Genomic DNA, 57,041 nt, shown 5'->3' on the forward strand with positions numbered 1-57,041 from the left:
TGCACGTTGAGCTTCTTGTAGATGTTCTTCATGTGGGCATTGACGGTCTGCATCGAGATGCCGAGCGCCTCGCTCACCGTGCGCGTCGCCTGGCCGCGTGCCACGCAGTCGAGCACCTCGCGCTCCCGCGTCGTCAGCACGATGTCCAGCGGATGGGCGTCGGGCGTGGGCCGCTCGACCGAATGCTGGCCCATGCGTGCCAGGAGCCGTCGCGACAGCCTGGGCGTGATGGCCGCGCCGCCGTTCACCACCTGCAGCACCGCCTGCGCGAAGCTCTGTTGCCATGCGTTCTTCAGCAGGTAGCCGGTGGCGCCGACCTCGAAGGCGCGCAGCACGTGGGCGTCGTCCTCGAGGGCCGAGACCACGATGATCTCGCAGTGGCTCTGCTGCTTGCGCGCATCCCGGATCAGCTCGAAGCCCGAGCCGTCGGCCAGGCGCAGGTCGAGCATCAGCACGTCGAACTCTTCCGACGCGAGCAGGCGCCGCGCGTCGCGCGCGCTGCCGGCCTGGCCCTGGAGCCGGATGCGCAGGTCCGACAGCAGTTCCTGCGCGATGACGCGGCGCATGCCCTCGTCGCCGTCCACCAGCAGCACGCGCACCGGGGCATCGTCCTGCCCGGTCATGAAATGCGGCCACTGCGGCTCGCCCGGTCGACAGGCCCCGCCGGCCTCGCGCGGCCGGAGGCGATAGACCTGACCGCCGTTGGACTCGGCGAAGCTCTTGCGGATGGACGTTGATTCGTCGGACATGAATGACTCCCCTTTTGTCGAAGCGACCTGGGTGTCCCAGGTTATCGCGGAATTCACGAATGGAGTACTTTCTGCTTGCTTTAAATGTAGGCAGGGGCGCCGTCGGCGCGCGACCCTCGGGTTGTAGGGTACGTAGTCGAAAGGCCCAAGTTGCCAACCGCGACGGTGGAACTCCTGTACGCTGCATCCACCTCAACCAAGGAACCGTGATGAAGAAGAAGATCGCGATCGTCACGGGCATCAGTGGCCAGGACGGTGCCTATCTGGCGCAACTGCTGCTGGCCAAGGGCTATGTGGTGCACGGCACCTACCGCCGCACCAGCTCGGTCAATTTCTGGCGCATCCAGGAACTCGGCATCCAGGACCATCCCGATCTGCATCTGGTCGAGTACGACCTCACCGACCAGGGAAGCTCGCTCAGCCTGGTCCAGCAGACGCAGCCCGACGAGATCTACAACCTCGCGGCCCAGAGCTTCGTCGGCGTCAGCTTCAACCAGCCCGTGGCCACGGCGCACATCACCGGCATCGGGGCGCTGCACCTGCTCGAGGCGATCCGGCTCATCGACCGGCGGATCCGCTTCTACCAGGCATCGACCTCGGAGATGTTCGGCAAGGTGCAGGCCGTGCCCCAGGTCGAGAGCACGCCGTTCTATCCGCGCAGCCCCTACGGCGTGGCCAAGCTCTATGCGCACTGGATGACCGTCAACTACCGCGAGAGCTACGGCATCTTCGGCAGCTGCGGCATCCTGTTCAACCACGAGAGTCCGCTGCGCGGGCGCGAGTTCGTGACGCGCAAGATCACCGACGCCGTGGCCCGGATCAAGCTCGGCAAGCTCGACGTGCTGGAACTCGGCAACCTCAACGCGCAGCGCGACTGGGGCTTCGCGCAGGAGTACGTGGAAGGCATGTGGCGCATGCTGCAGACCAGCGAGCCCGATACCTACGTGCTGGCGACGAACCGCACCGTGACCGTGCGCGACTTCGTCCGCCTGGCGTTCCGGGGCGCGGGGATCGAGGTGGAGTTCAGGGGCGCGGACGAGGCGGAAACCGCCGTCGACACGGCGACCGGCCGGACGGTGCTGCGCGTGAACCCGCGCTTCCACCGTCCCGCCGAGGTCGACCTGCTGATCGGCGACCCCGCCAAGGCCAGGGAGCACCTTGGATGGGAGCCCACCACCACGCTCGAGCAGCTCTGCCAGATGATGGTGGACGCCGACCTGCGTCGCAACGAGGCCGGCTTCTCGTTCTGAGCGCCGCGCCGCCTCAGGCGGGCTGCGCTTCGGGCAGCGGACGCGGACTGTTCCACGCCACCGCCGGCGCCGCGACCGCGCCTTCGCCGGCGATCGACAGCAGCGGCTGGTTCTGCGCATCGCCGCGATCCGCCACGATGCCGCAGCGCCCGTAGCTGTCGTCGAAGCGCACGATGTCGTCTTCGCCGAGGTAGCTGCCGGTCTGGACCTCGATCACCTCCAGCGTCGTCTTGCCCGGGTTCTCGAGCCGGTGCACGCAACCCAGCGGCAGGTAGATCGATTCGTTCTCGCGCACCAGCCTGACCTTCCCGTCGCAGGTGGTCTTGGCCGTGCCCTGCACCACGATCCAGTGCTCCGAGCGGTGGTGATGCATCTGCAGCGACAGCTTGGCGCCGGGCTTGACCGTGATGTGCTTGACCTGGAAACGCTCGCCGTTGTCGACGCTGTCGGTACGCGCCCCAGGGCCGCACCGTGCGCCGGTGCTCGGTGGCCTCGGGCCGGCCCTCGAGCGCCAGCATGCGCACCACCTCCGCGACCTGCTCCGCGCAGTCCGCGCTCGCGACCAGCACCGCGTCGGGCGTGTCGACGATGATCAAATTCTCGGTGCCCAGCGCCACCACCGGGCGGTGCGGCGCATGGATGAAGGTGTTGCGCGCGCGCAGGCTGCGGCCCTTGCCGCTCGTGCGGTTGCCGGCCTCGTCGGCGGGGTGCAGGGTCGCGACCGCGTTCCAGCTGCCCACGTCGCTCCACGCGCCCTCGAAGCGCACCATCGCGATGTCGGGGTGCTTCTCGAGCACCGCGTAGTCGATGCTCTCGCTGCGGCAGGCCTGGAAGGCCTCGACGCCGAGCCGAAGGAAGCTGCCGTCGACCGACGACGACGCGACCGCGTGCTCGCAGGCCAGCAGGATGTCGGGCGCATGCGTGCGCAAGGCCGCGACCAGCGTGCCGGCGCGCACCAGGAAGATGCCCGCGTTCCAGCAGAAGCCGCCATGCGCGATCAGCGCCGCCGCCACCTCGGCCTGGGGCTTCTCGAGGAAGCGCGAGACCGCGTGGCTGCAACCGTCGCCCGCGGCGGCACCCACCTCGATGTAGCCGTAGGCCGTGCTCGCGAAGGTCGGCGTGACGCCGAAGGTCACGATGCGGCCGGCGCGCGCCGCCTCGACGCCGCCGCGCACGGTGCGCGCGAACAGTTCGGCATCGGGGATGTGATGGTCGGCGGGCGCGAACAGCAGCAGGTCGTCGGCCCCGGCCTGCAGCGCCGCCACCGCCATCGCGGCCGCGGTGTTGCGGCCCCCGGGCTCGAGGATCTGGCGCCCGCCGATGCCGGCGGCGTCCACGGTCTCGCGCACGAGGAAGCGATGCTCCTCCGACGCGATGCAGGTGATCTCGCCATGCAGGCCGCGCAGCCGCTCCAGCGTGAGCTGCAGCAGGCTCTTGCCTCCCACCAGCGGCGCGAACTGCTTGGGCAATGCCTTGCGCGAGAGCGGCCACAGGCGCGTGCCGCTGCCGCCGCACAGGACGACGGGATGGATGATGGAGGTGGTCATGGGGTGTCCGATGAAAGGAAAAGGGGGGAGGAGAAGCGCGAGGGAGAAGGGACGGCGGCTCAGAGCTGGCCGGTGTGCGTCGCGAAGCTCACGGCCTGCGCGCGCGAATGCACCTGCAGCTTCTTGTAGATGTTCTTGATGTGGGCATTGACGGTCTGGCCCGAGATGCCCAGCCGCTCGCTGATCTCCTTCGAGACGCAGCCGCGCGCCACGCAGCGCAGCACCTCGCGCTCGCGCACGGTCAGCGTGGCTTCGCGTTGCGGAGCGTCCGGCGGCACATCGCCGCCCTGCTGACTCAGGCGCGCGAGCAGGCGGCGCGACAGCCGCGGCGTGATCGCCGCGCCGCCGTTGACCACCTGCAGCACCGCCTGCGCGAAGCTCTGCAGCCAGGCGTTCTTCAGCAGGTAGCCGGTCGCGCCGAGCTCGAAGGCGCGCATCACGTGGGCGTCGTCCTCGAGCGCCGAGACCACGATGATCTCGCAGTAGCTGTGCTGCTTGCGTGCCTCGCGGATCAGGTCGAAGCCGGTGCCGTCGCCCAGGTGCAGGTCGAGCATCAGCACGTCGAATTCCTGCGACGCCAGCAGGCGCCGCCCCTCGCGCACGCTGCCGGCCTGCGCCTGCAGCTGGATGCGCATGTCCGACAGCAGCTCCTGCGCGATCACGCGCCGCATGAACTCGTCGTCGTCCACCAGCAGCACGCGCACCGGCGCGTTCTCCTGCCCGGTCAGGAAGTGCGGCCACTGCGGTTCGGCCGGCGGGCAGACGCCCGTGGTGTAGCTCGCGCGACGCGCGAAGGTCCGGCCGGACTCCGGCGTCTCTAGAGAGGAAGTAACGGTATCGGACATGAAGGGATCCCTGGTTGAGTGAAAGGCGTTCGGGGTAGCGGAAGCGGTGGGGGGTGGTGGTGGCGGCGCGGCCTCGTCGAAGCCGTGCGGATTGCCGACCTGCCAGCGCCAGCTGTCGGCGCACATGTCGTCGAGGCTGCGGCGCGCGCGCCAGCCGAAGCGGGCCTGGGCGCTGGCCGCGTCGGCCCAGTAGGCCGGCGCGTCGCCGGGGCGCCGCGGTCCGAGGCGCAGCGCGATCGCGCGGCCGCTGGCGCGCTCGAAGGCCGCGACCACCTCGAGCACCGAGGCGCCGCGCCCCGTGCCGAGGTTGGCCATCAGGATCCCCGGCTCGCGCGTCACGTGGCGCAGCGCGGCCACGTGGCCCTCGGCCACGTCCATCACGTGCACGTAGTCGCGCACGCCGGTGCCGTCGGCGGTGTCGTAGTCGGTGCCGTGCACCACCAGGTGCGCGCGCGTGCCCACCGCCACCTGCGAGATGTAGGGCATGAGGTTGTTGGGGCGGCCGTTCGGGTGCTCGCCGATCAGGCCGCTCTCGTGCGCGCCCACGGGATTGAAGAAGCGCAGGCAGGCGATGCCCCAGCGCGCGTCGGCGCGCGCCAGGTCGAGCAGCACCGTCTCGACCATGGCCTTGGTGCGGCCGTAGGGATTGACGGCGGCGTGCGGCGCGCTCTCGGGGATCGGCGAGCTCGCCGTGTCGCCGTACACCGTGGCCGAGGAGGAGAACACCAGCCGGCGCACGCCCGCGCCGTCCATGGCGCGCACCAGCGCCAGCGTGCCCGCCACGTTGACCTCGTAGTAGCCGAGCGGGTCGTCCACCGAGTCGCCGACCGCCTTCAGCCCCGCCAGGTGCAGCACCGCGCCGAAGGTATGCGCGGCGAACACCCGCTCGAGCGCCGCGGCATCGCGCACGTCGGCGCGCACCAGGACCGGTGCCACGCCCGTGATGGCCGCGATCCGCTCCAGCGAGCGCGCGCTGCTGTTGACCAGCGTGTCGAGCACCACCGGCAGGTAGCCGGCCGCGATCAGTGCCACGCAGGCGTGGCTGCCGATGAAGCCCGCGCCGCCGGTCACGAGGATCCTGGGAGGGGAGAGGGCGGCGTTCATGGCGATGCGGGCTGCTCGCTGGGTTTCGCGAGGCAGCGCAGCAGCTCGGCCTCGAGGCGCTGGAAGATCGCGTCCTGGTCCAGCTCGGCCTCGGCGAAGGCGCGGCCGGCCGCGCCCAGGGCCTCGCGCCGCGAACGGCAGGCCGCGAGCTGCGCGATCGCGTCGGCCAGCGCGCGTGCGTCGCCCGGCGGCACCACCACGCCGCGGCCCGTCACGGCGCGTCCGAGCTCGGTGTCGGGATGCGCGGTCACGATCACGGCCCGGCCGCTCGCGAGCATGCCGGTCAGCTTCGAGGGCATCACCAGGTCGGCCGCGTCGGCGCGCTGCGGCAGCACGTGGATGTCGGCGCTGCCGAGCAGCTCGTCGAGCCGCTCGGCCGGCTGCAGGTCGAGGAAGTGCACGTGGCGCAGCCGCAGGCAGGCATCCATCAGCGCCGCGCGGCTCGGCCCGTTGCCGCAGATGACGAAGTGCAGCGCCGGCGCATCCGCGAGCAGCGCGGCCGCCTCGGCCAGCAGCTCGATGCCCTGCTTGTGGCCCAGGCTGCCCGCGTAGAGCACCAGCACCGCGTCGGGCGCGATGCCGAGCGCGGCGCGGTAGCCGTCGGCGGGGTTGGGTGCCTCGGGATCGCGTGGAGGCGCGGGCCGGATCGCGCGCAGGTCGACGCCGTTCGGGAACAGCACCAGCCGCTCGGGCGCCACGCCCTTGTCGGCGGCCTTGGCGAGCATCGCGGCCGAGATCGTCGAGACGCGGTCGAAGCGCCCCATCAGCCAGCGTTCGGCCGCCAGCGCCATGCGCCGCACGCGGCCGCCGCGCACCAGGCCCAGGCCGAAGGCCGCGTCCACCTCGTAGTCCTGGATGTGCAGCCACGACCTGCCGCCCGCGAGCTTCGACAGCAGCAGCACGCCGGGCGCGCAGAACAGGGGCGGCTCCACCACCATCACCACGTCGGGCCGCCAGCGCGCCTGCGCGAGCAGCAGCGGCAGGCTCGACAGCATGAACGAGGCCAGGTGCGCGAGGCGGGCCGGCGTGCGCGGACGCGCGGGCACCCAGGTCGGCGCGCGCCACAGATCGACGCCGTGCCAGTCGCCGCGCCGGTAGGCCCAGGCCGAATGGCCCTCGGCCACCTGCCACTGCGGAAAGAAGGGCGGCGCCGCGATCACGCGCACCGCGTGGCCGCGCGCGCTCAGCCAGCGCGCCATCTCGCCCGAGTACTTGCCCACGCCGGCCAGCTCGGGCGCGAAGTTCATCGAGTGCAGCAGGATCTTCATGGCCGGCTCCGCAGCGCGCCGTGCGCCAGGCCGCGCGCGATGCGCACGATGGGATAGCTGCCGAACTCCAGCCGCATGCGCAGCTCGTAGAGCACGAAGTCGCTGGCGCAGGCGAGCAGGAACACGTAGTGCGGCTGGCCCGGAAAGGCCCGGATCACCACCGCGTACGACAGCAGCCGCAACCCGACCTCGAGCAGCGCCCAGCGCGCCAGCGAAGCCACCGGCACGCGCAGCGCGAGCAGCATCTCGTGGTGCACGGTGTAGGTGCGCAGCAGGAAGTAGGGCGCGATGCACAGGAAGATCTCGAGCGCCTCGTGGCCGACCTTCAGCAGCGGCGCGGCCAGCACGATCAGCGCCGCCAGCCCCGCGAACAGGCCGCAGCCCAGCAGGAAGGATTGCCGCGCGAGCCGGAACGCCGAGGCCTCGAGCTGCCCGGCGCTGGCGGTGCGCATCGCGGGCGTGCGGGTGTAGAGGAAGGCCTGCACGAACTGCGACGGCGCTTCGGCCAGCAGGAACGCGAGCTTGAAGGCGCCCACGTAGCCCAGCGGCATGAAGAAGGCCACCACCAGCAGGTCGGACTTGCGCAGCAGGAACAGCAGCAGCGAATAGACGGTCGCGCCGCCCTGCGCCGAGAGCGCCAGGGTGGCGGCACCGCGCGGCGGCCGGCCGGCGCGGCCCGTGCGCACGATGGCCGCGGCCACCAGCACGAAGGCGAACAGGTTGATGGCCAGCAGCTGCGGCACGTCGAGGGCGTCGCCCGCGTGGCCCAGCGCGGCGAAGCCGACCACGCCCAGCACCAGGATGCTCGAGCGCAGGCCGGATTCGAGGTTCAGCAGGCCCGCGTGGCCGAGCCCGCGGCTGTAGGCCAGACGCAGGCTGTTGAACGAGAACACGGCGAGCGTGGCGGCCATCAGCACCAGCGCCATGGCGGACGCGGGCACGCGCTGCAGCGCCAGCATGCCGAGCGCCAGCAGCAGCGCGATCGGCAGCCCGATCGCGAGCGTGCGCACCAGGTCGCCGCGCCGGATCCGCGGGCCCGGTCCGGCCGCATGGCGCGAGAACAGCAGCGCGCTGCCGAGCGTGCCGACCACCAGCGCCGCCTCGAGCACCGACTGGTAGATCGAATACGCGCCGAAACGCGCGGGCGCCACGTTGGCGGCCAGCAGGAAGACGGCGAGGAAGCCCGAGAGGTAGACGTAGAAGCGCGACGCCAGCGCGCCCAGCCCCTGCAGGGGCAGCGCGGACGGCAGGCGGAGCGGTCTGATCGGCATGGCGGGGCGTGATCGTTGCGGCGACACGCTATTTCGAGCCCGGCAGGTCGCCGAGCCGATGGGCGGCGGGCACGCGCCGCGCGAGCAGGCCCATGCCGAAGGCCCGGTTCTTGGCCCGGCGCGCGAACTGCAGCCCGTAGGTCAGCAGCGCGACCCGGCGCGTGCCACCGCGCAGCGCCTGCCCCATGGCCAGCTTCGCGCGGCCCTGGAAATGCAGCGCCAGCGCCTGCACCGACTCGCCGGCCTGGGTCGTGAGGCAGGGCTGGCCGTCGCGGTAGGCCAGGTGCTTGGCGCCGCCCAAGAGCCGGAACTCGTTGGCGCGCAGGTTGTGGGCGCTGCTGATGTTGTGGTCGATGACACGGCCGCCGAACACGCGGTTGATCGGCCGCGCATTGCCGCTGGCGTGCGCCCACAGGTACAGCAGCGTCATGTCGGACACGCCGCCGCGCTCGCCCCGGGCCGCGAAGCGCGCGGCGATCTCGCGCAGCGTCGCGCGCCCCGCGTGGCTGGTGTAGGTGTCGAGCACGAAGGCGACGAAGCCGGCCAGCCCCGCGGCGCTCCAGTAGCTCACGTGCGGCGATATCTGGCACGGGTCCCAGCCGTCGATGGGCTCGATGAACGAGCCCGAGAAGTCGGCCTCGCCGACCAGGCGGCGCACGTGCGCGCCGAGGCCGTGGAACAGCAGCACGTCGCTGTCGAGCAGCACGAACTCGCGGCATTCGGGCCGCGCCTCGAGGTGGGCGGCCAGCAGGAAGTAGCGCCGGAAGCAGATCTTCTCGAACGCGGGCGTGTTGCTCGACAGGTGCACGTAGCTGCGGCACAGGCGCTCGTAGTCCGCGCCGGCCTCGGTGCCCGCGAGCACCAGCAGGTTCTCCCGCGCGCGGGCCGCCGATGCGCGGCACAGCGCCAGGGTCTTGTTCTGGCGGTCTTCCACCACGATGAAGGGAAGCGGTTGGGTCATGGTCGGCGAGCCTTGGAGCGAGGGCGGTGGTTCAGGGAGCGGGCGCCGTCGCGCTGCGCACCAGCGCGACATGCGCGGGCAGGAAGCGGAAATCGGCGTCGAGCGGAAGATCGAGCGTGAGCAGCCCCTTGCGCGCGCGCGCCTCGGCGATCCAGGCGCGCACCTGGGCCGCCGAGAAGCGCGGCGGCGCCGCGCGGCCCCAGGAGGCGGCCAGCGGCGTCAGCACGTGGAACATCAGGTCCGAGGGCGGCGCCGTGAGCTGCGCCGGGGGATCCATGAACTCGCCGGCCATCAGGTTCTGGCACGGCGCGGCCTTGAGGCTGAAGCGCTGCGGTCCTTCGCCCGCGTTGAAGGCGAGCCAGCGGTCGGCCGCGCCGCTGCGCGCGGCGCCGCACAGCGCGTTCCATTCGGAGGACGTCATGTCGCGCGTGTTGTAGGTGCCGTCGAACCACCAGCCGCGCGCCAGCGTGCCGTAGCGCTGCGACCACTCGGCGATCACTTGCGACCAGCCCGCGATGAAGCGCGCGGGCGGCGGCTGCTGTTCGGAGATGTCGCCGAGGCAGCCCATCAGGTAGCGATCGTCCTGCGGCGCGCGAAACGGCAGGTACAGCACCATCGCGATGCCTCTGCGGCGCAGCGCGCGGCCGATCTCCAGCGGCAGGTCGCGCGGCGGGCGGTCGCGCGCGCTGGCCGGGCACAGCGCCTCGAGCGCGGCATTTGGCGCGATGTACTGGCCGCTGTTCTGCCCCAGCGTGAGCACCAGGTAGGAGGCGCGCATCTCGGCCAGCTGGGTCGCGAAGGCCTCCACGTCGAAGCGTCCCACGTCGGCGATCGAACGGCGGTCGGGCAGGTAGTGGACCATCACGCCGAAGCCCGCCGGCGCCAGCGCGGGCCATGGGGCGGCGAGCGCCGGGTCGGCGGGAACGGTGGTCTGGGCGGTCGCGGCCGTCGCGGCGAGCAGCGTCGCCGCCAGGGTCCGAGCCAGGAACGAACGAAGCGTGCGGGTCATGGCAGTGCGCCCTCGAAGGAAGCGGCCGTGCGCTGCAGCCCGAGATAACGCGCCGCCACCGCCGCGGGCGTGCAGGCCGGCGCGTTCGCCCACGCCGGGCGTGCCTGCCGGTGCGACGCGAGGTAGCGCGACAGCGCCTCGAGGTCGCAGTGCCGCTCGTCGACGAGGAAGGCATAGCCGCCGAACAGCTCGCGGTGCACCGGGATGTCCGACAGCAGCAGCGGCACGCCCAGGGTCGCCGCCTCGGCGGCGGAGAGGTTGAAGCCCTCGAAGCGCGACAGCGAGATGAAGGCCTGCGCGCCGCGGTACAGGCCGATCAGTTCCTCGCGCGATACCAGCCCGCGGTGGTGCACGCAGCCGCGCAGCGCGGGCGCCTCGGCCGCCACCATGCGCGCCACCTCGGCCGCGCCGTTGCCCGTGATGTCGAGCCGGTCGACCAGCCCCGCGCGCTTCATGCGCTCGAACAGCCGCAAGGTGCCGCCGAAGTTCTTGTGCGGGTAGTAGTGGTAGGCCGCGATCAGGTAGCGCTCGCCCGCGGGCGGGGCGTCGGGCGGGACCGGCGTGGCGACCGCGTCGACCGGATTGAAGATCACCGCCGAGTGCCGGCAAGGCCCGAAATGGCGCTCGAAGTCCTGCTGGCTGCTGCGGCTGATGAACACCACCTGCGCGTGGCTGCGCGCGAGCCGGCGCAGGTTCCAGTCGAGCCAGAGCCGCTTGCTGCGGCTGAAGTGCTCGGGGTGCGCCTTGTACTGCAGGTCGTGCACGATCACGATCGCGTCGCGGTGCCGGCCGAACGGGGCGAAGGGCAGGAAGTAGTTCGGGAACAGCGACGACACCCGCCGTCCCGACAGCCAGGCGCGCAGCTGGTGGGCGTTGTAGAGCAGGGTCTCGAGCACGAAGCGGCTGAGCCCGCTGCGGCGCGCGAGCTCGAACAGCCGCGGATGCCGCTCGCTGGCCGAGGCGATCGCCTGGCCGGCCGACAGCCGCATGCCGCGCAGCAGCACCTCGGAGACGTTGAGCACGCCGCCGGCGCCCCGGTTGAGGCGCAGCGTGTCGTAGAAGAGATAGTCGGGCATCGTGGAGTTCATGCGTGGGCGGCGGGACGTGGGGCAAGCGCGCGGCGCGCGGGACCGAAGCCGGTGCACAGGGCACCGACCAGCAGCGCCGCGATCAGCCCCGAGGCCGCGAACGGTCCCCAGCCCAGGATCGGCCCGCGCATGAACGGCACGTAGGCCGCGAGCAGCACCAGCGCCGCGAGATAGCCGCGCGAGACGGGACCGTGGGTGTCGATCGCGCGGTCGATGCGGCGGAACAGGCTCGACAGCAGGAAGCCGAACACCAGCGGGCCCGGCAGGCCGAAGTCGAAGAAGACGGTGGCGAACTGCGCCAGCGACAGGTTGCTCTGCGAGAAGTTGCCGAGGATGGCGGGCCAGCCCAGCGGGTCGAAGTCGGGAAACAGCTTCAGGTCGCGCGGCAGCACGAACGAGAAGGCCGACAGCAGGTAGCGGCCGAAGCCGAGATCGGGCGCGGGCGCGCGCTCGAGCACGCCGGCCACCACGTACATCGCATCGAAGTCGGGGCTGTAGGGGAAGGTCGCGAGCGACTCGCCCCACATGCTGCCGCGCGACAGCAGGTTGAACACCGGGCCCAGGCCCGCGATGGCGGCGAAGACGACGAAGGCCAGGGTCCAGCGCCGCGAGCGGCCGAGGCCATGGATCAACAGCGGCAGCAGGCCGATCAGCAGGATCTGGCGCGCGGTGTTGACCGGGTTCGCCGCGATCGCGGCCGCGGCCAGCGCCAGCGCGGCCAGGCACCAGGCGGTGGCCGTGCGCTGGCGCAGCGCATGAATCGCCAGCGCGACGAAGCACATCAGCACCACCATCTTGGGCAGCGTCGAATAGACGATGAAGTCCAGCGGCGCATTCTCGATCTCGCCGGGCAGGCCGCGCGCCACGAAGTTGAGGTCGGCGCGCGCCAGCAGCACCGCGAAGGCCGCGCCCAGCAGGCCCAGCAGCAGCAGCGGGTGCGCCACGCCGGGCGCCGGCGCGGTGCCCGCGGCGTGGCGCAACGGCGGATCGACGACGCCGAAGCGCGCCGCCTCCACGCCGGCCATGTACAACAGCAGCAGCATCAGCGCCTGCGTGTGCGCCACCGTGCCGATCACGCCGGCTTCCCAGAAGCTCAGGTCCTGCGCGATCTGGATCGCCGGCGCGAGCGAGAAGTAGGTCAGCAGGGTGGTGTAGTGCACGAGCAGGAACACGCTCGCGCCCGGGCCGCCGAGCAGCGCGAGCTGCAGCAGCGACAGCAGGAACACCGCCACGTAGCCCCACACCGGGTCGAGCAGGCCGCACAGCATCGCCGCGGCGAGGCCGCACCAGAAGCACAGGATTCTCATGAGCGTCTCGCCGTTCGTTCGTTCGCGGGCGGCGGCGCTCAGGCCGGCGCCAGGGTCTCGACCGGCCGCACCGCGCGGCTGTAGTCGGCATAGGTGCGCCGCAGCCCGTCGGTCAGCGGCATCGTGGCGCGCCAGCCGATGCTGGCGGCGCGCGACACCTCGAGCAGCTTGCGCGGCGCGCCGTCGGGCTGCGAGGTGTCGAACTCGATCCGCCCGCGGTAGCCGACCACCTCGCGGATGTGATCGGCCAGCTCGGCGATCGACAGGTCGTCCCCGGTGCCGAGGTTGATGTGGGCGCGCATCGGCTCGGTGTGCGCGTCGTAGACGGCGCGCGGGAGGTTCATCACCGCGATGCAGCCGTCGACCATGTCGTCGACGTAGAGGAACTCGCGGCGCGCGCGGCCCGTGCCCCAGATCAGCACGCTCGGCGCGGCGGTGGACTTGGCGAGGTGGAAGCGCCGGATCAGCGCCGGCACCACGTGGCTGTTCTCGAGGTGGTAGTTGTCGCCGGGCCCGTAGAGGTTGCTCGGCATCACGCTGCGGTAGTCGATGCCGTGCGAGGCGCCGTACTGCCGGTTGTAGCTCTCGCACAGCTTGATGCCGGCGATCTTGGCGATCGCGTAGGGCTCGTTGGTCGGCTCGAGCCGGCCGCCGAGCAGCGCCTCCTCGGCGATCGGCTGGTCGGCCAGGCGCGGGTAGATGCAGCTCGATCCGAGGAACAGCAGCTGCGTGACGTTCGCGAGGAAGGCCTGGTGCGTCACGTTGGCCGCGATCATCAGGTTCTGGTAGATGAACTCGGCCGGGTAGCTCATGTTGGCGTGGATGCCGCCGACCTTGGCCGCGGCCAGGTAGACCTGGTCGATGCGTTCGCTCGCGAAGAAGCGGCGCACCGCCTCCTGGTCGAGCAGGTCGAGCGCCTCGCGGTCGCGCGTGACGACCTCGTGGCCCAGGGCGCGCAAGCGCCTCGAGAGCGATTGGCCCACCATGCCGCGATGGCCTGCAACGTAGATACGCATAGGTTCTTTCGTGAAGTTCAAAAATCCGGGATCGATCGATGCGGCGGCTTCGCTAGCCCGAGCCGCGCGCGCCGGCCACCACGGCGAAGGTCTTGAACAGAATGGCGACGTCGTGGCGCAGCGACAGCGTGGCGACGTAGTCGGCGTCCATCGCGGCGCGGCGGCGGTAGCTCACCTCGCTGCGGCCGCTGATCTGCCACAGGCCGGTGATGCCGGGGCGCACCGCGCAGTAGTCGGCCCCAGTAGCCGCCGTACAGGTCCTTCTGCGAGAACATGCAGGGGCGCGGGCCGACCATGCTCATGTCGCCCTTGAGCACGTTCCAGAACTGCGGCAGCTCGTCGATGCTGTACTTGCGCAGGATCGCGCCGAAGGGCGTGATGCGCGGGTCGCGGTCCAGCTTCTGGTACTTGGCCCACTGCAGCCGCGCCGCCGCGTCCTCGCGCAGGTGGCGTGCCAGCACCCCGTCGGCGTCGGCCACCATCGAGCGGAACTTGTAGAAGCGGAACACGCGGCCGTTCTTGCCGTAGCGCGGCTGCATGTAGATCGCGGGCCGGCCCGAGCTCAGCAGCACGCCGATCCACACCAGCGCATAGGCCCAGCCGAACAACAGGAAGAAGCTGCCCGCCATGGCGATGTCGACGCCGCGCTTGGCGGCCATCAGCGCGCGCCCCTCGAGCGAAGGCGCGGCCGGCGCGGTCTGCAGCAGGCTCATGCGGCCGCTCCCGCGGTGCCCGGCGCGGCCAGCGGCGGTGCGAGGGCCGGGTACGCATGCGCGCGCACCCGGTAGGCGCCGTAGCGGTAGGCGTAGCTGCCGTAGTAGCGCTGGCGCGCGTCGAGCGCGTTGAGCACCACGCCCTGGAAGCGCGCGCCCGCGTGGCGAAGTTCCTTGATGCTCTGCGTCAGGTCGCCGAGCTCGTTGTCGCCGGCGCGCGCCACCATCAGCAGCGTGCCCATGTGGACCGCCATCTCGGCCGCCTCCGAGGCCAGCAGCGCGGGCGGCGCATCGACGATCACCGTGTCGTAGCGCTGCGAGAGCCGCTCGAGCAGCCGCGCGAAGGCCTCGCCGCACAGCAGGCCGGTGGGGTCGCGTGGCGGCATGCCGCTGGCCAGCACGTCGAGTTGCGGCAGCACGTCGCGGTGGATGGCGGCCCGTTCGTCGATCTCGCCGAGCAGCAGCTCCGCCAGGCCGTTCCGCGGCGGCAGTCCGAAGTACGGGCCCAGGCTGCTGCGCCGCAGATCGGCGTCGATCAGCAGCACGCGGCGGCCGCCGGCGGCGAGCACCACCGCCAGGTTGGCCGAGACGAAGCTCTTGCCGGCACCGGGCGTGGCGCTCGACACCATGATGCGGTTGTCTGCGCGCGCCCGGCAGCGCGAACTTCAGCGCGGTGCGCAGCCGGCGCACGCCCTCGAGCGCCGGGTCCTCGGGGTGCTGCATGGCGAGCACGTGCACGCCGGGCAGGCCGTGCTGCGCCGCGCGGTCGAGCAGGCGCTGGCGTCGGCTCAGCGCCACCGTGCTGTAGACCTCGAGGCCGGTGTGGGCCTCGATCTCGGCCGGGCTCGCGACCGTGGCGCGCCACGAGCGGCGCAGCAGCACCGCGCCCAGGCCCGCGAACAGCCCCGCCACCAGCGCCAGGCCCATCGCGATCGCCGCCCTGGGGCGGATCGGCTTCTCGGGCTGCAGCGCCGGGTCGAGCACGCGCACGTTGCCGATGCGGCCCTCCTTCGCGAGCCGCATCTGCAGCGAGCTGTTGAGCAGCGCCACGTAGAGGTCGGTGTTGACCTTGATGTCGCGCTGCATGCGCAGCGCGTTCTGCTGCAGCTGCGGCATGCGCCGGATGCTGAGCTCGACCGTGCCGAGCCCCTTGCGCAGCGCGGCGATCTGCGCGTCGATGGTCTGCACGCTGGGATCGCGCGCGGTGAAGCGCTCGGTCAGCTCGAGCCGCTTCTGGGTGGCGTCGAAGAGCTTGGCCTGCAGGGTCACGTTCTGCGTCAGCGCATTGCGTGCCTCGTCGTCCAGGCTGATGGTGCCGTTCTGGTTGCGGTACTGGTTGTAGGCTTCCTCGGACTGCTCGAGCTGCGACTTGAGCTTGGGCAGCTCGCCGCCGAGGAAGTCGAGCGCGCGCTGCGCCTGCGCGGTCTTCTGGTCGATGTTGAGCCGCACATAGAGCCGCGCCACCTCGTTGAGCAGGGTGGCCAGCTGCATGCGGTCGCCGTGCTGCCAGCTCAGGTCCATCACCGAGGACTGCTTGCCTTTCTCGATCACGCGCAGGTCGCGCTGCAGCGCGAGCAGCGTGAGCTGCTTCGACTGGCGCACCAGCTCGAACTGCGCGCCCGGCAGGCCGGCCATCGAGCCCACCAGCAGGTGCAGCGGGCCGAGCGCGGTCTCCACGTCGAGCGGCGCCCCCACCGTGCCGACGATCGGTTCGGCCAGCTTCGGATGCGTCAGCGTGAAGCCGCTGCGCGTGCCCGCCGTGAGCAGGAAGCGCGAGCCCTCGAGTTCGGGCGGCACGTCCATCTGCGCGACGACGATGCGCTCGGCGCCATGGACGTAGCCGCCCAGGCCCAGCAGGCCGGGCTCAGACAGTTCCTTGCTGCCGCGCGCGAGCCAGGCGCCGACCAGCGGCAGGTACAGCGGTTCGGCCTCGATGTAGAGCTTGGTGTCCTCGATGGCCTGGCCCAGCACCAGCCGCGACTTGAGGATCTCGGCCTCGCCCGCGGTCGGCGTCTTGGCGTTGAGCGCGCTGCTCGCCGACTCGCCCAGCAGGGTGCCGCCCGAGCGCTCGGCGTCTTCCACCTGCAGCAGCACGTTGGCCTCGTAAACGCGCGGACCGAACAGGGTGTAGAGCGCGCCCAGCAGCAGCGCGGCCGCGACGAACTTCGCGATCGTCCAGCGGTTGTCGAGGAAGAGGTCGATGTGTTCCCGCAGGCGCGAGCGCGCCAGGGGAGCATCGGCCGGCGGGTCCGCGGGCGCGGAGGCCGCGATGAGCGATCGGGCATTCATGGGTTCACCTCGTGGTCTGTCGGGGGCGGGGGCGGGGGGTGGGGGAGCGCGGCGAGCGGCGTGCCATCAGCGGCGGCTCGCCGTGCCGCCGAGGTTCACGACCTGGGCGGCGGGCAGGATCAGGCTGATCACGCGGTTCCAGCGCACCAGCGGCACCGGGTCGATGTAGACCACGTCGCGCGGCCGCAGCTCGAAGCGGTCCGCCAGCGCGAGCGCCACCGGGTTCTTCGCGTCGAGGTGGTAGACGTCGGGCACGTCGCCGCTGGAGTTGCGCACCACGTAGATCTGCCCGGGCGAGGAGGTCTGCAGCTCGGGGCCGCCGGCGTCGCCGATCGCCTCGTTGAGGCTCAGCCGGCCGTTGCGCATCAGCAGGGCCGAGGGCCGCAGGATCTCGCCCATCACGTAGACGCGGCTGTCGTCGCGCGTGCCGACGTTCACGACGTCGCCGTTGCGCAGCGGGATGCGGCCCGCGTCGTAGCCCTGGACCTGCAGCGCCGGCAGGTCGATCGTCAGCGCGCGCCCGTCGCGCGTGAGCACGATGCGCGAGCGGTCGGCGCTGGCGTTGGCGCTGCCCGCGCGGCTCAGGGCCTCGGCCAGCGTCATCGGCACGTCGGTGAAGATCTGCAGGCCCGGCATGCGCACGTCGCCCTCGACGTAGACGCGGCGGCTGCGGAAGGTCTGGATGCGCGCGCTGACCAGCGGGTCCTTGACGAAGGGCGCGATGCGCCTGGCGATCATCTCGGAGGCGGCGCTCTCGGTCAGGCCTTCCAGTTTGGTGCGGCCGATGTAGGGAAAGCTGATCTCGCCCTCGCCGTCCACGATGAAGCCCGGCGCGACGCTCACGCCGGTGGCGTCGGTCTGCTGCGAGATCACGGCGCCCTGGCTGGGCATCAGCTCCGGATGGCGGTAGACCACGATGCCGATCACGTCGCCGGCGCCGATCGTGTAGGCCGGCGACTTGCCGAAAAGTTCGCGGACCTCGGGCGACGGAGCCGTCGGCTGGCGCGCGGCCAGCTCGCGCACCAGCGCGGGCGTGATCGGCACGATCCGCGGCTCGCCGCGCGCGCCGGTCGGCCCGCTGGCGCCCGTGCTGCCCGAACTGCGCCAGGCGCCGCTGTCGGGCGAACTGAAGCCCGGGATGCCGCAGCCGGCCAGGCCGAGCGCGAGCAGTGCGTTCAAGGCCGCGGCGCCGAGGCGCGCGCGGCGCCCCGGGTGCGCGGCGGGGGCGGTTGAAACGAGGGGCGTCATGGGGTGTCCTTGGAATTCCGTGGGGGTCACTGCGGCGCGAGGGCGCCCGCGATGGGAGGGTCGAGCGGGGCCGCGGCGGTGCCGGGGCTGCGGCGCTCCGCGGCGGTGCCGCGGGCGCGGGCGATCACCCAGTCGCCCACGGCGCCGAGGAACAGCTGCTGCCCCCTGGCCGTGCAGACCGTGTGATCGAGGTCGCGCAGGAAGTCGTACTGCGCGGCCTGCAGGAAGGGTTCGTCGCGGAAGGCGCCGAGCTGGTCGCGTCCGCGGTCGCTGACATGCAGCGAACCCGAGTAGAGGAAGTGCAGCGCCACCTGGCGCGCCCAGAGGCGCCGCATGGTGGCGCGGAACCAGGCTTCGGCGACGACCGGCGGCAGCTCCTCGCTGAAGAAGCCCGGCAGCGGTCGCGCCGCGCCGGAACGCGACAACCAGCGCGACAGGCCGCGCCCGATCCAGCGCCGCACCTTGCCCGCGAAGGCGGGGTGGGCGGGCGCGGCCAGCGCGCGGCGCAGCGTGCGTTCCCAGCGCGCGCGCCGCTGCGGGAAGGCGAAGCCGTCGAACAGCGACAGGCCGATCACGCGCGCATCGACCATGCCGGCGCTCATCGCGTGCTCGGCGCCCGAGCACATGCCGACGATCACGAAGCGGCCGATGCCGAGCCGCGCTTCCACCAGGTCCATCGCCGCCTGCAGGTCGTGCACCGCGCGCAGCGCCAGCGGCACCGCGCTCGCGCCGCCGGGCGCCTCGCTGTCGCCGATGCCGCCGAGGTCCAGCCGCAGGCTGCTCATGCCCTGGGCGGCCAGCGCATGGGCCAGCTTGACGTTGATGCGCCGCGGCCCGACGCGGTGGTTGGCGCCCATGTTGAGCATCAGGCAGCACACCGGCAGCGGCTGGCAGTGCACGGGCTCGGTCAGCATGCCGAGCAGGCCGTCGCCGTGGCCGAAGCGCACCGGGCTTTGGGTCATGTCACTCATGGAGGGCCCCTTGCAGGCGGTTGAGCGCATCGGCCGGAACCATGGCGCTGTTGGGATAGGGATCGGCGGTCCAGTCGAGCCGGTGCTGGAAGTAGGCGAGGCGCACCGGCATGTGTCGCGACTGCTGCTCGGCCGCCCACTGGGGCGGTGTGGGCCTCGTCGGGGCGCGCGAGCACCAGCGTGTCGTGCAGCGCGGTCAGCGGCAGCGATGCCGGCACCAGCGCCGAGAGCTGGGCGCGCAACTGCGCCGACAGCGACACGCCCAGCGCCTCCTCGGGCACGGCCTGGGCATCGCGCAGGTAGCCGCGCCGCCAGCCGAGGTCGGGAATGCAGAAGGTGGTGTCGACCGCCTCCACGTGCCGCTCGCGCAGCATGCTTCCATAGCGCGGGCCGTCGATCACCGGCTCCCACAGCACCAGCCGCGCCGGGTCGCAGCGCCCGTTGCGCGCTGCCAGCACGGCGAGGGTGGCGCCCAGGCGCGCGCCGACCCAGACGATGCGCGCGTCGGGCGCGAGCCCGCGCAGCGTCTCGTGGGCCGAGCACAGGTCACGGCGCCAGCCGTCGAGTTCGCCCGCGCGCTCGTCGCCCGGCGAATCGCCGGTGCCGTGGAAGTCGAAGCGCAGGGTGGCGATGCGCGAGCGGGCGAGCCGCTCGGCCAGCACCTTGAAGAAGCGGTGCGTGCGCAGGCCTTCCTGGCCGAAGGGCGGGCACAGCAGCACCGCGGTGTCGCCCGGGCGCGGCTGTTCGGCGGGATGGAACAGGCCGAACAGCTGGCGCGAGGCCGGGCCGAACATGAGCGGGCGGGCCATCATCGCGTCACCTCCACGCCACGGACCGGGTCGCCGGCGAAGGCCGCGCGCGGATTCGCGCGCAGGGCCTGCATGGCGAGCATCTGCGACAGCGCCTCGGGCGTGTCGAACAGCGTCTCGGGCGCGCGCCATTCGGCGAGCGAGGCCACGCTGCCGGCCCGCGCGGGCGCCGGGCCCACCACCAGCCACAGGGTGCGGCCGCCCAGCGGGACCTCGACGCTGCGCAGCTCGGGCCGCAGGCCCACCTCCACCGTGTCGGGCCGCACCCGCAGGCCCAGGCCGATGGCCTTGAGGCAGGCTTCCTTGCGCGTCCAGCAGGTGAGGAAGGCGAGCCCGCGCCGCGCGGCCGGCAGCGCGAGCAGGGCCTCGTACTCGCGGGGCGTGAAGTGGCGCTCGGCCAGCGTCAGCGCGTCGGGCACGGGGCGCAGGTGTTCCACGTCGGCGCCCAGCGGGCCGCGCGTGCCGACCGCGATCAGCGCCAGTGCATGGCTGTGGCTCAGCGAGAACCGGATGCGCGGGCGCTCGGGCATCCACGGCTTGCCGAACGGGCCGCAGATCAGGCACAGCGTGTCGGCGCGCAGCGCGCTCTGCTCGGCCAGCGCGCGCCGCAGCGCGACGTGGGCGGCGATGAAGCGCTCGCGGTCGATGCCGAAGTGCAGGCGCGAGGCGCGCACGCGCTCGTCCTCGGACAGCTCGCGTTCGCAGTCCGGGTCCAGCCGCAGGTCGAGGTCGACGTAGCGGCACACGGGCGCGTCGATCGAGAGGGCGTAGCTCGTGAGGTTCATCGAAGTACCTCCGTGCTTCGCACTGCGGTGCGAGCTTGCCTGGGGCGGCCCGGCGCGGCGCTCATGCCCGGTCCCCGCGCAGCCAGCCACCAAGGGTGCGTCCCAGCAGCCCGAGCGTGCGGCCGGGCGCCGGCGCGCGCTTCGGCTCCCCGGCCGGCGCGATGCCCGCCGACGGCGGCGAGGCCGCCAGCTGCGCCAGGCTCTCGAACAGGTAGCGGCGCGGCTCGACGCGGCAGCCCAGGGTCAGCGCGGCGCGCTCGACCGAGCGCTGCACCAGCAGCGAATCGCCGCCGAGGTCGAAGAAGTTGTCGCTGGCGCGGATCTCGTTGACGTCGATGCCGATCACGTCGGCCCAGATCTGCGCCAGCCGCGCATGCTCGGGTGGCAGCACGTCGGCGAGTGCCGGCGCCGCCGGTGTCGCGTCCTGCACCGTCGGCGCTTCGCGCGGCTCGGCCGCGAGCTTGCGCAGGTAGGCCGCGCTGGCCGAGCCTTCCTCGGACGCCAGCTGCGCGAGCGTCGCGTGCGGGCGGTCGGCCGCGCGGCGCAGCAGCTCGAGGTAGCGCTCGCGCAGCTGGGCGCCAGTCTCGCGCAGGTAGATGTCGGCGTTGTAGATCAGCGCGCCCTCGAGCCCGTGCGGCGTGTCGAGCAGCCACACGCCGATGTCGTCGGTGGCGCCGCGCTGCAGCAGGTGCATCTGCTGCGTGCGCAGGCTGCCGATGCGTGAACCGCGTTCGCGCGCATCCTGGAACGAGAACATCGTCTGGTAGGCGCTGCCCGCGCGGGCCGGGCCACCGGGCTCGGCCACCAGGCGCTCGAACGGCACCTGCTGGCAACCCATCAGCGCGAGCAGCTCCTGCTTCACGTAGCGCAGGTAGTCGGGCAGCGTCAGGTCCATGTCGATGCGCAGCGACACCGGCAGCATGTTGTTGAAGACGCCCATCACGTTCTCGGTCTCGGGCTGCTGCCGGCCGCGCACTGGGTTGGCGACCACGAGGGTGTCGCTGCCGAGGGTGCGGCTCATCGCGAGCGCATGGATCGCGAAGCTGAACATGCTGAGCGTCACGTCGAGCGCGCGCGCGGTCTCGCGCAGCCGCTGGGTGGCGGGCAGGTCGATGGCGATCCATTGCGAGCCGCCCTGGCCGCTCCTGCCGGCACGGCGCGGCATGTCGGTGCGCGGCAGGCGCGGCGCGGCCACGGCGGCGGCGCGCTCGCGCCACAGTGCGCGCTGCGCCTCGAACTCGGGCGTGGTCATCCAGCCGGCCAGCCACTCGGCATAGTCGCCGTGGGTGGTCGCGAGCGCGGGCAGCGCGTGCGGGCGGCCGCGTTCGGCCGCGTCGTAGAGCGCGGCCAGCTCGGCCTGCAGCAGGTCGAAGGACCAGCCGTCCCAGACCAGGTGGTGCGGCACGAACACGAAGACATGCGCCTCCTCGTCGATGCGGAACAGCGCGGCGTGCAGCATCGGCGCGCGATGGATGTCGATCGGGCGGTCGGCCAGCTCCTGCATGCGCTCGGGCGAGTTCGGCCTCGCGCTGGTCGGCCGGCAGCTCGCGCAGGTCGATCACGGGCAGCGAGAAGTCGACAGCGCGGGCGATCGTCTGCACCGGCGCGCCGCTGGCCGGATCCACGCCCATGCAGGTGCGCAGCGCGGGCTGGCGGCGGATGATCTCGCGCAGCACGGCCTCGAAGCGCGCGGCGTCGAAGGCGCCGAGCAGCCGCTGCGCCGAGGGCGCGTTGTAGACCGAGCGGCCCGGGTGCAGCTCCTCCATGAAGCGGATGCGTTCCTGCGACGGCGTCATCGGCGCCAGCTCGCGCTCGAAGCGGCAGGGCAGCGCGGTCTGTCGCGTTTCGCCCGCGCCGCGCAGGGCGGCGATGACCGCGGCCAGCCGCTCGGCCGTGGGCGCCTCGAACAGGGTGCGCAGCGGCAGCGCGAGATCGAACTCGCGGCTCAGCAGCGTGGCCAGCCGCGCGGCCAGCAGCGAATGGCCGCCCAGGGTGAAGAAGTCGTCGCCCATGTCCATGCCCGGCAGGCTCAGCACCTGCTCCATCGCCGCGAGCACCTTGCGCTCGATCTCGTTGGCGGGGCCGGCGCCGCGCTGCGTCACCTCGCGCGGCAGCGTGCCCGGCGGCGGCAGCGCGACGCGGTCGAGCTTGCCGTTCGGCAGCGTGGGCAGCACGGGCAGCGTCACCACGTGCTGCGGCAGCATGAAGGCCGGCAGCTTCTCGCGCAGCTGCTTCATCAGCGCGCCGAGTTCGAAGGCCGCGCCCGCGGCGCCCGGCTGCAGCGCCAGGTAGGCCACCAGCCGCACGTCGCCGGGCCGGTCCTCGCGCGCCACGACCACGCTGCGCGAGACGCCCGGCGCCTCGTTGCAGCGGGCCTCGATCTCGCCGGGTTCGATGCGGTAGCCGCGCACCTTGACCTGGAAGTCCAGCCGTCCCAGATGCTCGAGCAGGCCGTCGTTGCGCCAGCGGCCGCGGTCGCCGGTGCGGTAGATGGCGGTGGCCTGCCCGAGGATGCGCGCGCCGACGAAGCGCTCCGCTGTCAGCTCGGGCCGCTCGAGGTAGCCGAGCGCGAGGCCGTCGCCGCCGATGCAGATCTCGCCCGGCACGCCGACGGGGCAGGGCTGCAGCGCGGCATCGAGGATCCAGACGCTGGTGTTCTCGAGCGGCTGCCCGATCGACACGCCGTGCGCGGCGATGGTGTCGCGTCGCATGTTCCAGGCCGTGGACCAGACGGTGGTCTCGGTCGGGCCGTAGACGTTCCACAGCTGCGCGCAGCGCTCGAGCAGCTCGAGCGCGAGCCGACCGCGCACCGGCTCGCCGCCGATCCAGCCGCGCAAGCCGGGCGCGCCGGGCCATTGCGCGTCGAGCAGCAGCTGCCACATGCCGGGCGTGGCCTGCAGCACGGTGACGTCCTCCTCCTCGAGCAGCGCGCGCAGGCGGCGGCCGTCCATCGCGGTCTCGCGCGGGACCATCACGATCTCGGCGCCCGCGGCCAGCGGCAGCAGCAGCTCGGCCACCGCGATGTCGAAGGACAAGGTGGTGACCGCGGCCAGCCGGTCGCCTTCGCCGAGGCCCGGTGCCTTGCGCATCGACTGCAGCAGGTTCGCCACCGCGCGGTGCGGCACGCACACGCCCTTGGGCGTGCCGGTCGAGCCCGAGGTGTAGATGACGTAGGCCGCGTCCTCGGGGCCGGCATCGTCGCCACCGGGCGGCAGGGCGCCCGCGGGCGCGCGCTGCCAGCCGGTGTCGCGGTCGAGCTCGAACACGCGCTCGGCGGCATCGACACGCCAGCCGCGCGGCGCGCAAGCGATATCGGATGTGGTGAGCAGCAAGGCGAGCCGGGCATCCTCGGCGTAGTGGTCGAGCCGCGCCTGCGGAAAGCCCGGGTCGAGCGGCACGTAGGCCGCGCCCGACTTCAGCACCGCCAGCAGTGCGACGACCATGTCGATGCCGCGCTCCAGGCACAGGCCCACGCGCTGGCCGCGGCCCATGCCGCGTTCGCGCAGCGCATGCGCGAGCCGGTTCGACTGCGCGTCGAGCAGGGCGTAGCTGCAGCGGCGCGAACCGTCGCGGATCGCGGGGCGCTCGGGCTGCAGCAGCGCGCTGGCCTCGAAGCCGGCATGCGCCAGCGGCAGGCCCGCCAGCGGGCTCGGCGCGGGCTGCAGCGCGAGCAGCTCGCGCGCCGCCTCGGGCGAGAGCAGCGCCAGCTGGCCGACCGTCTGGTCCGGCGCCTGCACGGCCGAGCGCAGCAGGCACTCGAACATGTCGAGCCAGCGCCGCACGCTGGCCTCGTCGAACAGGCCGGTGTTGTACTGGGCCTCGACCACCAGGCCGCCCTCGGCCGGGCGCAGGTTGAGGAACAGCTCGAAGTTCTCGTAGCGGCGCGGCACCGTGTCCTGCGTGACCTCGAGGCCGGTGAAGTTCTGCGCACTGCCGGCCACGTCGGGGTCGAGGTTGAACATCACGCTCACCAGCGGCTGGCGGCTCGCGTCGCGCTCGAGCGAGAGCTTGCCGAGCAGCGCGCCATAGGTCAGCGACTGGTGCTCGAAGGCATCGAGCACGGCCGTGCCGCATTCGCCCATCAGCGCGTCGAAGCGCTGTTGCCCGTGCACCGCGAGGCGCAGCGGCAGCAGGTTCACGCAATGACCGACCAGCCCCGGCATGTCGCGCGAGAGCTGGCCCGAGGCCGGAATGCCGATCACGATGTCGTCCTGTCCGCTCAGGCGGTGCAGCGTGGCGGCGAACGCGCCCAGCAGCCCCGCGAACAGGCTGGTGCCGGACTTCGCGCTCGCGGCGCGCATCGCGCTCACCAGCGCGCGATCGAGCCGGCGCTCGATGCGTTGCGAATCGAAGCCGCGCACCGCCGGGCGCGGCCGGTCGGTCGGCAGCTCGAGCACCGGCAGGGTGCCGGCGAAACGCGCGAGCCAATGGTCGACGTGCGCCTGCATGGCGGGCCCGGCCGCCTCGGCGGCTTCCTCGGCCGCGAAGGCCGCGTAGCTCGGCGCGGCGCGCAGCGGCAGGCCTTCGCCGATCTCGTCGGCATAGAGATGGCCGAGCTGCTCGGCGATGACGGCCCACGACCAGCCGTCGCACACCACGTGGTGCGCCGACATCACGAGTTCATGCTCGGCGTCTCCGAGCCGGTACAGCGCAGCACGGAACAGCGGACCGTGCTCGAGCGGGAACGGGGTGCACACCGCCGCGTGGTGCACGGCCTCGAGCGCCTGCGTGCGGCCCGCCGCATCGAGCGTGCGCAGGTCGCGCAGCTCGAGGGCCGGCAGCTCGCCGCCGCCGACCCGCATGCTGCGGCCGTCGGGCGAGAGGGTCGCGCGCAGCGACTGGTGGCGCTGCACCAGCCGCGCCAATGCGCGCGACAGGGCCTGCGCATCGAGCGTGCCGCGCAGTCGCAGCAGCACCGATTCGTTGTAGGCCAGCGAGGCCTCGGCGCTCAGCATGGCGCCGAGCCAGACCTCGCGCTGCGATTCGGTGGTGGGGATCACGCATTCGACGCTGCCGAGGACCGGCGCGGTGTCGATGGCGTCGGGGGTGGGGCGAAGCACGGCGTTCATGCGACCGCCTTCGCGTTCGCGCCACCGGCCGGGGCCGGGTCGGCCAGCGCGGGCAGCGCGCCGCCGTCGGCGGCCGGCACATACCAGAAGGGCTGGCCGTCGACGTCGCGGGCGAGCACCGAGCCGTCCCGCGCGTCCTTGCGCACCTCGAAGCTCAGGGGGCTGGGCGCGCGGCGCGGCAGGAAGTCCGACTCCTGCAGCTCGGCCACCGAGGCCTTGAACGCCGCCTGGATGGCCGCGATATCCTGCGCGCCGTGCGCGCTGGTCAGGAAGCAGGGAAAGTTGTCGAGGATGTGGATGCCGCGGCTGCGCATCATGGCGAACAGCAGGTCCTGCAGCGGATGCTCCTCGAGCCAGTTGACGCGCCACAGCGATCCGCAGCGCCCGATCGCGATCGGCGCGCCGACCTCCAGGCACCAGGCGCTCAGTTCGTCGGCCATGGCGCCGGTGCGCTGGTTCAGGCCCTCCTGCAGCGCCGCGCCGGCCTCCTTCAGGTGCGTGAGCGCGGCCTTGGCCGCGGCCAGCGCGAGCGGATGGCGCACGAAGGTGCCGGCGAAGTAGGTGACGCCGACGCCCGGGATGGAGTCGTCGCCGTACTGCCAGGCGCCGCCGTCGAGCGCGTCCATGTAGGCGCGCCGGCCCGCGACCACGCCGATCGGAAAGCCGCCGCCGATGACCTTGCCGTAGGTGGCGAGGTCGGCGCGCACGCCGAACAGCGCCTGCGCGCCGCCGAGCGCGACGCGAAAGCCGGTGATGACCTCGTCGAAGACCAGGCAGCAGCCGTGCTGCTCGGTGATGGCGCGCAGCGCGTGCAGGAACTCGCGCGGCTGGAAGTCGGGCCGCCGGCTCTGCACCGGCTCGACCAGCACGGCCGCCAGCTCGTCGGCATGCTCGCGGATGAAGGCCAGCGCCTCGGGCGTGCCGTAGTCGAGCACGCGGATGTCGCCGAACATGCCGCTCATCACGCCGGGCGCGGCGGACAGGCCCTTGGCATTGCGGCCCGCGCGCACCAGCACCTCGTCGAAGGTGCCGTGGTAGGAGCCGGTGAACACCACCACCGTGCTGCGGCCGGTGACGGTGCGTGCGATGCGCAGCGCCGCCATCACCGCCTCGGAGCCGGTGTTGCAGAGGGCGGCGCGGTCGCTGCCGGTGAGCTCGCAGACCAGGCCGGCGACGTCGGCCGCCAGCGGATGCTGCGGGCCGATCTCGTAGCCGGCGTCGAGCTGCCGGCGCACCGCCTCCTGCACGAAGTCGGGCTGCCAGCCGAACATGTTCATGCCGAAGCCGTTGAGCGCATCGACGTACTCGTTGCCGTCGATGTCCCAGAGCTTCGAGCCCTTGGAGCGCTCGACCACGATCTGGTAGGCGATCTCCTTGGTCAGCGGCCGGAAGCCGTTTGACCACGCGCGGATCGGCCATGTGGGGCCGGTTGTCCACGGTGAACTGCTTGCTGCGGCGCGTGCGCTCGACATAGCGGCGCACGAAGGCCGCGAGCCGCGCCTTCTGGCGCGCGCTGGGTTCGGCCGTGCGCTGCGTGTGGATGCGCGCGATGGCGCCGAAGGCCTTGGCCACGTCGTAGCGCTGCGGCGCGGTTGCGGCCGGAGCCGGTGCCGGTTCGGCGGCGGGCTGCGGGACGACGGCGGCAGCGGGCGCGACCGAGGCGGCGCCCGACAGCAGCGCGAGCTGCTGGCGCATGATGTCCATCTGCTGCGCAATCAGTTGGGGCAGCTGGAATGCGCCCGCGTTCTCATCGAACCGCGGCACCGCCATCGCGGGCATCACAGGCACCGTGACGGCGAGCGGCGCTGCGGGCGCCGCCGGCGCTTCGTCCGGCAGGCTCTGGCGCAGGAAGGCGCCCAGCGCATCGAAGCTGCGGTGGTTCTCCATCAGCTGCCGGAAGCTCAGTTCGACCTTGAAGTGCTTCCTGATCTGCGTCGCGGCCTGCGTCAGCGTCAAGGAGTCGAGCCCCAGTTCGGCGAACGGCGCATGCCCGTCGGCCTGCGCCATGTCGAGGCCGCAGATGTCCTCGAACAGCGCGCGCAGGCGGGCGTCGAGGGTGGAAGCGGACGCGGGAGGAAGAGGCGAAGGCGTTGCAACGGTCACGGTGGACTCCAGGGCGATCGGGGGACGAGGGGCGGCAGCCGGCGCGGCTGCCGTGGCGAGGGCGGAAGAGGGGGCGCGATGTCGACCCAGCAGCGCTGGCGCTCGAATGGCGTGGTCGGCAAGCGCACGCGCCGCGCGTCTGTGCGGTTCGACAGGCGCGCGAGCTCGATCTCGGCGCCGCGGGTCCACAGCCGCGCGCAGGCCAGCCGCAGCAGCGCCACCTCGTCGGCCGGATCGCCGTGCAGCAGGGACACCGCGGTGCCCGCGTGCTGGCGCGCGAGCGTGGCCAGCGTGTTGCGCGGCCCGGTCTCGACGAACAGCGGCTGCGACAGCCGCGCGAGGGTGTCGCGCAGCGCGGGCGAGAAACGCACCGTGCCGCGCACGTGCTGGGCCCAGTAGGCGGCGCTGGTGGCCTCCACCTCGCCGAGCGGCTGGCCCGTGAGCGTCGAGACGATGGGAATTTGCGGCGCGCGCAGCACCACCTGCCGCACCAGCGCCTCGAAGGGCGCGACCACCTCGTCCATCATCGAGGAATGGAAGGCGTGCGAGGTCTGCAGCGCGCGGCTCGCGATGTCTTCCTGCTGCAGCGAGGCCTGCAGGGCGGCGATGGCCTCCGACGGCCCCGCCGCGACGCAGGCCGTGGGGCCGTTGTCCGCCGCGAGCGAGAGCGAGGGATCGAGCCGCGCGAGCAGCTCGGCCGCGCCGAGGCGCACCGACAGCATCGCGCCCGCCGGCTGCGCCTGCATCAGCGCGCCGCGACGCGCGACCAGGCGGGCCGCATCCTCGAGCCGCATCACGCCGGCCAGCACGGCCGCCACGAACTCGCCGACGCTGTGGCCGATCAGCAGCTCCGGCCGGGCGCCGAGCGAGAGCAGGCGGCGCGCCAGCGCGTACTCGAGCGTGAACAGGGCCGGCTGCGCGACGGAGGTCGGCAGCAGGGCCTGCGGATCGCTCGAGAACATGCGCTCGCGCAGGTCGAAGTCCAGTTCGCCCGCGAAGGCCGCGAGGGCGTCGTCGAAGGCGGCCGCGAACACCGGGTCGCCCGCGTGCAGCGCCCGGCCCATGCCGGCGTACTGGGCGCCCTGGCCCGGGAACATCAGCACCAGTTGCGGCACCCGCGCGCCCACGCTGCCGCTCGCGCGCCATGGCGAACCGGGGTCGCGCAGCGCGGCCACCGCGTCGTGCGCGCGGGCCGCCACCACCACGCGGCGGAAGGCGTGCGCCTTGCGGCCGACCGCGAGCGTGTGGGCCACGTCGGCCAGCGAATCCTCCGGATGGGTCTCGAGGTGGGCCGCGAGCCGCTCGGTCGCCAGCGCCAGCGCGGCCTCGGAACGCGCGGCCAGCGGCAGCACGTGCATGCCCTCGTCGGGTGCCGAGGGCGCGCGCGCGGGCGCCTCCTCCACGATGACGTGGGCATTGGTGCCGCCGACGCCGAACGAGCTCACGCCGGCGCGGCGCGGCTGCGCGCCGCGTGGCCAGGGCTTCGGCTGCGGGTTGACGCGAAAGGGCGTGCGTTCGAAGCCGATCGCGGGATGCGGCTCGGTGAAATGCGCGGTCGGCGGAATGCATTCGTGCTGCAGCGCCAGCGCCGTCTTGATCAGTCCGGCCGCGCCGGCGGCCGTGACCATGTGGCCGACGTTGCTCTTGAGCGAGCCCAGCGTGCAGAAGTCCAGTGCATCGGTGTGCTCGGCGAAGGCACTGGCCAGCGCCTCGACCTCGATCGGGTCGCCCATCGGCGTGGCGGTGCCATGCGCCTCGACGAAGGAGATGCTGCGTGCGTCGACCCGGGCCGCGGCCAGCGCCGCGCGGATGACCGCGGCCTGCCCGTCGACGCTGGGCGCGGTGAAGCTGGCCTTGGCGCCGCCGTCGTTGTTGACGCAGGCGCTGCGCAACACGGCGTGGATGGTGTCGCCGTCGGCCTGCGCGTCGGCCAGCCGCTTGAGCAGCACCACGGCCGCGCCGTCGCTGAAGACCGTGCCCTGCGCCTTGGCGTCGAAGCTGCGCGTGCGGCCATCGGGCGAGAGCATCGCGCCCTCGTTGTAGAGGTAGCCGCTGCGCGGCGGGCAGGTGACCGCGGCGCCGCCGGCCAGCGCCATGTAGCACTGGCCGCTGCGCAGCGCATGGAAGGCCTGGGCCACCGCGACCAGCGAGGTCGAGCAGGCGGTGTGCACGCTGACCGCCGGCCCGGTGAGGTTGAGCCGGTGCGCGACGCGGGTGGCGATGTAGTCCTTCTCGTTGGCCAGCATCGTCTGGAACTCGCCGACCGCCTCGACCAGGTCGGGCCGCGTGCTCAGGTGGCGCTGCGCGTAGCTGGCGTTGTACATGCCGGCATACACGCCGACCGGGCCCGGCGCGGCATCGGGCACGTAGCCCGCGCGCTCCAGGCATTCCCAGCAGATCTCGAGGAACACGCGTTGCTGCGGGTCCATCAGCGCGGCTTCCTTCGGCGCGATGCCGAAGAAGGCCGCGTCGAAGTCCTCGATGCCGTCGATCACGCCGCGCGCCCGCACGTAGGCCGGGTCGCGGCGCAGCGCCTCGCTCACGCCGGCGTCGAGCGTGGCGTCGTCGAAGAAGCTGATGCTGTCGCGGCCGGCCAGGAGGTTGTCCCAGAACTGCTCGACATCGGCCGCGCCCGGAAAGCGGCCGGCGGTGCCGACGAGGGCGATGGCGTCGACGTCGGCGTCGGCGCTGGCGGCCACGGCGCGTTCGCGCGGCGCCTCGATGGCGGCGCGGGGCTTGGCCTTGCCGCGCGGACGCAGCCGGGCCGCGATCGCGGCGGGCGTGGGATGGCTGAAGAACAGGTTGGTCGACAGCGGCGCGCTGTGGTCGCGCTGGTCGCGCTGGAGCACGGCCAGCACCTGCAGCACGCGCATCGAGTCGCCGCCGAGGTCGAAGAAGTTGTCGTGCCGGCCGACCTCGGCGAGCTGCAGCACCTGCGCGAAGGCCTCGCACACCGCCTGCTCGGCGGCATCGCGCGGCACCTCGTAGGCCTGCGCGAGCGCGGGCCGCTCACCGGCCGGCTCGGGCAGGGCCTGGCGGTCGAGCTTGCCGTTGGGCGTGACGGGCAGCCGGGGCAGCCACAGCTGCGCCGAAGGCAGCAGCGCGGCGGGCAGCCGGGCCGCGAGGTGGGCGCGCAGCGCCTCCCAGGGCAGCGGCTGCGCACGCGCGACCAGGTAAGCCACCAGGCGCAGCGCGCCGCCCGCATCGGGGCGCGCGACCACCGCGCACGACTGGATCGCAGGATGCGAGAGCAGGGCGGTCTCGATCTCGCCGAGCTCGACCCGGTGGCCATGGATCTTGACCTGCCCGTCGCGGCGGCCGACGAACTCGATCGTGCCGTCCGGCAGCCAGCGCGCCAGGTCGCCGCTGCGGTAGAGGCGATCGCCGGCCGCGCCGAAGGGATCGGCGACGAAACGCTGCGCGCTCAACGCGGGCTGGCCCAGGTAGCCGCGCGCCAGGCCATGGCCGCCGATGCAGAGCTCGCCCACCAGGCCCGCCGGCAACAGCGCGAGCGAAGGGCTCAGCACGCGCAGCACCGTGTCCTGGATCGGGCGACCGAGCGGCACCGAGCGCAGCGTGTCGGGCAGCACGGCGGGAATGCGGTGGGTCGCCGCGAAGGTGGTGCACTCGGTCGGGCCGTAGCCGTTGCTGAGCACCAGCGCCGGCAGCGCGGCGAGTGCGCGCCGCACGTGCGGCAGCGACAGCGCCTCGCCGCCGGTGATCAGGTGGCGCAGTCCCGCGAGGTGGGCGGGATCGTCGTCGACCACCGCATTGAAGAGCGCGGCCGTGAGCCAGGCCGTGTGCACGTCGTGCCGGGCGATGGTGCGCGCGAGCCCCGCGCCGGTGGGCAGCCGTTCGTCGTGGACCACGCAGCAGCCGCCGTTGAGCAGCGGCCCCCAGATCTCGAGCGTGGCCGCGTCGAAGCCCAGCGGCGCGGCATGCAGCATGGCCAGGCCATGGCCGAAGGCGGCGAAGTCCGAGCCGACGACCAGGCGCAGGATCGCGCGATGGCAGATCGCGATGCCCTTGGGCGTGCCGGTGGAGCCCGAGGTGTACATGAGGTAGGCCAGCGATTCGCCGTCGATCGCCGGCGCGCGCCCGCTGCCGGGCCGGCCGTCATCGGGGCGTGCGTCGACGCGCAGCAGCGGGGTCGACGGGGGCAGCAGCGCATCGAAGGCCTCGGCCGCGACCGCCAGCCGCGCACCGGCCTGCGCCAGCATCGCGGCGATGCGCTCGCGCGGCTGCTCGGTCGGGATCGGCAGGTAGGCCGCGCCGGCCTTGAGGATCGCGAGGAGCGCGACCACCGCGTCGATCGAGCGCTCGAGCACGAGGGCGACCGTGTCGCCCGCCTGCACGCCGCGCTGCTGCAGGCACTGCGCGAGCACGTCGGAGCGGCGGTCGAGCTCGCGGTAGCTCAGGCGGGTCCGGCCCTGGACCAGCGCGATGGCGTCGGGCACGGCGGCGGCCTGGGCGCGGAAGCGGCCCGTCACGGTCAGCGCGCGGTCCAGCGGCGCCACGGGGCGGTTCCACTGGGCGAGCTGCCGTTCGCGGTCGGCCTGGGGCAGGTTGCGGATGTCGTCGATCGGCGCGTCGGGGCGCGACAGGAGGTCGGCCGCGGTATCGGCCACTGCCGCGAGCAGTTGCTGCAGCGACAGGGCATCGAGCCAGCCGGCGGCCGCGTCGGCGTGCAGGCAGGGCGGCTCGGCGCCGAAGCGCAGCCGGATCGGCGCGGGCGCCGCGGCGGCGTCGATGGCGTCGACGGCGTCGACGGCGTCGCGCAGCCACAGCACGGCGGGCGGTTCGGTGGGCAGCGGCGTCGCGCTGGCCTCGCCGCGCCGGCGGTCGATGGCGGCGATCCATTCGGCGGCGGTCGGTGCCGCATCCCAGGCGAAGGACGAGGCGAATGCATCGCCGGTGCTCGCGGCTTCATGGAGCACCGGCTCGGCCCGGCCCAGCCAGCGCGATTGCAGCAGTACCCAGGCCGCGGCCCATGGCGCGTCGGAGAACCGGTGGAGGGTGCCAGGTTGGCGCGCCGTGTCGATCGGCAAGGGCAGGCTGGCCGCCAGCCTCGGGCCGGCACCGAGCTCGGTGCGCGCCGCGAACAGGTCCTCCCATGCGAGGCTGCGGCTTTCCGGGAATTCCGGAAACATCGTCTGAATGTCCATATCACCGTCCGATTCGAAATTGCAGAAGACAGCGAAAAAACAGCTTCGAACGGCTATTGATTCGACGACGCAAGCATTTGTTTGTTATGAATTTGTGTCGAAATAGTAGGAGGTTTGAAGTTGGGCGTGGGCCCTATTTCAGAGGCCAATTACGTTTGGACTTATTTATTTCAGATGGGAACTACCAAATATTGATTAAACGAGGTAGCCATTTGGCTTTTGAACCGGAAAAGCGCCGCAAAGGCTCTCGCGATGGGTAGGTCGGGCCCGTCCCGGAGGAGCTTTCCCTGGGGGAATGCGTGTTTTTTCGCAGCGCTGCGGCGGGTGCGAGCGGTCTGGAATAGCGGCTTCCATGGCTCGCGGCAGGAGGGCGGATCGGGCCTTCAATTCGGTTCGAGGCGATTTCAATTGCTCGATCGGCGGCGCGGACGTTAATAATTCATCCGCTTCGTAAGCGAAATCGAAAAATCGGTGGGGGATTTGTAATTTCCGCGAATCGCAAGCAGCATCGGCCCCGGCGCGAAAAAATAAATTCCTTGGAAAGGGGCCTGCAATGCTCTCGAACCTGCTGGCGCGGCTGCCCGGCGCGAACGCCTACCGGCGCAAGTTCCTCGACAACGAGGACGACAACCTCTTCATGGGCTCGTTCGGGAGCTTCGCCGCGGCCGAAGCCGGCGCGCCGCCCTCCAAGGCGGTGGGCTACGACAACGCGCAGGCGGCCACGCAGCTCTACAGCCACCAGGTCTACTTCTACGACTACCCGGCGCTGTTCTGGCTCGGGCGCTCGCTCGAGGAAGGCATGACGCGCATCTTCGACCTCGGGGGGCACGTGGGAATCAAGTACTACGCGTTCCGCCGCGTGCTGCCCTATCCCGATGGCCTGCGCTGGACCGTGTGCGACGTGCCCGGCGTGGTGCGCGCCGGCGAGGCGCTGGCGCTGCAGCGCGACGCGGCGGCCCAGCTCGGCTTCACGACGGCGCCGGCCGAGGCCAGCGGCTGCGACGTGCTGTATGCCTCGGGCAGCCTGCAGTACCTGCCGCAACGGCTGTCGGAGATCCTCGCCGCGCTCGCGGTGAAGCCCCGGCGCATCGTGCTGAACACCACGGCGCTGCATCCCGATCGCACCCTCTACACGCTCAACAGCATCGGCTTCGCGGTCTGCCCCTACCGCATCGAGCACCACGACGAGCTGATGGCGCAACTCAAGCAGGCCGGCTACCGTCGCCGCGACGGCTGGCGCAACGAAGGCAAGCCGATCGAGGTGCCGTTCGTGGACGGCGGCGACAAGGCCTACTACGGGGGCTGCTGCTTCGATCTGGCCGGCTGAGCCGGCAGCCGCGTGTCCGGCGCGCGTGCGCCGCCGGAGGTTCGTTCCCATGGATGGGAGAGTGAAGCTAGCAAGAACGTCTAGCTATGATTTATTTTCCATCCATCGGAGGACCTAGCCTCTAGACTATGAGCATTCATAGACTGATTCGCGAAGGGCGCCGACGGCTCGGGATGAGCGAGCAGCAGTTTGCTGACGCCGTCGGTGTGAGTCGGGGTGCAGTCCAGCAATGGGAAAAAGCCGGAGGCACCGCGCCCAAGCGCGCCAACCAGCCGCGCGTTGCCGAACTGCTCGGCATCTCCGTCGGCGAACTGCTCTCGGGCGGGCCGAACATCAGCCAGGGCACGGTCATGCGCGCTGAGGTGCCGCTGGTGTCCGAGGTCGAGGCCGGCAACTACACGGTCATCGACAACTTCAAGCCACGCGGCAGTTTCGAGACCGTCCCCGTGACGGTCCCGGTCAAGCGCCACACCTACGCGCTGCGCGTGCACGGCGACAGCATGGCCAGCGAGATGGGCGACTCCTTTCCCGAGGGCTCGATCATCATCGTGGAGCCCGACCTCGAGGTGCTGCCCGGCGACTACGTCATCGCGCTCAACGAGCACGCGCAGACCACCTTCAAGCAGCTGGTCAGGGACGGGGGCGAGTCTACCTGCGGCCCCTCAACCCGCGCTACCCCATCAAGCCGCTCGGCGTGGCGCGCGTGATCGGGGTGGTGCGCGAATTCAGCAAGCGCTTCCGTTGAGATGCGCACCGGCGCAGCGCGTCGGGTATCAGGGTCGATCGGGATAGATAGAATTGCTACTCATTGATATATTTGCTATCAGTTTCATCTCGAGCTATTTCCCGCTGGGCGAACGTCGCCTCGCCTGCCATGACTCCTGATACCGAACTCGACTTCTGCTACCAGGGGTGGCACGTGAAGATTCGTGTCACGACCACCCAAGGCGCGGCCTTCGCATCGGGCCATGCCGATCTGAATCTGGGCGGCGTCGTCCGGCGACGCCTCGTGGTGGCGGGCACCGACGCCCCCGATGTCGTGGGTGCGTTGAAGCAGGATGCGAGGACCTTCGTCGAGCAGTGGAGCCGCGAGCGTCATCTCGATTCGTGACGCGCCGATGCGTTGCGGCGTGGAGCCCGCGGCCGGCGAGCCGTGGTTGGCGTCCTGCGGATTCGCCTTGGCCCGGGCCAGGAATCGCCCAATGCATCCCACCGAATTCCGTTGCAACACCAAATAGTTAATTAAATAGCTATTTGTCATTGCAAGAAAAAGTAAGGTGCCAGCGAGTTGCCACCAATCGAAACTGCGATTCCCAAAGTTGGGAATCTCTCATCGAAAGGAAACTCCATGGCTTCAGAAAAGACCGGCTATTACACGATCCTGTCATTCGTGGGCGGCGGCATTCGCGGTTTGCTTTCCGCCACCATCCTCCAGCGTCTTTACGACGCTGATGCAGAAGTTCTCAATCAGACCCGGATGTACGCCGGCTGTTCCACCGGATCGATCATCTCGAGCGAACTGTTGGCCACTCCGGATCCGGCCAATTTGATCGAGCTGTTCAAGGGCAGCGAATTGGGTTTTTATAACAAGATGAATACGCATCCCGATACGCCCGCGTATCCGATCGACGACGTATTGGCCAGCCAGGAAAAACTCCACGGGAAGAACACGATTTCGCAAGCGGGCAAGGACGTCCTGCTCGTTTCGTTCAACGTCGGATCCGTGGAGCCGGAACCCGAGAACATCGGCAGCATGGAAAGGATGATGCCCACGCCCTGGAAGCCGATGATGTTCACGAACATGCTCGGAACCGCCCAGGACAAGCAGGACGGACTCGACGGCAACGGCCATACGCTCATTGCCGTCGCGGCCACCTCCAGCGGCGCGATGCCCGGCCAGCTCGGGTCGATGGAAGGAAACGTCGACGGCGCGTTCTTCAATCACGACCCCACGGTTGCGGCCATCGCGCTGGCCGTTCGCAATGGATGGAGACTCGATCAGATCGCGGCCATCACGATCGGCACCGGCTACATGCCCTATTGGCTGCAAAGCGACACCCATGATTGGGGCGCGGAACAATGGATGAAAGGGGACAACAACCCCTTCGACAACATCACGCCGTTTCTCATGAATCAACAAGGGTCTTCTCCCGTGCTGGACCTGAGCCTGAACGGGACCTCGTCGGAACTCATGCCGCAGATCGCCAAGATGCTTCTGGGGGATCGTTATGTGAATCTCAATCCGACGCTGCCCTGCTTCATTCCCGAGAATTCCACCAATCCGCAGGCCATAGAACTTCTGCAGGACAGTGCCAATTCGCTGGATATCTCCGAAGCCATCGACCTGATCAAGAATTACTGGAGCAATGCGACGCAGGACGTGCCCGTGCGTTTCTCCAATGAAGCCGCTGCCGGCGCCGCGCCGGCGGCCACGCCTTCCGCCAGCGAGAAAATCGTGCCGCTCGAGACGCAGTTCTTCATCCGTCGCAACGGCCCGATGCCCGAAGTCCTCGACATCATGGACGCTTCGCACGAGGCCGGCGCCCGCGTGATCCTGTGGGAGAAGAAGTCCAAGTCGAGCCCTGACGCGGAGAACCAGCTCTGGAAGTTCGAGAAATCCGGTGAAGCGGGCTGGTGGTACCTGAAGTCCGAGATCGGCCCGAACCTCTACCTGACGCTCACCGGCGACACGACGGGCGAGGACCCCCGGATCACGGTCCAACCGCTTCAGGCCGGCCTGCGGGACCATCAGCTCTGGAGCCTGGTTCCCACCAAGGAGCTCGGCTACTACTACATCCAGAGCAGGCTCGTGCCCAGCGCCGCGCCCTCGGTGAATCCGAACTCGTACGTGCCGACGGTCATCGGCGTCGGCACCAAGGAAGACGGCGTGACGGCCGCCTACGGCATGTCCCTCGACTACCGCGACTACGAAAAGCGCTCGTTCGCTTTCGTTCCCCGCACGACCGGGAAATAGGCTGAATCGACGGTACGGCGCACCCGCGCCGCGCCGTCCGCCGCTCAATCGAGCTTCACCCGCGCCTCGCGGATCACCTTGCCCCACATCGCGCGGTCGGCGTCGATGAAGGCCTTGAACTCCGCGGGCGTGTTGCAGCGCAGCTCGCCGCCGTAGTCGCGCCACTTGCGCGCCAGCTCGCTCGACTGGCAGGCCTTGCGCATCGCGGCGCTGAGCTTCTCGAGCACGGGCTTGGGCGTGCCCGCGGGCGCGAGCAGCCCTTGCCAGGCGATCGGCGCGTAGTCGGGTAGGCCGGCCTCGGCGAAGGTGGGCACGTCGGGGAAGCTCGGCGCGCGCTCCTTGCCGGTGATGGCCAGCAGCCTGAGCTTGCCGGTGTGGATGTTGCCCGCGGCGGCCGGCAGGCCGTCGAACATCAGCTGCACCTGGCCCGCGATCAGGTCGACGTAGGGGCTGCTGCTGTTGTAGGGCACGAGGTTGGTCTTCACGCCCGCAGCGCTGTTGAACCACAGGGCCGACAGGTGCGAATAGCTGCCGATGCCCGCGGTCGCGACCGCCACCGAATCGGGCCGGGCCTTGAGCGCGGCGATGAGGGCGCGCGCGTCGCGTGCCTCCACGCCGGGCGTGGCGATCAGGCCGGTGTTGAGCACGCCGAGCAGGCTCACGGGCGCGAAGTCCCTCTCGGCATCGAAGGGCAGCTTCGCATAGAGATGCGGCACCACCGACAGCGAACTGGTGGTGCCGATGTAGAGCGAGTAGCCATCGGCCGGCGCCTTGGCGGCGACCTCGGTGCCGATGATGTTCGAGGCCCCGGGGCGGTTCTCCACATAGAAGCTCTGGCCGAGGATCTTCGTGAGCTCGGCCGCGATCTCGCGCGCGTTCGCGTCGGGCCCGCTGCCGGTGGGGAAGGGGGCAATGATTCGCACGGCCTTGCTCGGGTAGTCGGCCTGGGCCCAGGCCGTGCCCGCGAGCATGCCCATGACGGCGATGCATCCAGGGGCCAGCCAGCGGCGGCCCCGCGTCTTCGAAACGTTCATCGGTTTGTCTCCATTCGATCTTGGGTGCGGTCTGCACCGGTCGCGATGATATGGAAAACGTAGTTATTGTCAAAATAAGAGAATAACTATAGTATTTCGTCATCGAAACGGAAAAGCTCCGTGCGATTTATCGTTTGGAGACATTGAGATGACGGATTTCCGCCCCTCGGACCTGCAGTTCAGCCACATCGGCCTCTATGTGAGCGACCTGCCGCGCATGGCGCGCTTCTACAAGCAGGCGCTGCGCTTCACGCAGACCGACGCGGGCGACCTGGGCCCGGTGCAGCTGGTGTTCCTGAGCCGCGATCCGCGAGAGCACCACCAACTCGTGCTGGCCAGCGGCCGGCCGGCGGACCCGGGCTTTAACGTGGTCAACCAGATCTCGTTCCGCGTGCCCGAGCTCGGCGCGCTGCGCCGCTTCCACGAGCGGCTGCTGGCCGAGGGCGCGAGCGAGATGCATCCGGTCACGCACGGCAACGCCATCTCGCTCTACTGCCGCGATCCCGAGGGCAACCGGCTCGAGCTGTTCATGGACACGCCCTGGTACTGCGACCAACCGCTGCGCGAGCCCATCGACCTGTCGCAGCCCGACGAAGCCATCCTCGCGCAGGCCGAAGCCATCGCGAAGCGCTTCCCCAAGTTCATGAGCCGCGCCCAATGGCAGGCCGAGGTGGCGCGCCGCATGCAGGAAGACCAGCGTGGCTGAAGCGATGGAGATGCACGACGTCGCGATCGTCGGCCTCGGGCCAACCGGCGCCACGCTCGCCAACCTGCTGGGCGCGGCCGGACTGTCGGTGCTGGTGCTCGAGAAGGAGGCCGGCATCTTCCCGCTGCCGCGCGCGATCCATTTCGACGGCGAGGTGCTGCGCATCCTGCAGGGCGCGGGCCTGCGCGAGCGGGTGTTGGCCATCGCGCGCCCCGGCGAGCAGGGCATGCACTTCGTCAACGGCGCAGGCGAGACGATGCTGATCCGCGGCGGCAGCGCCGCGCTCGGCCCGCATGGCTGCGCCAACAACTACTACTTCCACCAGCCCGAGCTCGAGGCCGTGCTGCGCGAGGGCCTCGCGCGCTTTGGCAACGTCGAGCTGCGGCTGCAACACGAACTGACCGGCGTCGCGCAGGACGCCGACGGCGCCACGCTGAGCGTGCGCGACCTGCACCGGCAAGAAAACACGACGCTGCGCGCGCGCTACGTCGTCGGCTGCGATGGCGCGCGCTCGCCCGTGCGCCAGCGGATGGGCAGCGCGATGGTCGACCTCGGGCTGCGCCAGCCCTGGCTGGTGTTCGACGTGCGGCTGAGGCAACCCGTCGACCTGCCCACCCACACGGTGCAGCACTGCGACCCGGCGCGGCCCATGACCTACTGCAACGTGGTCGGCGACCGGCGGCGCTGGGAGATCATGGTGATGCCCGACGACGACCGCGAAGCGCTGGTGCAACCCGACACGCTGTGGCGCCTGGTCGCGCCCTGGGTCAAGCCCGCGCAGGCGCGGCTCGAGCGCGCCGCCATCTATACCTTCCATTCCGTCATGGCGCGGGGCTGGCGCCAGGGCCGGCTGCTGCTGGCCGGCGATGCCTGCCACCAGACGCCGCCGTTCCTCGGGCAGGGCATGTGCGCGGGCATCCGCGACGCGGCCAACCTCGCCTGGAAGCTCGAGGCCGTGCTCGCGCGGGGCGCGCCCGCCGAACTGCTCGACACCTACGAGTCGGAACGCGCGCCGCATGTGCGCGCGCTGATCGAGCTCGCGGTGCGGCTCGGCGACATCATCCAGACCACCGATCCCGCGCGCGCGGCCGAGCGCGATGCGCGCTTTCGCGCCGGGCGCCCCGAGATCTTCGAGTTGCCGCCGCAACTGCTGGGCCAGGGCGCCTTCGATGCCGGTGCGGGCTCGCCCGCGGGCCGGCCCTTTCCCCAGCCGCGGCTGGACGACGGCCGCCTGCTCGACGAGCTGCTGGGCCGGCGCAGCGCGGTGATCGGCAGCCCCGAGGCGCTCGCGGCCGCCGCGCCCGCCACGGCCGAACGCTGGCGCCGCGCCGATGCCATCGTCATCGACCGGCCCGACGCGCCGCTGCGCCACTGGCTCGAAGCCCACGAGGCGCGGGCGGTGATACTGCGCCCCGACCGATATATCGTCGGCGTCGCGCGCACGGGGCACGATCTGGATCGCATCTCGCAACACCTCCCCGTCGCGCCATGACACTCTGGAGGAATTGGCGTGCCGGAAAAATCGATGTCCAGCCTGGGGCGCATGCTGGGGGTGCTCGACCTGTTCGACGACACCCACCTGACGCGCACGGCGGACGACATCTCCGCGGCGCTCGAGGTCTCGCTGCCCACGGGCTACCGCTACGTGCGGCTGCTGCTCGAGGCCGGGCTGCTGCAGCGCGTGGAGGACTCGCACTACGCGCTCGGGCCGCGGATCATCCTGCTGGACCACTACATCCGCAATGCCGACCCGGTGCTGCGCGAAGGCATCCCGGTGATGCGCGAACTGGTGGCCGCCACCGGCTTCGACTGCGTGAGCTCGGGCATCTTCGGCATGCAGGTGCTCGACACCCATCGCGAGATGGGCGGCACGCCGCCGACGCTGGCCTACGGGCGCGGCCGGCCCCGGCCGCTGTTCCTGGGCGCCGCGCCCAAGGTGCTGCTGTCGACCTTCGCGCCGCCGCAGCTGCGCAAGGTCTTCGATGCCCGCCACGACGAGGTCGTGCGCAGCGGGCTGCCGGCCGAATGGAGCGAATTCCGCCGTCTCTACGCGGGGATCCGCAAGGCCGGCCACTACGTGTCGATCGGCGAACTCGAACCGCAGCTCGCGGCCGTGGCCGCGCCGATCCCGAAGGCCGACGGAGGCGCATGGGCCGCCATCCAGCTGGTCTTCGACACCTCGCGCCTGTCCATCGTCGACCTCGACAAGATGGTTCACCTGATCACCGAGGGCGCGCAGCGCATTGGAGGTCGGCTGGCGTAGTTCCACTTCACCCACTCCACCTCACGGACAGACCATGAAACTCATCAGCTACCAACTCCACGGCACCGACAGCTACGGCGCGGTGACCGGCGACCGCGCGGACCGCGTCGTCGACCTGCGCCAGCTCTTCGGCGAACGCGCCGCGGACCTGAAGGCGCTGATCGCGGCCGACCTGCTGGCCGAGGCCGCGACGGCCGTCGGCCAGGCGAGCGCCACACTGGCGCTGAGCGAGCTTCAACTGCTGCCCGTGATTCCCAACCCCGGCAAGATCGTCTGCGTGGGCCTCAACTACGGCGAGCACGTGCGCGAAACCGGCCGCGAGATCACCGAGCAGCCCACGCTGTTCCTGCGCGTGGCCGAATCGCAGCTCGCGCACGGCGAGGACATCGTGCTGCCGCCCGAGTCGACGCGCCTCGACTACGAGGGCGAGATCGCGGTCGTGATCGGCCGCGGCGGCCGGCGCATCGCCGAGGCCGATGCCTGGGCGCACATCGCGGGCTATGCCTGCTACAACGACGGCAGCATCCGCGACTGGCAGACCGCCACGCCGCAATGGACCGCCGGCAAGAACTTCTGGCGCACCGGCGGCTTCGGCCCGTGGATGGTCACGCGCGACGAGATCGCCGACGGGCGCGTGATGACGCTGGCGACGCGGCTCAACGGCCAGGAGATGCAGCGCACCACCACCGACAAGCTGATTCACAGCATTCCGCGCCAGATCGCGCACATCTCGGCCTTCACGCCGCTGGCCGCGGGCGACGTGATCGTGACCGGCACGCCGGGCGGCGTGGGCGCCAAGCGCAACCCGCCGGTGTGGATGAAGCCCGGCGACGTCGTCGAGATCGAGGTCGACGCCATCGGCGTGCTGCGCAACGGCATCCGCGCCGAATAACCCGCCGGCGGCATTCCCATGAACCGACGATTCGATCGCCGGAGCGGGCTGCTGCTCGCTGCGCTCTGCGCCGCGCTGCCCGCCGCGGCGGCTTCGGACTATCCCTCGCGCCCGATCCAGATGATCGTGCCCTTCGCCGCCGGCGGCGGGCTCGACATCAACGCGCGCAGCCTCGCGCAAGCCATGTCCGAGAACCTCGGCCAGCCCTTCGCGGTGATCAACCGCGACGGCGCGGCCGGCACCATCGGCCTGAACACGGGCGCCGGCGCGCGCGCCGACGGCTACACGGTGGTCTTCACGCCCGCCGTGCCGCTGACCAGCGAGCCGCACCGGCTCAAGGCGCTGAACTACGGGCTCGATTCCTTCCGCTACGTCTGCAAGGTGTTCGACAACGTCTTCGCGATCGCGGTGCCGGCGAAGTCGCCGTACCGCAGCGTGCAGGACATCCTGGCCGACGCGCGGAAGGAACCGGGCAAGGTCAGCTACGGCACCTCGGGCACCGGCTCGATCCCGCACCTGGGCACCTCGGACATCGAGGCCGCCACCAAGGTTGCGCTCACGCACGTGCCCTACAAGGGCGACGCGCCGATGCTGCAGGACCTGCTGAGCGAGCGCCTGAGCTTCGGCGCCGTGCTCGCGAGCTCGATCACCGGCCACCTGCAGTCGGGCGCGCTGCGCCTGGTCGCCGTGTACACCGACCAGCGCCATCCCTCGTTCCCCGACGTGCCCACCCTCAAGGAGTCGGGCGTGCCCGTGGTGCAGGCGAGCTTCGGCGGCGTGCTGGTGCCCGCGAAGACGCCCGACGCGGTGGTCGCGCGCCTCGAGTCCTCGTGCCGCGAGGCCGTGGCCTCGCCCAGGTACCAGGCCTGGGCGCGCGGCGCCAACCAGGTGGTCGACTTCCAGCCGGGCAAGGACTTCGAGCGCCAGGTGCGCGAGGACAGCCGCCTCAAGGCCGCGACCCTCGCGCGCCTCGGACTGGCCACGCCATGACTTAGCATTCCGCGATGACCCGTCCCATCCTCCATACCCTGATCTGCAGCACGCGGCCCGGCCGCGTGGGCCCGGCCGTTGCCGACTGGGCGCACGGCATCGCCGAAGCGCACGGCGGCTTCGACGCCCGTCTCGTCGACCTGGCGGCCTTCGGGCTGCCGGTGTTCGACGAACCCGAGCATCCGCGCCTGCAGCGCTACACGCACGAGCACACGCGCGCCTGGAGCGCGAGCGTCGCCGAGGCCGATGCCTTCCTGTTCGTGCTGCCCGAATACAACTTCGCGCCGCCGGGCGCGCTGGTCAATGCCTTGAACTACCTCGTGCGCGAATGGCAGTACAAGGCCGTCGGCTTCGTGAGCTACGGCGGCATGTCGGGCGGCATCCGCGCGGTGCAGGTCACCAAGCAGCTGCTCGGCACGCTCAAGGTGGTGCCGATGCTCGAGGCGGTCGCGTTCACGAACGTGGGCCAGCAGCTGCAGGCCGAGGGCGGCCTGTCGGCCAATCCCGCCAACGCGGCGGCCGCGAAGGCGATGCTCGACGAACTGCTGCGCTGGACCTCGGCGCTGCAAACGCTGAGGTCGTAGGGCGCCAGCGAGAATGCGTGCATGAACTCCATCGCGCGCGAAGACATCACGGGCCTGGTGCTGGCCGGCGGCCGCGGCAGCCGCATGGGCGGCGTCGACAAGGGCCTGCAGGACCACCGCGGCATTCCGCTGGCGCTGCATGCGCTGCGCCGCCTGCAGCCGCAGGTGGGCACGGCCATGCTCAGCGCCAACCGCAACCTCCCGGACTACGAGGCGATGGGCGTGCCCGTGTGGTCCGACTCCATCGAAGGCTATGCGGGGCCGCTCGCGGGCCTGCTGACGGGGCTCGAGCATGCGCGCACCGATTGGCTGGTCACCGTGCCCTGCGACACCCCGGACTTTCCGCCGGACCTGGTCGACCGGCTGGCCGAGGCCGCGGCCGGGCAGGGCGCCGAGATCGCGATGGCCGCCACGCACGAAGACGGCGAGCTGCGCGCGCAACCCGTGTTCTGCCTGCTGCGTGCCAGCCTGGCGCCGAGCCTGCTCGCCTTCCTGCAGGCGGGCGAGCGCAAGTTCGGCAAGTGGACCGCGCAGCACCGCATGGTGCAGGTCGCGTTCGACGACGCGGCCGCCTTCTTCAACGCCAACACCAGCGACGAGCTGCGCCAGTTGCAGCGCTGAGCGCAGCGCTCACAGCCGCGCCCGGTAGCTCGCCGGCGTCTCGCCGAAGGTGCGGCGGAACAGCCCGATGAACGCGCTCGCGGTCGAATAGCCGAGGTCGAGCGCGATCGCCGTCACCGGGACGCCGGCCGCGAGCATCTCGAGCGAGCGCATCATGCGCGCGCGCTGCCGCCAGGCCGTGAAGTTGAAGCCGGTCTCGAGCACGAAGCGCCGGCTCAGCGTGCGCGAGCTCACGGCCGCCCAACCGGCCCATTGCTCGAGGTCGCGTTCGTCCGCGGGTTCGGCGATCAGCGCCTGCGCGATGCGCTGCAGCCGCGGGTCGCTCGGCAGCGGCAGGCCGAAGGGCTCTACCGGCAGGCTGCGGATCTCGTCGAGGATGACCGCCGCCACATGCGCGCGGCTCTCGTCCAGCGGCTTGGGCGCCTCGAGCGGCCAGCTGCAGGCGCGCAGCACCGCCTCGCGCAGCAGGCCCGAGGTGCGGAGGGTGCAGGGCCGCGAGGGCAGGGTGGCGCAGGCCGGCTCCGCCACGTAGACGCTCCAGCCATGGAACGGGCCGTGCGAACGCCCCGAATGCTCCTGGTGCGGCGGCAGCCAGACCGCGTGGATGGCCGGCACGATCCAGACGCCGTCCTCGACCCCGACCGACACCAACCCGCGCAGCGAGCCGAACAGCTGGCCGCGCGCATGGCGATGCGGGCCCGAGGCCAGTTCCTCGCCCTGGCTGCCCTCGGCCGCGATCAGGACCGGGCCGTCCGGTCGGTCGACCAGGCCGGCGAGGCGAAGAATGGGATCGGTCATGGCGGCTGAGAGCTATCGATTGGCCGATCCAGTCTACAGCCGCCAAGGCCTTCGTCCGTACGCTGGGTGCCATGAACCCGAAGACCTCGCCCTTTCCTCGACGATCCGGCCCCGGCGCCCGACCTCGATGCGCTGTACGCCGCCCCCCTCCGAGATGACCCAGAAGGCGGTGCTCGATCGCCTGGTCGACTTCCACGAGGCCTATCTCGCGCAGGCCACCTTCTTCTGCCTCGCCACCGGCAGCGAGCAGGGGCTCGATGCCTCGCCGCGCGGCGGCCCACCGGGCTTCGTCCATGTGCTGGATGCGCACACGGTGGCCTTCGCCGACTGGCCCGGCAACAACCGCATCGAGTCGATGCGCAACCTGCGGCGCGACGAGCGGCTCGCGATGGTGTTCCTGTTCCCCGGTCTCGAACTCTTCCTGCGCATCAACGGCCGCGGCCGCGTCTCGACCGATGCCGGGCTGCTGAACGAACTGCGCGAGGGCGAGCGCATTCCCAAGACCGCGACCGTGGTGCGCATCGACGAGGTGCTGCTGCATTGCGGCAAGGCCATCAACCGTGCCCGGCTGTGGCAGGACAGTGCCCGCCTCGCGCGCGACGCGCTGCCGACCGTGGGCCAGATGATGGCCGCGCTGGGCCGGCGCGCCGATACCTCGGCCTAGCTCGGCACGGAGCAGATCGCGCAGATCGACGCGCACTACGACCACGCGGTCAAACACGAGCTGTACTGACGCATCGAGCGCCTCACGAAGGCTTCCCACTTTTTCTGGAGAGAACGCGATGCTGTTCGACACGACGAGATTTCCGCTGGTGTTCCTGAAGGAAGACCCGCAGGCCGATTCGCACGACACCGACACCGAGGCGCAACTGGCCACGCTGCTCGAGCGCGGCGAGCGCTTCGTGCTGCTGACCGACCACCTGCCCGGCGACCACCCCGAGGAAAGCCACGAGGACCGCAAGCGCCGCGCGCTGTTCTTCAAGCGCCAAAGGAACACCTGCGCGCGTTCTGCGCGGGCCTGGTGTTCGTCACCGGCGAGCGCACGATTCCCGCGGCGGTGCGGCTGGCGGCCCAGGGCGCGGGCAAGGTGCTGGGGCTGTCCTTCGACTTCGTGCGCAGCGAGGGCGAAGGGGTGGCGGCGGCCGAGCGATTTCTGGCGCGGAGTTAGGCAGGCAGTTCGAGCTCGATCCAGGCCGGCGCATGGTCGCTCGCGCCCGGGCGGCCGCGCACGTCGCGGTCCACGCCGGCATCGCGCAGCAGCGGCGCGAGTTCGGCGTTCAGCAGCAGGTGGTCGATGCGCAGCCCGGCGTCGCGCGGGAAGCGGTTGCGCCAGTAGGTCCAGAAGGTGAAGGGCGCGCGTTCGGGATGGCGCGCGCGGATCGCGTCGGTCCAGCCCTGCTTCAGCAGGCGCGCGTAGGCGGCGCGGCTCTCGGGCTGCAGCAGCGCGTCGTCGCGCCACGAGGCGGGGTTGTAGATGTCGGCATCGGTGGGCACGACGTTGTAGTCACCCGCGAGCACCACGGGCAGGCCGCTCGCGTACAGCTTCTTCGCATGCCTGTGGAAAGCCTCGAACCAGCGGAGCTTGTAGTCGAACTTCGGCCCGGGCTGCGGATTGCCGTTGGGCAGGTAGAGGCAGCCGACCAGCACGCCGTCGACCACGGCCTCGAGGTAGCGGCTCTGCGGGTCGTCCTCCATGCCCGGCAGGCCGCGCCCGGTTTCGATCGGTTCGCGCCCGCGCGCGAGGATGGCCACGCCGTTCCAGGCGGGCTGGCCGTGCGCGACCACGCCGTAGCCCGCGCGCCGGATCGCGGCGAGCGGCAGCTTGGCGTCGGGCGACTTGAGTTCCTGCAGGCAGGCCACGTCGGGCTTCGATGCGGCGAGCCATTCGAGCAGCCGGTCGAGCCGGCTGTGGATGCCGTTGACGTTGAAGGTGGCGATCTTCATGACGGCCATCTTCCGGCGCGTGTCGGCGCTTCGCGCGTCGGACAACGCGTCTCCTGCCCGCAGGAATCACCCGGCCATGACGTCGCGCAGGTAGATGCCCTGCGACAGCGCACCCTTGACCTGGCGCGTGCCCTCGTCGACCAGCACTTCCTCCTGGCCGGCCTCGATGGCTGCGTACGACTGGCGCACCACGTCCTCGGGCGAGGCTTTCGGCACCTCGAGCGCGCGCACCATGTCGGTATCGATCGGACCGGCATGGAAGCCCACCACCTGCGTGCCCTGCGCGCGCAGCTCGTGGCGCAGGCCGTTGGTCAGCGCCCAGGCCGCGGCCTTGCTCACGCCGTAGGCGCCGATCATCGGCGTGTTGGCCCAGCTGAAGAGCGACAACAGGTTGAGCATCGCGCCGCCGCCGTTGCGGCCCAGCACGCCCGCGAAGGCGCGGCTCATGTGCAGCATGCCGAACAGGTTGGTCTCGAGCTGCTCGCGCAGGACGGCCACGGGGTCGGTCTCGGCATCGCCGCCGACGAAGCCGCCGAGCCGGCCGATGCCCGCGTTGTTGATCAAGAGCGTCACGTCGCGGCAATCGGCCGCGGCCTGGGCGACCTGCGCGGGATCGCGCACGTCGAGCCGGATCGGCAGCACGCCGAGCAGCGGGATCTGCGAGGGCTCGCGCGCGGCGGCATAGACCTTGGCGGCGCCGAGCGCCAGCGCCTGGCGGGCGAATTCGAGGCCGAGGCCGCGGTTGGCGCCCGTCACGAACACGACGGAACCTTGGATCTTCATGGTGTTTCCTTGTGCGCCGGAGCGCGGGGTGAGTCAAACGGTGGCCAGGGCGATCTGGTGCAGGAACAGGGTGCGGCGATGGCGGAAGCCGAGCCGCTCGTAGAGCGCGATCGCGTTCGCGTTGTCGCTGAGCACGTGCAGGAAGGCGGTCTCGCCGCGCGCCTCGATGCGCGCGCGCAGCAGGTTCACGAGGCCGGCGGCGAGGCCGCGGCCGCGCCAGGCGTCGTCGACACAGACCGCGCTGATCTCGGCATGGCCGTCGAAGCGCATGCGCTCGCCGGCCATCGCCATGAGCAGGCCCTGGTCGCGGATGCCGAAGTAGTCGCCCATCTCGAGCGTGCGCGGGCCGAAGGGGCCGGGCCGGGTGCGGGCGACGAGGGCCAGGGCATCGGGCACGTCGGCGGCGTCGAGCGGCGCCGCCTGCACATCCGCCGCGCGGCCCGTGCCGGGCTGCAGCGCGACCATCTGGTGGACCTGGCCGATCAGCCTGGCCTGCAGGCCGTCGATGCCGGCGACCGGCGCGAGCGTGGGCAGCATGACGCGATCGTCCGGGCCCAGCAGCGCACGCAGCGCATCGAAGGCGGCCGGGCTTTCCTCGACCAGTCCCGCGAACGGCGCGACCTCGGTGTGATAGCGGCGGGCCAGGGCGTTGCCGTGTCCCAGGTGCGCCTGCGGGCCGACGAGCGCAGCCCAGGCCGAACGGTCCAGAGGGGAGTCGATGGGCGATGTCATGGTCCCTAGCGTAGGCGGGTATTCCCCGAGGCGCCATGGTCGTAAATGACAATATTGATATCATTTGCGACATGATGAAGATCGCGATCCTGGCGCTCGATGGCGTGTTCGACACCGGCCTGAGCGTGTTCCTCGACCTGTTCTCCGCGGCCAACGAGGTGGCGGCCGAGCAGGGCGCGGCGCGGCCGCCCTTCGAGCTGCGCGTGGTGGGAGTGCGCCAGCGCATCCGCACCGCGCATGGCCTGACCATGGTGGTGGACCGCGCGGACGAGATGCGCCAGCCCGACTGGGTGCTGGTGCCCGCGCTCAACACCAAGCAGCCCGCGCGCCTGGTCGAGGCGCTGGGCCGGCGCGACGTGCGCGATGCCATGGCCATGCTGCGCAGCTGGCATGCGCAGGGCAGCGGCGTGGGCGGCGCCTGCATCGCGAGCTTCCTGCTGGCCGAGACCGGCCTGCTCGACGGCCAGGAGGCCACCACCATGTGGCCGTTGGCGCCGCTGTTCCGCGAGCGCTATCCGCAAGTGCGGCTCGACGAGTCGCGCATGGTGGTGGCCTCGGGCCGCGTGGCGACGGCCGGCGCGGCAATGGGGCATCTCGATCTCGCGCTGTGGCTGATGCGCCAGGCGAGTCCCGAGACGGCCGCGCTGGTCTCGCGCCTGATGCTGGTCGACAAGCGGCCCTCGCAGGCGCAATACATCATTCCCGACCACCTCGCGCATGCCGATCCGCTGATCGAGCGCTTCGAGCGCTGGGCGCGCGAACGCCTCGCGCGGGGCTTCTCGCTGCACGATGCGGCGAGTGCGCTCGCGGTCAGCCCCCGCACCTTGCAGCGGCGCATGGAGGCCGTGCTCGGCAAGTCGCCGCTGGCTTTCTTCCAGGATCTGCGCGTCGAGCATGCGCAGCACCTGGTCTCGATCGGCCAGGGCCTCGAGGAGATCGCGAGCGAGGTCGGCTATGCCGATGCCGCGACGCTGCGAAGCCTGCTGCGGCGCAAGCTGGGGCGGGGCGTGCGGGAGCTGCGTTCGGCGCTGGCGTAGCGCTGGCCAGCGGCGCAGCCCGCGCGGCACGAACCCGAAGACCACCGCGAGCGGGATCGCCAAGGCGAGCCACCGAAGCGCAGCGGCGGCGAGTCGAACAGCGCCTTCACGTACCAAGGCATCTCACGGATGTCGCTCGACGCCATGCCCGGCCGTATAGCTGATATGGCGCCTCGTACATGGCCTTCGCGCGCCATCGTCCCGATACTTCGCGCACTTCGCGGCGGCACCCAAGCCGCGAAGGATGCGTGGCCCTTCGAAGCCATTCCGCCTGATTCCAGGAATTCCAGAAAGAGACACTCCATGAAGCTGTTGGGCCTTGCGCTGAGCGCCTTGCTCGTCCTCACCGTCGGAACCCGCGCCCACGCGGGCACCACCTTCGACGCAGTCAAGAAACGGGGCCTGGTGCAGTGCGGCGTATCGACCAATCTGCCGGGCTTCGCCTTCACCGACAGCAAGGGCGAATGGCAGGGCATCGACGTCGACACCTGCCGCGCGATCGCCGCGGCGATGTTCGGCGACGCCACCAAGTTCCGCGTGGTTCCGCTCACGACGCAGGCGCGCTTCACCGCGCTGCAGTCCGGCGAGATCGACGTGCTGACGCGCAACACGACCCAGACGCTGACGCGCGACACCACGCTCGGGCTGATCGGCGTGGGCGTCAACTACTACGACAGCCAGGGGATCATGGTGACGAAGGACTCGAACGTCACCAGCGCGAAGAAGCTCGCGGGCGCCACCATCTGCGTGCTGCCGGGCACCACCACCGAACTCAACCTGGCCGACTGGTTCCGCGGGCTGAAGATGGAGTTCAAGCCGGTGCTGCTCGACACGGTGGACGAGATCAAGCGCGCCTTCATGTCGGGGCGCTGCGACGGCATCACGCTCGACAAGTCGCAGCTGGCGCTGGCGCGCATCAACCTGGGCAGCACCGAGAAGTACGTGATCCTGCCCGAGCCGCTGTCGAAGGAACCGCTCGGGCCGATGGTGCGCCAGGGCGACGAGGCCTGGTTCAACGTCGTGCGCTGGTCGCTCAACGCGATGCTCGAGGCCGAGGAGTACGGCCTGAACTCGAAGAACGTCGACGAGGCGCTGAAGAATCCGGCGCCGCACATCCAGCGCATCCTCGGCACCGTGCCCGGCATGGGCAAGGCGCTGGGCGTCGACGACAAGTGGGCCTACCGGATCATCAAGCAGGTCGGCAACTACGGCGAGGTCTTCGACCGCAGCGTCGGCGCGGGCAGTCCGATGAAGCTCGATCGCGGGCTCAATGCGCTCTACACCAAGGGCGGCCTGATGTACGGCTGGCCGATCCGCTGATTCGTTCCTGAACGAGAGAGGCCGTGCCGGCGGCAACCGCCGGCGCGGCCGTACCCGAAGCGAATCGAGGATTTCCCATGACCGAAGAAAACACGGGCGCCATGCCCCCACGGCCGAGCGCGCGCCTGTCGTGGAACGACCCCGGCCTGCGCGCGCTGGTCTACCAGGTCGTCGTGGTCGCGCTGGTGGCGCTGACCGCCTGGTACCTGGTGTCGAACACGCTGCACAACCTGGCGGCGCGCAACATCTCCACCGGCTTCGCCTTCTTCGACCGCGAGGCGGGCTTCGCGATCGGCGAGACCCCGATCGACTACACGCCGGCCGATACCTACCGCCGCGCCATCGTCGTCGGCCTGCTCAACACGCTGCGCGTGTCGCTCATCGCGCTCGGTGCTGGCCACCGTGCTCGGCACGCTGGTCGGCGTGGCCCGGCTGTCGGGCAACTGGCTGGCGTCGCGGCTGGCCGCGGCCTATGTGGAGTGCGTGCGCAACGTGCCGCTGCTGCTGCAGTTGCTGCTCTGGTATGCGCTGATCTCCGAGAGCATGCCGGGGCCGCGTGCCGCGCACCATCCGCTGCCGGGGGTGTACCTGTCGAACCGCGGGCTGCTGATGCCGGCGCTGCTCGGCGACTCGCTCGCATGGATGGTCGGCGCGCTGGCCATGGCGGGCGTTGGCACCTTCCTGCTCGCGCGCTGGAGCAGGAGGCGGCAGGCGCTGACCGGCCATCCGATGGCGCTCGCGCCCTGGGCGGCGGCGCTGTTCGCCGGCCTGCCCGTGCTGGCCTGGGCGCTGAGCGGCGCAAAGCTGTCGATGGAGATCCCGCACCCGAGCGGCTTCGGCTTCGCGGGCGGATGGAACCTCTCGCCCGAGCTGTTCGCGCTGCTGGTGGGGCTCGTGAGCTACACGGCGGCCTTCATCGCCGAGATCGTGCGCTCGGGCGTGCAGTCGGTGAACCGCGGGCAGTGGGAGGCGGCCGAGTCGCTGGGCCTGCGGCGCGGGCGTTCGCTGCGGCTGGTGGTGCTGCCCCAGGCGCTGCGGGTGATGGTGCCGCCGGCCACGAGCCAGTACCTCAACCTCGTCAAGCACAGCTCGCTGGCCGTGGCCATCGGCTATCCGGACCTCGTCTCCGTGGTGAACACGACCCTGAACCAGACCGGCCAGGCCATCGAGGGCATCCTGATCATCATGGCCGCCTTCATGACGGTGAGCCTGTGCATCTCGCTCGCCATGAATGCCTACAACCGGCGCATCGCGCTCGTCGAGCGTTGACATGAACCCCACCACTTCACTGACCGGCGGCACGACCGCCAACCCGCGCGCGCCCGAGCGTGCCCTGCACGCATGGCCATGGATCCGGGAGCGCCTGTTCCAGTCGCCCGCGGGCATCCTCGGCACGCTGCTGTGTCTCTGGCCGCTGCTGATGACCGTGCCGCCGCTGGTCGACTGGCTCCTCTTCAAAGCCACCTTCTCGTCGCCGACCGCGCAGGGCTGCCGGAACGCGCCCGGCGGCGCCTGCTGGGCCTTCATCGCCGAGAAGCACCGGCTGATCCTGTTCGGCACCTATCCCTACGACGAGCAATGGCGGCCGCTGCTCGCGACCCTCGCGCTGATCGGCACGCTGGTCTACAGCGCCGCGCGGCGCACGTGGGACCTGAGGCTCACCATGCTCTGGACCGGCGTGCTCGCGCTCGTCGCGCTGCTGATGTGGGGCGGCCTGTTCGGCCTGAGCTACGTGGAGAACGTGCGCTGGGGCGGCCTGCCGCTGACCTTGATCCTCTCGACCTTCGGCATCGCCTTCGCCTTTCCGCTCGGCGTGGTGTTGGCGCTCGGACGGCGCTCGAAAATGCCCGCCATCAAGGCGCTGTGCGTGGGCTACATCGACTGATCCGCGGCGTGCCGCTGATCAGCATCCTGTTCATGTCCTCGGTGATGCTGCCGCTGTTCCTGCCCGAGGGCATGAGCATCGACAAGTTGCTGCGCGCGCAGCTGGCCATCGTGCTGTTCGCCGCGGCCTACATCGCCGAGGTGGTGCGCGGCGGGCTGCAGTCGATCCCCAAGGGGCAGTACGAGGGCGCCGAGTCCATCGGCCTGTCGTATGCGCAGCAGATGCGGCGCGTGGTGCTGCCGCAGGCGCTGAAGGTCGTGATACCGCCGCTGGTCAGCACCTTCATCGCGCTGTTCAAGGACACCTCGCTGGTCGTGATCATCGGCATCTTCGACCTCACGCAGGCCGCGAAGGCCGCGCTGGCCGACCCCGCCTGGGCGGCTTCGGCGTGGAGGCCTACCTGTTCATCGGCGCGATCTATTTCGTCTTCTGCTTCTCGCTCTCCAAGTACAGCCGGTCGCTCGAGCGTTCGCTCGCCACCGGCCATGCCAACGACAACGCCGGCAAATAACGCAGGCAAGCAAGGCCGCCATGCCCCCCACAAGAACGAAGGACTCCGCCGTGACCGAACCGATCATCCAGATGCAAGCCGTCAACAAGTGGTACGGGCAGTTCCACGTGCTGCGCGACATCCACCTCGACGTGGCGCGCGGCGAGCGCATCGTCGTCTGCGGCCCGTCGGGTTCGGGCAAGTCGACGCTGATCCGCTGCATCAACCGCCTCGAGCAGCACCAGAGCGGCCGCATCGTCATCGACCGCACCGAGCTGAGCAACAACCTGCGCCACATCGAGACCATCCGCCGCGACGTGGGCATGGTGTTCCAGCACTTCAACCTGTTCCCGCACCTGACGGTGATGGAGAACCTCACGCTGGGCCCGGTCTGGGTGCTGAAGAAGCCGATGGCCGAGGCCCGCGCGACCGCGATGGAGTACCTCGAGCGCGTGCGCATTCCCGAACAGGCCGGCAAGTTCCCGGGCCAGCTCTCGGGCGGCCAGCAGCAGCGCGTGGCGATCGCGCGCTCGCTGTGCATGGGCCCGAAGGTCATGCTGTTCGACGAGCCCACCTCGGCGCTCGATCCCGAGATGGTCAAGGAGGTGCTCGACGTGATGATCGGCCTGGCGCAGGAGCGGCATGACGATGCTGTGCGTGACGCACGAGATGGGCTTCGCGCGCAAGGTCGCCGACCGCGTGATCTTCATGGACCGCGGCGAGATCGTCGAGCAGGGCGCGCCCGAGCGCTTCTTCGCCGATCCGCAGACCGAGCGCGCGCGACTCTTTCTGAGTCAGATCGTGCATTGACCCGAGCGCCACCTATTCCCAACCACCAGGAGCACAGATGCCATCGAACGAAGCCGCCCACGCGGCGGGATTCCAGACCCGGACCATCCACGCGGGCCACGAGACCGATGCCTTCGGCGCCGTCTCGCCACCGATCTACCTGACCTCGACCTATGCCTTCGAATCGACCGCCGACGCGGCCGCCGTGTTCTCGGGCGAGAGCGAGAAGTACGTGTACGGCCGCCAGCACAACCCCACGCAGGCGCTGCTCGAGCGTCGCCTGGCCGACCTCGAGGGCGCCGAGGCGGGCCTGGTCACCGGCTCCGGCATGGGCGCGATCAGCGCCACGCTGCTGACCCTGCTGTCGGCCGGCGACGAGCTCATCGCGCACCACACGGCCTATTCGACCGTGGGCCTGCTGCTGGCCGACGGCCTGCCGCGCTTCGGCATCCGCGTGCGGCGCGTCAACTTCTCCGATCCGCGCAACCTCGAGCAGGCGCTGTCGGACAAGACCAAGATCGTGTACTTCGAATCGCCGGTCAACCCGACCGGCGAGGTGCTCGACATCCGGGCGCTGGCCGACATCGCCCGCCGGCATGGCGCCAGGGTGGTGGTCGACTCGACCTTCGCGTCGCCGGCCCTGCAGCGGCCCATGGACCATGGCGCCGACCTCGTGGTGCATTCGCTGACCAAGTACATCAACGGCCATGGCGACCTGCTCGGCGGCGTGGTGCTGGGCGATGCCGCCACCGTCCACAAGATCCGCAAGGCCGGGCTGCGCTACCTGACCGGCGCCACGCTGTCGCCGATGCTCTGCTTCCTGGTGCTGCGCGGCCTCAAGACCCTGACGCTGCGCATGCGCCAGCACGGCGAGAGCGCGCTGAAGATCGCGCAGATGCTCGCCGCCCATCCGGCGGTGGAGGTGGTGCGCTATCCCTTCCTGGCCGACAACGCGGGCCATGCGATCGCGCAGCGCCAGATGAAGCACGGCAGCGGCATGCTCTCGTTCGACCTCAAGTCGGGCGAGCAGGGCGCGATCCGCATGATCGACCGGCTGCGGCTGATCTCGCGCGCGATCAGCCTGGGCGACACCGAGACGCTGATCACGCATCCGGGCGCGCTGATCCGCGCCAACCAGCAGGTGGAGCCGGGCGCGCGGCTCAGCGAGGGCGTGACCATGAAGCTGGTGCGCCTCTCGGTGGGACTGGAGGACGTGGACGACCTGATCGCGGACCTGAAGCAGGCGCTCGAGGCGCTGTAGCGCACCGTCGCGGCGCACGCGGCCGGCGCATTCGGGCCCGTCACGGGCCGCGCGTGAAGGGCCGCAGCCGCATAGCTGCTATCTCGCGCGATGCATGGCTCGCGCGCCGGCCGCGAGGCGCGCCGGCGGCCCGTGTCCATTCGGCGGAAGGCCTCCAGCGTGGGGCCGAGCCCGCTCCATTCCAACGACCGCTCCAAAGGCCTGCCCGCCACCGAAGCAGGACCCAAAGTTTCCGTTTGGCATGAACGGTGCTCCGTTCCTCCTCAGGCAAGCACGCCTTCCTCTCCCTCTGATGCATAGCTGTTATTCACCGGAAAACGCTCGTTTCTCGGTTTGACACAAAGTGTCATATGGGACATATTCATCACACGTTCCGAGGTATCCCCATGCGAATCTCTGCCTTGCTCAAGTCCCTGGTCTGCGCCGCATTCGCCGCGACCGCTGTCACTTCGATGACCGCTTCGATGGCCGCCGAGGCCTGGCCCACGCGGCCCGTGCGCCTGGTGGTCGGCTTCCCGCCGGGCGGGCCGACCGACATCGTGGCGCGCATCGTCGGCCAGTCGCTGTCGAAGGAGCTGGGTCAGCCGGTGATCATCGAGAACCGCGGCGGCGCGGGCGGCACCGTCGCCGCCGCCTACGTCGCGAAGCAGAAGCCCGATGGCGACACGCTGATGCTCACGGCCGAGTCGGTGCAGACCCGCGCGGCGGCCGTGTTCCGCAAGCTGCCCTACGACCCGGTGGCCGACTTCGAGCCCATCGGCAAGTTCGCGAAGCAGCGCGTGCTGATGGTGGTGAACCCCTCGCTGGCCGCCAAGGACGTGAAGGAGTTTGTCGCCTATGCCAAGGCCCACCCCGGCGAGCTCAACTACAGCGCGACCTACAGCGCGTCCTCGCACTTCGGTGGCGCGCTGTTCGGCGTGCTCAACGGCGTCGACCTCACGCTGGTGAACTACCCGGGCGGCGGCCAGCCCATCACCGACCTGATCGCGGGCGTGGTGCAGGTCGGCTTCTTCACCGAGTCCACCGTCGCGCAGCAGGTGCAGGCCGGCAAGCTGCGCGCCCTGGCCATCGCGGCCGACGAGCGCTCGGCGCTGTTCCCGCAACTGCCCACGCTGCAGCAGGCCGGCGCCGCGCGCATGGACATCTCGCCCTGGTTCGGCCTCGTGGCGCCCGCGAAGACGCCGCCCGAGATCATCGCCAAGGCTTCGGCCGCGCTGACCCGCGCGATCGCGAGCGAGGACTTCGAGAAGCGCCTCGCGCCGATCGGCGCGGTGGCCATCAAGGGCTCGACGCCCGCGTCCTTCGCGGCCGACATCAGGAAGGAAATCGACTACTGGAAGAAGTTCGTGAAGGACTCCAACTTCCCGATCGTCGATTGAGACGGAAGACGCTGACCATGAGCTTCTTCGACGAACTGGACAGCGGCCTCACGGCGCGCGAGCTGGCGCTGGTGCGCGACACCGAACGCTTCTGCACCGAGGTGCTCGCGCCGCGGCTCGCGCAGGCGCGTTCGCGCGGCGAGCCCTGCGAACGCACGGTGATCGCCCAATGGGCCGCGCTGGGCATGCTCGGCCTGCAAGTGCCGGAGGAGGGCGGCGGCTTCGGCGCCTCCTTCCTCTGCAAGGTCCGCATCGCCCAGACCATGGCGGGCCACGGCTTCGCCGCGGCCTTCTGCCTCAACAACATGCAGGGCATGGCGACGCGGCTGTGGCGCCACGGCTCGGCGGTGCAGAAGGAACGCCTGCTGCCGGGGCTGCTGGCCGGCCGCCTGATCGGCGCGCCCGCGATGTCGGAACCCACGGCCGGCAGCGACCTCACGCAGCTGCGTTCGCAGGCCGTGCGCACCGAGGGCGGCTGGCTGCTCGACGGCAGCAAGGCCTGGGTCAGCAACGGCGTCATCGCCAACCTGCTGATGGTGCTGGCGCGGACCACCGCGGCCGACGGATCGCAGGCGATCGCGGGCTTCCTGGTCGAGCCCGAGGCCGGCAAGGCCTTCGCCGCGACGCCGCACGAGCTGCCGGGCGCGATGGAGTTCAGGCTCGCC

General features: G+C 71.0%; 42 protein-coding genes and 10 pseudogenes (2 of these 52 running past the window's edge). 22 read left to right on the top strand and 30 right to left on the bottom strand.

Translation table 11 applies throughout. The features are described from left to right. On the bottom strand, positions 1-749 hold the 5' portion of the coding sequence (locus tag ACHMXE_RS11765) for a response regulator transcription factor (RefSeq protein WP_203207365.1). The gene continues 49 nt to the left of window position 1, outside the view; 749 of the gene's 798 nt are visible here — the first part of the coding sequence; it begins with the start codon at positions 747-749; its stop codon lies off the left edge, out of view. 209 nt (positions 750-958) lie between these two features. Here ACHMXE_RS11765 and gmd point away from each other — a divergent pair, with 209 nt between their 5' ends. Then, positions 959-1,999, top strand: a complete 1,041-nt coding sequence (gene gmd / locus ACHMXE_RS11770; RefSeq protein ID WP_203207364.1) for a GDP-mannose 4,6-dehydratase — start codon at positions 959-961, stop codon at positions 1,997-1,999. A 13-nt stretch (positions 2,000-2,012) separates the two neighbouring features. Here gmd and ACHMXE_RS11775 read toward each other — a convergent pair. The 23 genes and pseudogenes from ACHMXE_RS11775 to ACHMXE_RS11885 all read right to left on the bottom strand — a co-directional run bounded on the left by ACHMXE_RS11775 (position 2,013) and on the right by ACHMXE_RS11885 (position 32,567). Then, a pseudogene (locus ACHMXE_RS11775) lies at positions 2,013-3,546 on the bottom strand (mannose-1-phosphate guanylyltransferase/mannose-6-phosphate isomerase). Positions 3,547-3,605: 59 nt separating this feature from the next. After that, a complete protein-coding gene (locus ACHMXE_RS11780; protein WP_203207362.1) occupies positions 3,606-4,391 on the bottom strand; it encodes a response regulator transcription factor in 786 nt (261 codons plus the stop codon). A gap of 69 nt (positions 4,392-4,460) precedes the next feature. Further along, positions 4,461-5,495: pseudogene (galE, locus tag ACHMXE_RS11785) on the bottom strand (UDP-glucose 4-epimerase GalE); the annotation flags it as partial. Continuing rightward, positions 5,492-6,763, bottom strand: a complete 1,272-nt coding sequence (locus ACHMXE_RS11790; protein ID WP_395346123.1) for a glycosyltransferase WbuB — start codon at positions 6,761-6,763, stop codon at positions 5,492-5,494. The pseudogene galE and the gene ACHMXE_RS11790, both read right to left, overlap by 4 nt. Further along, the gene (locus ACHMXE_RS11795; RefSeq protein ID WP_395346125.1) at positions 6,760-8,034 is read right to left on the bottom strand and encodes a lipopolysaccharide biosynthesis protein; all 1,275 of its coding nucleotides are present in this window, start codon (positions 8,032-8,034) and stop codon (positions 6,760-6,762) included. The genes ACHMXE_RS11790 and ACHMXE_RS11795 overlap by 4 nt, the downstream gene beginning before the upstream one ends. A gap of 28 nt (positions 8,035-8,062) precedes the next feature. Further along, positions 8,063-8,995 carry a hypothetical protein gene (locus ACHMXE_RS11800; protein ID WP_395346126.1) on the bottom strand — a complete coding sequence of 311 codons (933 nt, stop codon included), beginning with the start codon at positions 8,993-8,995 and terminating at the stop codon, positions 8,063-8,065. Between the two features lie 31 nt (positions 8,996-9,026). Continuing rightward, the gene (locus tag ACHMXE_RS11805; RefSeq protein WP_395346127.1) at positions 9,027-10,004 is read right to left on the bottom strand and encodes a hypothetical protein; all 978 of its coding nucleotides are present in this window, start codon (positions 10,002-10,004) and stop codon (positions 9,027-9,029) included. Then, positions 10,001-11,092, bottom strand: a complete 1,092-nt coding sequence (locus ACHMXE_RS11810; RefSeq protein ID WP_395346128.1) for a glycosyltransferase — start codon at positions 11,090-11,092, stop codon at positions 10,001-10,003. Before ACHMXE_RS11810 ends, ACHMXE_RS11805 begins: the two co-directional genes overlap by 4 nt. Continuing rightward, positions 11,089-12,399, bottom strand: a complete 1,311-nt coding sequence (locus tag ACHMXE_RS11815; protein ID WP_395346129.1) for a hypothetical protein — start codon at positions 12,397-12,399, stop codon at positions 11,089-11,091. Before ACHMXE_RS11815 ends, ACHMXE_RS11810 begins: the two co-directional genes overlap by 4 nt. A gap of 38 nt (positions 12,400-12,437) precedes the next feature. Continuing rightward, on the bottom strand, positions 12,438-13,415 hold the full coding sequence (locus ACHMXE_RS11820; RefSeq protein ID WP_395346130.1) for a GDP-L-fucose synthase family protein: 978 nt from the start codon (positions 13,413-13,415) through the stop codon (positions 12,438-12,440). A gap of 52 nt (positions 13,416-13,467) precedes the next feature. Further along, entirely contained in the window at positions 13,468-13,638 is a 171-nt protein-coding gene (locus tag ACHMXE_RS11825) for a sugar transferase (protein ID WP_395347362.1), read from the bottom strand. Between the two features lie 97 nt (positions 13,639-13,735). Further along, a pseudogene (locus tag ACHMXE_RS11830) lies at positions 13,736-14,128 on the bottom strand (sugar transferase); the annotation flags it as partial. Beyond that, entirely contained in the window at positions 14,125-14,757 is a 633-nt protein-coding gene (locus ACHMXE_RS11835; protein ID WP_395347363.1) for a tyrosine-protein kinase family protein, read from the bottom strand. The pseudogene ACHMXE_RS11830 and the gene ACHMXE_RS11835, both read right to left, overlap by 4 nt. A gap of 298 nt (positions 14,758-15,055) precedes the next feature. Continuing rightward, positions 15,056-16,417: pseudogene (locus ACHMXE_RS11840) on the bottom strand (GNVR domain-containing protein); the annotation flags it as partial. A 66-nt stretch (positions 16,418-16,483) separates the two neighbouring features. Continuing rightward, positions 16,484-17,665, bottom strand: a complete 1,182-nt coding sequence (locus tag ACHMXE_RS11845) for a polysaccharide biosynthesis/export family protein (protein ID WP_395346131.1) — start codon at positions 17,663-17,665, stop codon at positions 16,484-16,486. Positions 17,666-17,691: 26 nt separating this feature from the next. Next, complete coding sequence (locus ACHMXE_RS11850) at positions 17,692-18,636, bottom strand: hypothetical protein (protein ID WP_395346132.1); 945 nt, start codon at positions 18,634-18,636, stop codon at positions 17,692-17,694. After that, the gene (locus tag ACHMXE_RS11855) at positions 18,633-19,448 is read right to left on the bottom strand and encodes a serine aminopeptidase domain-containing protein (RefSeq protein WP_395346133.1); all 816 of its coding nucleotides are present in this window, start codon (positions 19,446-19,448) and stop codon (positions 18,633-18,635) included. Before ACHMXE_RS11855 ends, ACHMXE_RS11850 begins: the two co-directional genes overlap by 4 nt. Next, the gene (locus ACHMXE_RS11860; RefSeq protein WP_395346134.1) at positions 19,445-20,230 is read right to left on the bottom strand and encodes a 4'-phosphopantetheinyl transferase family protein; all 786 of its coding nucleotides are present in this window, start codon (positions 20,228-20,230) and stop codon (positions 19,445-19,447) included. The genes ACHMXE_RS11855 and ACHMXE_RS11860 overlap by 4 nt, the downstream gene beginning before the upstream one ends. A 61-nt stretch (positions 20,231-20,291) precedes the next feature. Further along, positions 20,292-21,734 carry a condensation domain-containing protein gene (locus tag ACHMXE_RS11865; protein ID WP_395346136.1) on the bottom strand — a complete coding sequence of 481 codons (1,443 nt, stop codon included), beginning with the start codon at positions 21,732-21,734 and terminating at the stop codon, positions 20,292-20,294. A 73-nt stretch (positions 21,735-21,807) separates the two neighbouring features. Then, a pseudogene (locus ACHMXE_RS11870) lies at positions 21,808-25,299 on the bottom strand (amino acid adenylation domain-containing protein); the annotation flags it as partial. Next, positions 25,296-26,771 (bottom strand): aminotransferase class III-fold pyridoxal phosphate-dependent enzyme, encoded by a 1,476-nt coding sequence (locus ACHMXE_RS11875; RefSeq protein WP_395346137.1) that lies wholly within the window; start codon positions 26,769-26,771, stop codon positions 25,296-25,298. The gene ACHMXE_RS11875 and the pseudogene ACHMXE_RS11870, both read right to left, overlap by 4 nt. Positions 26,772-27,204: 433 nt before the next feature. After that, positions 27,205-27,306 (bottom strand): annotated as a pseudogene (locus ACHMXE_RS11880) (acyl carrier protein); the annotation flags it as partial. Between the two features lie 92 nt (positions 27,307-27,398). Then, positions 27,399-32,567 carry an amino acid adenylation domain-containing protein gene (locus ACHMXE_RS11885; RefSeq protein WP_395346138.1) on the bottom strand — a complete coding sequence of 1,723 codons (5,169 nt, stop codon included), beginning with the start codon at positions 32,565-32,567 and terminating at the stop codon, positions 27,399-27,401. 553 nt (positions 32,568-33,120) lie between these two features. Between ACHMXE_RS11885 and ACHMXE_RS11890 the strand changes: the two genes are divergently transcribed. The 4 genes from ACHMXE_RS11890 (at position 33,121) to ACHMXE_RS11905 (ending at position 36,868) form a co-directional block, all read left to right on the top strand. After that, on the top strand, positions 33,121-33,894 hold the full coding sequence (locus tag ACHMXE_RS11890; RefSeq protein ID WP_395346139.1) for a TIGR04325 family methyltransferase: 774 nt from the start codon (positions 33,121-33,123) through the stop codon (positions 33,892-33,894). A gap of 173 nt (positions 33,895-34,067) precedes the next feature. Further along, positions 34,068-34,601: a LexA family protein gene (locus tag ACHMXE_RS11895; RefSeq protein WP_395346140.1), complete on the top strand. Its 534-nt coding sequence runs from the start codon at positions 34,068-34,070 to the stop codon at positions 34,599-34,601. A 167-nt stretch (positions 34,602-34,768) separates the two neighbouring features. Beyond that, positions 34,769-35,005, top strand: coding sequence for a hypothetical protein (locus ACHMXE_RS11900; RefSeq protein WP_203207345.1), 237 nt, complete (start codon positions 34,769-34,771; stop codon positions 35,003-35,005). 237 nt (positions 35,006-35,242) lie between these two features. After that, positions 35,243-36,868: a patatin-like phospholipase family protein gene (locus tag ACHMXE_RS11905; RefSeq protein ID WP_395346141.1), complete on the top strand. Its 1,626-nt coding sequence runs from the start codon at positions 35,243-35,245 to the stop codon at positions 36,866-36,868. A gap of 44 nt (positions 36,869-36,912) precedes the next feature. On the opposite strand, the gene ACHMXE_RS11910 is transcribed toward ACHMXE_RS11905, so the two are convergent. Continuing rightward, complete coding sequence (locus ACHMXE_RS11910) at positions 36,913-37,902, bottom strand: Bug family tripartite tricarboxylate transporter substrate binding protein (protein WP_395346142.1); 990 nt, start codon at positions 37,900-37,902, stop codon at positions 36,913-36,915. A 148-nt stretch (positions 37,903-38,050) separates the two neighbouring features. Here ACHMXE_RS11910 and ACHMXE_RS11915 point away from each other — a divergent pair, with 148 nt between their 5' ends. From ACHMXE_RS11915 to mobA, 7 genes are read left to right on the top strand one after another with little or no spacing between them, the layout of a single operon-like run. After that, positions 38,051-38,608, top strand: coding sequence for a VOC family protein (locus tag ACHMXE_RS11915; protein ID WP_395346144.1), 558 nt, complete (start codon positions 38,051-38,053; stop codon positions 38,606-38,608). After that, positions 38,601-40,100, top strand: a complete 1,500-nt coding sequence (locus ACHMXE_RS11920) for a bifunctional 3-(3-hydroxy-phenyl)propionate/3-hydroxycinnamic acid hydroxylase (RefSeq protein WP_395346146.1) — start codon at positions 38,601-38,603, stop codon at positions 40,098-40,100. Before ACHMXE_RS11915 ends, ACHMXE_RS11920 begins: the two co-directional genes overlap by 8 nt. Before the next feature lie 18 nt (positions 40,101-40,118). Then, a complete protein-coding gene (locus ACHMXE_RS11925; protein ID WP_395346147.1) occupies positions 40,119-40,871 on the top strand; it encodes an IclR family transcriptional regulator in 753 nt (250 codons plus the stop codon). 34 nt (positions 40,872-40,905) lie between these two features. Then, complete coding sequence (locus ACHMXE_RS11930; RefSeq protein WP_395346148.1) at positions 40,906-41,763, top strand: fumarylacetoacetate hydrolase family protein; 858 nt, start codon at positions 40,906-40,908, stop codon at positions 41,761-41,763. Positions 41,764-41,781: 18 nt separating this feature from the next. After that, positions 41,782-42,753, top strand: coding sequence for a tripartite tricarboxylate transporter substrate binding protein (locus ACHMXE_RS11935; protein WP_395346149.1), 972 nt, complete (start codon positions 41,782-41,784; stop codon positions 42,751-42,753). 14 nt (positions 42,754-42,767) lie between these two features. Further along, the gene (locus tag ACHMXE_RS11940; protein WP_395346150.1) at positions 42,768-43,337 is read left to right on the top strand and encodes an NADPH-dependent FMN reductase; all 570 of its coding nucleotides are present in this window, start codon (positions 42,768-42,770) and stop codon (positions 43,335-43,337) included. A 21-nt stretch (positions 43,338-43,358) separates the two neighbouring features. Next, positions 43,359-43,958: a molybdenum cofactor guanylyltransferase MobA gene (mobA, locus tag ACHMXE_RS11945; RefSeq protein WP_395346151.1), complete on the top strand. Its 600-nt coding sequence runs from the start codon at positions 43,359-43,361 to the stop codon at positions 43,956-43,958. A gap of 9 nt (positions 43,959-43,967) precedes the next feature. Here the strand turns inward: mobA and ACHMXE_RS11950 are convergent, their stop codons facing one another. Next, positions 43,968-44,756 carry an AraC family transcriptional regulator gene (locus tag ACHMXE_RS11950; protein WP_395346153.1) on the bottom strand — a complete coding sequence of 263 codons (789 nt, stop codon included), beginning with the start codon at positions 44,754-44,756 and terminating at the stop codon, positions 43,968-43,970. A gap of 132 nt (positions 44,757-44,888) precedes the next feature. Between ACHMXE_RS11950 and ACHMXE_RS11955 the strand changes: the two are divergent. Beyond that, positions 44,889-45,489 (top strand): annotated as a pseudogene (locus ACHMXE_RS11955) (MSMEG_1061 family FMN-dependent PPOX-type flavoprotein). Between the two features lie 13 nt (positions 45,490-45,502). Here the strand turns inward: ACHMXE_RS11955 and ACHMXE_RS11960 are convergent. Further along, positions 45,503-45,745 (bottom strand): hypothetical protein, encoded by a 243-nt coding sequence (locus ACHMXE_RS11960; RefSeq protein WP_395346154.1) that lies wholly within the window; start codon positions 45,743-45,745, stop codon positions 45,503-45,505. A 32-nt stretch (positions 45,746-45,777) separates the two neighbouring features. On the opposite strand from ACHMXE_RS11960, the gene ACHMXE_RS11965 reads away from it, so the two are divergent. Further along, on the top strand, positions 45,778-45,924 hold the full coding sequence (locus ACHMXE_RS11965; protein ID WP_395346155.1) for a hypothetical protein: 147 nt from the start codon (positions 45,778-45,780) through the stop codon (positions 45,922-45,924). On the opposite strand, the gene ACHMXE_RS11970 is transcribed toward ACHMXE_RS11965, so the two are convergent. The 3 genes from ACHMXE_RS11970 to ACHMXE_RS11980 form a co-directional block, all read right to left on the bottom strand. Further along, a complete protein-coding gene (locus tag ACHMXE_RS11970; RefSeq protein WP_395347364.1) occupies positions 45,921-46,700 on the bottom strand; it encodes an exodeoxyribonuclease III in 780 nt (259 codons plus the stop codon). The genes ACHMXE_RS11965 and ACHMXE_RS11970 overlap by 4 nt on opposite strands. 66 nt (positions 46,701-46,766) lie before the next feature. Next, positions 46,767-47,483: an SDR family oxidoreductase gene (locus tag ACHMXE_RS11975; protein ID WP_208510179.1), complete on the bottom strand. Its 717-nt coding sequence runs from the start codon at positions 47,481-47,483 to the stop codon at positions 46,767-46,769. A 33-nt stretch (positions 47,484-47,516) separates the two neighbouring features. After that, positions 47,517-48,215, bottom strand: a complete 699-nt coding sequence (locus ACHMXE_RS11980) for a GNAT family N-acetyltransferase (RefSeq protein WP_395346156.1) — start codon at positions 48,213-48,215, stop codon at positions 47,517-47,519. A gap of 74 nt (positions 48,216-48,289) precedes the next feature. On the opposite strand from ACHMXE_RS11980, the gene ACHMXE_RS11985 reads away from it, so the two are divergent. From ACHMXE_RS11985 to ACHMXE_RS12020, 8 genes and pseudogenes are all read left to right on the top strand, one after another. Further along, positions 48,290-49,252, top strand: coding sequence for a GlxA family transcriptional regulator (locus ACHMXE_RS11985; RefSeq protein WP_395346158.1), 963 nt, complete (start codon positions 48,290-48,292; stop codon positions 49,250-49,252). Positions 49,253-49,555: 303 nt separating this feature from the next. Beyond that, positions 49,556-50,572: an amino acid ABC transporter substrate-binding protein gene (locus ACHMXE_RS11990; protein ID WP_395346159.1), complete on the top strand. Its 1,017-nt coding sequence runs from the start codon at positions 49,556-49,558 to the stop codon at positions 50,570-50,572. A 77-nt stretch (positions 50,573-50,649) separates the two neighbouring features. Beyond that, positions 50,650-51,841, top strand: a pseudogene (locus ACHMXE_RS11995) (amino acid ABC transporter permease). Between the two features lies 1 nt (position 51,842). Further along, positions 51,843-52,968, top strand: a pseudogene (locus ACHMXE_RS12000) (amino acid ABC transporter permease). Positions 52,969-52,988: 20 nt separating this feature from the next. Beyond that, positions 52,989-53,757 (top strand): annotated as a pseudogene (locus ACHMXE_RS12005) (amino acid ABC transporter ATP-binding protein). A 37-nt stretch (positions 53,758-53,794) separates the two neighbouring features. Continuing rightward, positions 53,795-54,997 (top strand): trans-sulfuration enzyme family protein, encoded by a 1,203-nt coding sequence (locus ACHMXE_RS12010; RefSeq protein WP_395346160.1) that lies wholly within the window; start codon positions 53,795-53,797, stop codon positions 54,995-54,997. A gap of 452 nt (positions 54,998-55,449) precedes the next feature. Continuing rightward, a complete protein-coding gene (locus tag ACHMXE_RS12015; protein WP_395346161.1) occupies positions 55,450-56,376 on the top strand; it encodes a Bug family tripartite tricarboxylate transporter substrate binding protein in 927 nt (308 codons plus the stop codon). 17 nt (positions 56,377-56,393) lie between these two features. Beyond that, positions 56,394-57,041, top strand: the 5' portion of a protein-coding gene (locus tag ACHMXE_RS12020) for an acyl-CoA dehydrogenase family protein (protein ID WP_395346162.1). It continues 561 nt past the right edge of the window; only the first 648 of its 1,209 coding nucleotides appear in the window; it begins with the start codon at positions 56,394-56,396; the stop codon falls past the right edge of the window.

Source organism: Variovorax sp. UC122_21, assembly GCF_044056785.1.
Lineage (GTDB): Bacteria > Pseudomonadota > Gammaproteobacteria > Burkholderiales > Burkholderiaceae_C > Variovorax.

Excerpts from the sequence above, each read along its gene's own strand:
- gmd (WP_203207364.1), top strand. The coding sequence starts at position 959 with ATGAAGAAGAAGATCGCGATCGTCACGGGCATCAGTGGCCAGGACGGT.
- ACHMXE_RS11780 (WP_203207362.1), bottom strand. The coding sequence starts at position 4,391 with ATGTCCGATACCGTTACTTCCTCTCTAGAGACGCCGGAGTCCGGCCGG.
- ACHMXE_RS11790 (WP_395346123.1), bottom strand. The coding sequence starts at position 6,763 with ATGAAGATCCTGCTGCACTCGATGAACTTCGCGCCCGAGCTGGCCGGC.
- ACHMXE_RS11795 (WP_395346125.1), bottom strand. The coding sequence starts at position 8,034 with ATGCCGATCAGACCGCTCCGCCTGCCGTCCGCGCTGCCCCTGCAGGGG.
- ACHMXE_RS11800 (WP_395346126.1), bottom strand. The coding sequence starts at position 8,995 with ATGACCCAACCGCTTCCCTTCATCGTGGTGGAAGACCGCCAGAACAAG.
- ACHMXE_RS11805 (WP_395346127.1), bottom strand. The coding sequence starts at position 10,004 with ATGACCCGCACGCTTCGTTCGTTCCTGGCTCGGACCCTGGCGGCGACG.
- ACHMXE_RS11810 (WP_395346128.1), bottom strand. The coding sequence starts at position 11,092 with ATGAACTCCACGATGCCCGACTATCTCTTCTACGACACGCTGCGCCTC.
- ACHMXE_RS11815 (WP_395346129.1), bottom strand. The coding sequence starts at position 12,399 with ATGAGAATCCTGTGCTTCTGGTGCGGCCTCGCCGCGGCGATGCTGTGC.
- ACHMXE_RS11820 (WP_395346130.1), bottom strand. The coding sequence starts at position 13,415 with ATGCGTATCTACGTTGCAGGCCATCGCGGCATGGTGGGCCAATCGCTC.
- ACHMXE_RS11835 (WP_395347363.1), bottom strand. The coding sequence starts at position 14,757 with ATGGTGTCGAGCGCCACGCCCGGTGCCGGCAAGAGCTTCGTCTCGGCC.
- ACHMXE_RS11845 (WP_395346131.1), bottom strand. The coding sequence starts at position 17,665 with ATGACGCCCCTCGTTTCAACCGCCCCCGCCGCGCACCCGGGGCGCCGC.
- ACHMXE_RS11850 (WP_395346132.1), bottom strand. The coding sequence starts at position 18,636 with ATGAGTGACATGACCCAAAGCCCGGTGCGCTTCGGCCACGGCGACGGC.
- ACHMXE_RS11855 (WP_395346133.1), bottom strand. The coding sequence starts at position 19,448 with ATGATGGCCCGCCCGCTCATGTTCGGCCCGGCCTCGCGCCAGCTGTTC.
- ACHMXE_RS11860 (WP_395346134.1), bottom strand. The coding sequence starts at position 20,230 with ATGAACCTCACGAGCTACGCCCTCTCGATCGACGCGCCCGTGTGCCGC.
- ACHMXE_RS11865 (WP_395346136.1), bottom strand. The coding sequence starts at position 21,734 with ATGCAGGAGCTGGCCGACCGCCCGATCGACATCCATCGCGCGCCGATG.
- ACHMXE_RS11875 (WP_395346137.1), bottom strand. The coding sequence starts at position 26,771 with ATGTCGAGCGCACGCGCCGCAGCAAGCAGTTCACCGTGGACAACCGGC.
- ACHMXE_RS11885 (WP_395346138.1), bottom strand. The coding sequence starts at position 32,567 with ATGGACATTCAGACGATGTTTCCGGAATTCCCGGAAAGCCGCAGCCTC.
- ACHMXE_RS11890 (WP_395346139.1), top strand. The coding sequence starts at position 33,121 with ATGCTCTCGAACCTGCTGGCGCGGCTGCCCGGCGCGAACGCCTACCGG.
- ACHMXE_RS11895 (WP_395346140.1), top strand. The coding sequence starts at position 34,068 with ATGAGCGAGCAGCAGTTTGCTGACGCCGTCGGTGTGAGTCGGGGTGCA.
- ACHMXE_RS11900 (WP_203207345.1), top strand. The coding sequence starts at position 34,769 with ATGACTCCTGATACCGAACTCGACTTCTGCTACCAGGGGTGGCACGTG.
- ACHMXE_RS11905 (WP_395346141.1), top strand. The coding sequence starts at position 35,243 with ATGGCTTCAGAAAAGACCGGCTATTACACGATCCTGTCATTCGTGGGC.
- ACHMXE_RS11910 (WP_395346142.1), bottom strand. The coding sequence starts at position 37,902 with ATGAACGTTTCGAAGACGCGGGGCCGCCGCTGGCTGGCCCCTGGATGC.
- ACHMXE_RS11915 (WP_395346144.1), top strand. The coding sequence starts at position 38,051 with ATGACGGATTTCCGCCCCTCGGACCTGCAGTTCAGCCACATCGGCCTC.
- ACHMXE_RS11930 (WP_395346148.1), top strand. The coding sequence starts at position 40,906 with ATGAAACTCATCAGCTACCAACTCCACGGCACCGACAGCTACGGCGCG.
- ACHMXE_RS11935 (WP_395346149.1), top strand. The coding sequence starts at position 41,782 with ATGAACCGACGATTCGATCGCCGGAGCGGGCTGCTGCTCGCTGCGCTC.
- ACHMXE_RS11940 (WP_395346150.1), top strand. The coding sequence starts at position 42,768 with ATGACCCGTCCCATCCTCCATACCCTGATCTGCAGCACGCGGCCCGGC.
- mobA (WP_395346151.1), top strand. The coding sequence starts at position 43,359 with ATGAACTCCATCGCGCGCGAAGACATCACGGGCCTGGTGCTGGCCGGC.
- ACHMXE_RS11950 (WP_395346153.1), bottom strand. The coding sequence starts at position 44,756 with ATGACCGATCCCATTCTTCGCCTCGCCGGCCTGGTCGACCGACCGGAC.
- ACHMXE_RS11970 (WP_395347364.1), bottom strand. The coding sequence starts at position 46,700 with ATGAAGATCGCCACCTTCAACGTCAACGGCATCCACAGCCGGCTCGAC.
- ACHMXE_RS11975 (WP_208510179.1), bottom strand. The coding sequence starts at position 47,483 with ATGAAGATCCAAGGTTCCGTCGTGTTCGTGACGGGCGCCAACCGCGGC.
- ACHMXE_RS11980 (WP_395346156.1), bottom strand. The coding sequence starts at position 48,215 with ATGACATCGCCCATCGACTCCCCTCTGGACCGTTCGGCCTGGGCTGCG.
- ACHMXE_RS11985 (WP_395346158.1), top strand. The coding sequence starts at position 48,290 with ATGAAGATCGCGATCCTGGCGCTCGATGGCGTGTTCGACACCGGCCTG.
- ACHMXE_RS11990 (WP_395346159.1), top strand. The coding sequence starts at position 49,556 with ATGAAGCTGTTGGGCCTTGCGCTGAGCGCCTTGCTCGTCCTCACCGTC.
- ACHMXE_RS12010 (WP_395346160.1), top strand. The coding sequence starts at position 53,795 with ATGCCATCGAACGAAGCCGCCCACGCGGCGGGATTCCAGACCCGGACC.
- ACHMXE_RS12015 (WP_395346161.1), top strand. The coding sequence starts at position 55,450 with ATGACCGCTTCGATGGCCGCCGAGGCCTGGCCCACGCGGCCCGTGCGC.